The following is a 51,191-nucleotide window of genomic DNA, read 5'->3' as shown; positions in this document are numbered from 1 at the left end:
TGACCAACCCCGACTGCCCGGATGATATCTATAATAATTGGTTTAATAAGGGATCGCAACAAATTAAAAAGCAATATGCTTTTTAGCTAAATAAGCTAAAATGTTAAGCAAATGGTTATGATATGCAGTTTTCTATAGTTCTGCTAAAATCATTACGTTCCTCATATGAATGAGGATGAACCGCAATAGGCTATATAGCTGAAGCGCAATAGCGAAACGTTCCCCGCGTCAGCGGGGATTCCCCTCACCACAAAAACATCTAACCAATTTTCCGTATTCCACATTAAGATTAATATCATTGTATCTTCCTTCCTACAGGAAAAAGATGACACAGATAGAATATCTGGACTACCTCTGCTATTGGGGGAAAACTGATAAATCAACAAAAAACATAATCTGTAATTATCATTTACTGGCATACCATTGCCTGGACGTTGCTGCATGCGGGAAATACATAATAAAAAACAATATATTCAATTCATGTAATATATTAAAGGAATGTAATATCTCAGGTACAAATGCAGAAAACTGGATAATCTGGTTTCTTGCCAGCCACGATATCGGAAAATTCGCCAGAGGATTTCAAAAATACGCCGAATTCCCAGACTCTCCCTTAGTCTCTCCCGTTAGCGGTGTTTCCGCGTTTGAGAGACATGATTCCTTAGGCTTCTATTTATGGGGTAAATTATTTGAAGCGTGGAGTTCAGGCAGTAATGAAATTATCGCAGGTATTGAACCAGAAAATCGCGCCAGGTTTGAAAGCGCTTTAAATAGCTGGATGCTTATTAGCACCGGGCACCATGGCATCCCGCCGGACACCATGAAAAACAGAAGCTCGCTGGCATTCACCGATGAAGACATTGTCGCAGCAACGCATTATCTGGAAGCATTAAGTGAATTATTTCCTTTCACTCTACCTCAGGAGTGGAAAACCAAAGCAGGGAGAAAATGTTTAAAACAGCACAGTTGGTTTTTCGCTGGGCTTGTCACCCTTGCCGACTGGATGGGCTCGGATGAAAGCCAGTTTCCACTGCTCAGCAGCGCCATGCCATTGAAAGATTATTGGCCTCTCGCTTGTGAAAAAGCCCAACAGGCCATCCTCCGAATGCCGCCGTTATCTCAGCACAGCTATTATCAAGATCACCGGGCATTATTTCCGTTCATTCAGACGCTCACTCCTCTTCAACAACGAGCAAGCGAACTGGATATTTCAGCACCCGGTGCACAGCTGGTTGTCCTGGAAGACGTTACCGGAGCAGGCAAAACAGAGGCCGCGCTGATTCTGACTCACCGCTTAATGTCAGCCAATAAAGGCCACGGTCTCTACGTTGGGTTGCCGACAATGGCCACCGCAAACGCCATGTATCAGCGCCTGGCATCGGCTTATCATGCGCTATTTACCGATGAGTCCAGGCCATCGCTCATCCTGGCACACGGTGGGCGAGAAATGTCGGACTCTTTCCGACAATCCATCTGGCAGCCAACAGAAAATATAGCTGAAGATTATGCCCGTGATGATGGCAACGCGACTACTGAGTGCCATACCTGGTTTGCAGATTCACGCAAAAAAGCGCTGCTGGCGGAAGTCGGCGTAGGTACGCTGGATCAACTCTTAATGGCGGTGATGCCTTTTCGCCATCAATCGCTCCGATTGCTAGGGATGCGCGACAAAATCCTGCTGCTGGATGAAGTGCACGCCTATGATGGTTATATGGTTAAATTGCTGGAAGGTTTATTGCGCTTCCATGCCGCCCAGGGCGGTAGCGCTATTATTCTGAGCGCCACTCTTCCCGCCGCTTTACGGGAAAAATTACTTAATGCGTTTAGCGATGGCGCGGGATTTATGAGCGCTGGTGGTAGCGATAACGCGGGTTATCCATGGTTAAGCCACCTCACTTCCTCCGGTCTGTTAGAGCAACCACTGGCCACACGTCCCGAAGTTCAAAGGACTGTAGCCGTTAATTGGATACAGCAGCGCCAGGAAGCACTGGACATTATTTATCGCGTTGTGGCAACCGGACAGTGCATTTGTTGGATCCGCAACACGGTTGATGATGCGCTGGATACTTACCAGCAGTTGCTACACGAGGGAATCGTTCCAGAGCAGGATCTTTTGCTTTTCCACAGCCGTTTTGCTTTTATCGATCGTATTGCTATTGAAAATAAAACGTTAAACTGGTTTGGTAACAATGCCCCCGTTTCTGAACGACGTGGTAAGGTATTAATCGCCACACAAGTCGTTGAACAAAGTCTCGATCTGGACTTTGACTGGATGATCACCGATCTGGCGCCGATTGATTTATTGATCCAGCGCGCCGGTCGCCTGCAACGCCATATCCGCGATGCCCATGGGCAACGAAAATCTACGCTTCCGGATGAACGCCAGCCACCAATATTGCATATTCTGGCCCCTCACTGGCAGGAGCAGGCAGAAGAGGGCTGGTTGGGGCAAGAGCTAAAAGGTACCGGCTTTGTTTACACCGATCATGCCTGCCTGTGGCGTACCCAGGCGCTGCTGCGTCAACATGGTGAGATCCGTATGCCGGATAATGCCAGAGCACTCGTTGACGGCGTATACGAGCAGAAAATTGCTGCGCCAGCAGGCTTGCAGACGATCTCTGACGTTGCCTTTGGCAAAGTCCTTAGCCAACGTTCAGTGGCTGCGCAAAATTTATTACGTTACGATCTCGGTTACGATCGGGAAGCCAGCGACTTTTTATGGGATAAAGATAGAGAATTTTCTACCCGTCTGGGTGAAGAGAGTGTTGATGTTTATCTCGCCAGAAAAGACATTGATGGACAGCTACGCCCTTTAGTTGATGAAATAGATTTCTGCTGGGAAAAAAGTCGCTTATCCGTCCGAAAATCATGGTGGCAAAAAAATTCTGGTACATTCCAATGTCCAGATGAGGAAACATTAGCCTGTTTCAGAAAACGCCACCATCGCCCTTCCGGACAGATTGTGCTGGTATCTGATGCCGGAGAAGCTAGCTATTACAGTAAACGTTTTGGATTGGTTGGATAACAGGTATTATTCTAACTCCGTTGTATAGAGAAGTTATTACATTAGATTCACTAAAATCTTTGTAGCTTCTCTATCTACATCCATTTCCATGAATACCTTTAATTAATTAAATTTAACTACTTCATTTCATCATACTTTATCTCTCAGCATCAACACCATTCATGACAAACCAAAATTTAAAAAAACGACCATTTGCGGCGAATCATCTACCTTTTGTCTGAATTATCGTCACCACAAAGGATTACCAACCATAAATGTGCTGTATTAATAATGTCGTTCAAATTCTCTCCTGTAGTAAACTTTATCTGTTTAATAAAAAAGAGAGAATTGAAAGATATATTTTACTCCGGATATTGAATAATATAAATTTGAAGGAAAATATTATGCCAGTCACTTTAAGCTTCGGTAATCATCAAAATTATACGCTTAACGAAAGTCGGCTTGCTCATCTGTTAAGCGCAGATAAAGAAAAAGCAATCCATATGGGGGGCTGGGATAAAGTCCAGGATCATTTTAGAGCGGAAAAAAAGGACTATGCGCTGGAAGTATTACACTCCATCATTCACGGGCAGGGCCGTGGTGAACCTGGAGAGATGGAAGTTAACGTAGAGGATATAAATAAAATTTACGCCTTTAAACGGCTACAACATCTGGCCTGCCCGGCTCATCAGGATCTGTTTACTATCAAGATGGACGCTTCTCAGACACAATTTTTACTTATGGTCGGCGACACGGTGATCAGCCAAAGCAATATTAAGGACATCCTTAATATATCAGATGATGCAGTGATAGAATCTATGAGTAGGGAGGAGAGACAGTTATTTTTACAAATATGTGAGGTGATTGGTTCGAAGATGACCTGGCACCCGGAATTACTTCAGGAGTCGATTTCAACTCTACGAAAAGAAGTGACGGGCAATGCACAAATCAAAGCGGCGGTTTATGAGATGATGCGTCCCGCAGAGGCTCCAGACCACCCGCTTGTCGAATGGCAGGACTCACTTACTGCAGATGAAAAATCGATGCTGGCCTGTATTAATGCCGGCAACTTTGAGCCTACGACTCAGTTTTGCAAAATAGGTTATCAGGAGGTACAAGGTGAAGTCGCTTTTAGCATGATGCATCCGTGCATCTCCTATTTACTACACAGCTATTCACCGTTTGCAGAGTTTAAACCAACAAATTCTGGTTTTTTAAAAAAACTTAATCAGGATTATAACGACTATCATGCAAAAAAAATGTTTATTGATGTAATTCTTGAAAAACTATATCTAACCCATGAACGTTCTTTGCACATTGGTAAAGATGGGTGCAGTCGCAATATATTACTGACATAAAGATAGTCAGTAATATAACCAATTTAAAATCCGGCTGCCTGCCGGATTTTTCATAGCAGCAAGTATAATCATACCGCGTAAGGACAATTACCCTTTATGCAGCCCGCACTCACGTTTCAGTCCGAAGAAGCGTGTCTCTTCTTCCGCCATGCCCGGCTCCCACTTGCGGGTAGTATGTGTATCGCCCACCGACAGATAGCCCTGATCCCACAGCGGATGGTATTTCAGACCATGCTTTTGCAGATACTGGTAAACCGTGCGGTTATCCCAGTCGATAATCGGTAGCACTTTAAACACGCCGCGCTGGATAGCGAGAACAGGTAAATGCGCGCGGCTGCCGGACTGCTCGCGACGCAGACCCGCAAACCACGTCTGCGCTTTCAGCTCTTTTAGCGCCCGGTTCATCGGCTCGACTTTGTTGATGTCATTGTATTTCTCAATACCTTCTACGCCCTGCTCCCACAGCTTGCCGTAGCGCGCTTCCTGCCAGGCCGGACTTTCGCCCGCGCGGTAAACTTTCAGGTTGAGTTTGAGTTTGTCCGTTAACTCATCAATAAACTGATAGGTTTCCGGGAACAAATAGCCGGTATCGGTGAGGATCACCGGGATATCCGGGCGAATCTGGTTCACCAGGTGCAGGCTCACCGCCGCCTGGATGCCAAAGCTTGAAGAAAGCACATATTCGCCGGGCAGATTTTCCAGCGCCCAGGCCACGCGTTCTTCGGCTGTTAGCGTTTCCAGTTGGACGTTGGTTTCCGCCAACTCCAGTACGCGATCGACTTTTGGCAGTTCATTCAATGCGTTGAGATCGAGTTGGGACATAAGTTCCTCACTGTTTGCCTTGCCTGATGGCGCTGTGCTTATCAGGCCTACACAGACGCCATCCGGCAATTCAGGTTATTCCCAGAAATCACGCGCGGGATCGAGCACCGGGCGAATGATGCCCGCACGCACCGTAAAGTCGCCAAAGCCTTCACCCGCTTCACGCTCTTTCGCCCAGCGCCCAATCAGTTCATCCAGCGAGGCCAGAATATCCGGCTCGGTGATATTTTCTTTATACATCCGTGGGATACGTGTCCCAATACGGTTGCCGCCAAGATGCAGGTTATAACGACCAGGCGCTTTCCCTACTAAGCCAATTTCCGCCAGCATCGCGCGGCCACAGCCGTTCGGGCAGCCGGTCACGCGCATCACGATATGCTCATCAGGAATGCCGTGTTTTTCCAGAATCGCTTCCACTTTGTCCGTGAACGACGGCAGGAAACGCTCGGCTTCCGCCATTGCCAGCGGGCAGGTCGGGAACGATACACAGGCCATTGAGTTTTCACGCTGCGCGCTCACGGCATTCATCAACCCGTGGTCGCGCGCCAGCGTCTCGATCTTCGCTTTCTGGCTTTCCGGCACGCTGGCAATAATCAGGTTCTGGTTAGCGGTAATACGGAACTCGCCCTGATGAATCTTCGCGATCTCCAGCAGGCCGGTTTTCAGCGGACGCCCCGGGTAGTCCAGAATGCGGCCACTTTCGATAAACAGCGTCAGGTGCCAGTTGTTGTCGATCCCTTTCACCCAACCAATGCGATCGCCGCGACCGGTAAACTCATACGGGCGGATCGGCTCGAATTTGATCCCCGCGCGACGCTCAACTTCTTCTTTGAACGTGTCGACACCGACGCGCTCAAGCGTGTATTTGGTTTTCGCATTTTTACGGTCGGTACGGTTACCCCAGTCACGTTGGGTCGTCACCACCGCTTCGGCTACCGCCAGGGTATGCTCCAGCGGCAGGAAGCCGAACTCGCTGGCCGTACGAGCGTAGGTTTTCTTATTACCATGCTCAATAGACAGACCGCCGCCCACCAGCAGGTTAAAGCCGACCAGCTTGCCGTTTTCGGCAATCGCCACGAAGTTCATGTCGTTGGCGTGCAGATCGATATCGTTTTGCGGCGGGATCACTACCGTGGTTTTAAATTTACGCGGCAGATAGGTCTGACCGAGGATCGGCTCTTCATCGGTGGTCGCCACCTTCTCCTGATCGAGCCAGATCTCCGCATACGCACGGGTGCGCGGCAGCAGATGTTCGGAGATCTTCTTCGCCCACTCGTAGGCTTCCGCGTGCAACTGCGATTCGTACGGGTTGGAGGTGCACAGCACGTTACGGTTCATGTCGTTGGCGGTCGCCAGCGCGTCCAGACCGACCGAATGCAGCATCTGGTGCACCGGCTTGACGTTCTTCTTCAGAATGCCATGGAACTGGAAGGTCTGGCGGTTGGTCAGACGGATACTGCCATAAATCGTGTTATCCGCCGCGAATTTGTCGATCGCTTGCCATTGCGTCGTAGTAATCACCCCGCCCGGCAGGCGGCAGCGCAGCAGCATCGCATGACGTGGCTCCAGCTTCTGCGCCGCACGCTCGGCGCGAATATCGCGGTCATCCTGCTGATACATGCCATGAAAGCGTATTAGCAGGAAGTTGTCGCCTTTAAAACCGCCGGTGAGACCGTCGTTCAGATCTTCCGCAATGGTACCGCGCAGGTAGTTGCTTTCCAGCTTCATGCGCTCGGCATCGGACAGTTTACCTTCGACCACCAGTGGGCCTGGATGTTTTTCGCTCATTAGTAGACATCTCGCTGATAACGGCGCTCGACGCGCAGCTCACTTAAAAATTCATCCGCCGCTTCGATGTCCATTGCACCGAATTCAGCAATCACTTCCAGCAATGCTTTTTCGACATCTGCGGCCATACGCCTGGCGTCGCCGCAGACATAAATGTGGGCACCGTCATTGATCCAGCGCCACAGCTCGGCACCCTGTTCACGCAGCTTGTCTTGTACGTAAATTTTTTCTTTTTGATCGCGTGACCAGGCGAGATCGATACGGCTTAACAGTCCCTCTTTCACGTAGCGCTGCCACTCCACCTGATAGAGGAAATCTTCGGTAAAGTGCGGGTTGCCGAAGAACAGCCAGTTCTTGCCTTCCGCACCGTCGGCGGCGCGTTGCTGCATAAAGGCGCGGAACGGCGCGATACCCGTACCTGGGCCAATCATAATGACCGGCGTCTGCGGGTTAGCTGGCAGGCGGAAGTTATCGTTATGCTCAATAAAGACGCGAACTTCGCCCTCTTCTTCCACGCGGTCGGCGAGGAAGCTGGAAGCGCCACCGGCGCGGGCGCGGCCTTCAATGTCATAACGAACCACGCCAACGGTGATATGCACTTCGCTCTCCACTTCAGCCTGTGCGGAGGCGATGGAGTACAGACGCGGCGTCAGCGGGCGCAGCAGGTCGATTAGCGCCTGAGCATCCAGCTGCGCCGGAGAGAAACGCACCATATCAACAATGGGCGTGGTCGCGGCGTAATGCTGGAGTTGCGCTTTGTCACCCACTAATGGCAACAGCGACTCACTGCGCGTCAGGGTCGCGTAGTTCTCAACAATGTTGGCGGTATTCACCGTCAGCTCGAAGTGCCACTCCAGCGCTTCGGCGAGCGGCAGGGTTTTACCGTCAACCGTCACCGGCTCATCGCCTTTCAGCCACAGCAACTCAACCAGCTCCTTCACCAGATCCGGATCGTTCTGATACCAGACGCCCAGCGCATCGCCCGGCTGATAGCGCAGACCGGAGTCGCCTAAATCAATCTCAATATGACGAACGTCTTTTTCCGAGTTGCGACCGGTGATTTTCTGATTCACGGCGAGGGTCGCGGTCAGCGGCGCGTCTTTAGTATAGGGGCTGGTGTGGATGTCGTTTACCGCGCCAGTATCGACGGATTGCGAAGGTTCCGCGACAGGTGCGCGGGACTTCAGAACATCAACCACGCGGGCGCGCCATTCGCTGGCAGCTGCCTGATATTCAACGTCAGCATCGACACGGTCGAGCAGACGTTCACCGCCCAGCTCCGCCAGTTTGCTATCAAAATCTTTTCCGGACTGGCAGAAAAATTCATAAGAGGTGTCGCCGAGGCTAAACACGGCAAAAGCGGTGTTTTCCAGTTTCGGCGCTTTTTTCGAGAACAGGAACTTATGCAGCGCGACGGCCTCTTCCGGCGGCTCGCCTTCTCCCTGGGTGGACGTCACTATCACCAGCAGTTTTTCACTGGCAATCTGTTTGAATTTATAGTCGCCGGCGTTCACCAGTGTCACATTAAGGTTGGCCGCCAGCAGATCATCACGCAGCGCTTCCGCCACACGACGCGCGTTGCCGGTTTGCGAAGCGGAGATAAGCGTAACCCCCGGCATCTTCCCCTCAGGAGCAGGCGTGACGGCAACAGCGCCTGAGCGCGGGTTCAGTACGCCCCAAAAATAGCCGGAGACCCAGGCAAGCTGTTCGGGAGTAAGGTCGGTTGTCGCGGCCTGAAGGCGCGCCAGTTGCTCCGGATTAAGCGGAAGCAACCCAGTCAGTGGAGCCGGTGTCGTCATGCGTCGTTATGTTCCAGTAAGCAAAGCGGATCTATACACAAAATCATTCAAGTTCGCTGTAGCCCAGACTGTAAACTGATCGCGCCCCAGGAGCGTACATAAATACGTGACTGGGGCGAGTAAACGCAGTCAACACAGATGCGGCTTGAAGGATGAAGTGTATAAGCGATAAATCCCAAACTGAGGATAAGGTTAACGGTGAGAGGAATAACAATTAAAGAAGGGTTGGAAATAACAAATAACCAAATGAACTAACCTGTTTTAGTTATCGTTATTAACGCCAAAATCGATTTCATAATCGATTGATAATTATTAAATTTTCTGGAAATTCTTAAATTAATTGCCCGTCACAAGGCGGAGAATGGTTTTAGTTAATGATAAAAAATGCGCTTTCCGGTACCCTACGGCGGTTTTTTTATTGCCTGAGAGTTCATCATGTCCACCACGTTGTATAAAGATTTCACCTTTGAAGCCGCTCACCGCCTGCCTCACGTGCCTGAAGGGCATAAGTGCGGCCGCCTGCACGGACACTCGTTTATGGTGCGTCTCGAAATTACCGGTGAAGTCGATCCGCATACCGGTTGGATTATGGATTTCGCGGATCTCAAAGCGGCGTTTAAACCGACTTACGATCGTCTTGATCACTACTATCTGAATGATATTCCAGGGCTGTCCAATCCCACCAGCGAAGTGCTGGCAAAATGGATTTGGGATCAGGTTAAGCCCGTCGTGCCGCTACTGAGCGCCGTGATGGTGAAAGAGACCTGTACAGCCGGCTGCGTCTATCGCGGCGAATAAGGTTTATTAACGCGTGGGCTGGATGTCAAATTGATTCCAGCCTATCCACACGACGTTTTATCAGTGAAAACATTGTCCAGCGCGGTGTTAAAAGCGCAGCACATCACCGGTTGCAGGTGCGGTTATTTCCGGTAGCCACAACCGCCCCCAGGCCCCTGTACAGTGACAACCGCATAGTTTTTCAGGTTTTTGTTCTTGCAGAAAGCGCCTGACTCGCCACAGCGTGAACGGTGATGCGCAGCGGAGATGAAATCCGCCGACAAGCGCGTAAATCCGCTTTATACCGGTAATGTTCTGACAGTGCCGGACAATATTTGCGATCCCCCGATGCCCGCATCCCGTAATGATGACTAATCCTTTTGCCGATTGGTAAATCAGTACGCCCTCATCCAAAATAGAGTCCGGCTCCGCATCGTGGCCGCCAAAAATGCCGTAGGCTTCAGGCGCGACCACCGGTATTTCCCCTGACCAGATAAAGTTTTCGCCAATCGGCAGGGGGTCACGCGTGTACATCATTCGGTAGCGTGAATAGTCCACCTCACATGACAATTTTTTTATTTTTCGGGTAATACCGAGAAAAGTCATTGCCGCATAACGTTCACGCGCAATATCGGGATGGCAGATGATTCGACTGTTATCAGGAAGCCACGGCACGCCGCCGCAATGATCGTAATGACCATGCGAAAGCACCACAGCAGACACATCGGACAGGTCGATCCCCATCGCCGACGCGTTTTGCATAAAACTGCCATCAGGGCCGGTATCGAACAAGATAGACGTAGACTCATCCTCGACCAACAGGCTTAATCCTGGTCGGGCCTTCAACGATTTATCCGCTCCAGCTCCCTTATGATTTTCGAGCAATACCCTGATCCTTAACGCCATGGCCTTCTCCTGTATAAAAGCCTCCCCGGAAAAACGCGGCCTTTTTACTTTACAGGTTTGTAGCAGCCATTACTGGTACACAGATTATGATTATGCAACGGCTATCCCCGCTGACGCGGGGAACACCTGCTCAGCGATAACCGGCAGGTTTAGCCGCTCGGTTTATCCCCGCTGGCGCGGGGAACACATGACATGACCGTGACTAGCGAGAATGTCCCACGGTTTATCCCCGCTGGCGCGGGGAACACGCAGATACGGTAAACGACTCAAAATACACGAACGGTTTACCCCCGCTGACGCGGGGAACATGTGCTGGGCATTATCCGCAGGCGCTAACCCGTCGGTTTATCCCCGCTGACGCGGGGAACATGCAGTGAATCTACGGAAAATTCAACGTTTGAATCGGTTTATCCCCGCCGGCGCGGGGAACACTCGGCTGTCGTCTGGCTGAATAAATTCCCAAACGGTTTATCCCCGCTGGCGCGGGGAACACGCGTAATTACCGCGTCAACATGCCTCTTATTGCCGGTTTATCCCCGCTGGCGCGGGGAACACAAATACGGTGCCGGGTATCAGGCGTTCGTCTTCGGTTTATCCCCGCTGGCGCGGGGAACACACTAAACGTATATCATTGTTTATAAACTACTTTTTATCAGCACCACATTCTACCAACATAATCGCAACAATTTAAATTATTAAAGAACAGCTAATTTGCTGATTTTGATGCAAAAAAGTTCATAGAATGATTTTTTCTTTAAATTTACCAAAATAGCGTGATCTGTGCATCGCTATGGAAAAATTTATCAGCGCTTTTATACACTCATCGAAATTCACATAGAGAAAATAAACAATGCAAGGTAATGGATGAGTCACAGACGGCATCGGCAGGCCGTCTGTAAGATTAGTAATGCATCAGGCGATATTTAAATATTTATGCGTTTGCATAGACAGCCGCCAGTTACGTGCAATACAAGTTTCAATACACAGACGCGTCGCGTCTTCTTTCTGGCTAATGGGCTGTAAAGCAATCACGCGCGGTTTATCATCGCTCAACGTGGCTAACAGTTCATCCAGCGCCTCAATATCACGAACTCGCCCAACGGGATGCTTGATTTCATTGGCGCGCTCCAGCGCCTGGGAAAGCACATCATATCCCCCGCGCATATTCACTTTTGGTGAAACCGTGACCCAGGTATTGGGCGTACAGCGCACTTCGTGCGTCCCGCTGGTTTCAATCTGACAACTAAAACCACTCTTTTCAAGCAGATCGGTGAGCGGCATGAGGTCGTGAATGCAGGGTTCGCCACCGGTGATGACAACGTGACGCGCGGTATAGTCCTGACGATTAATCACCGCCAGCAAGTCTTCACTGCTCGCAGCACCCCATTTGTCGCTCTCTTTGGTTTTTGCCAGAATGCTGAACAGAGACACTTCCCGATCGCTCAGTTTATCCCAGGTATGCTTAGTATCACACCAGGCACAGCCGACCGGACATCCCTGTAAACGAATAAAAATAGCGGGGACGCCGGTAAAATAACCCTCGCCTTGTAGGGTCTGGAACATCTCGTTAATCGGGTACTGCATAGCGTTCTCTGTTAAGGGGATAATCGTTAATTATTGCAGATTTCGTCTGCCCGGTCATGCACAGCGGCTGCGCTATTGAACAGATACAAAAAAACCCGCCGAAGCGGGTTTATACGTTAAGAGGTAAAAGCAGGATTACGCCTGGCCTTTGATCTCTTTACGACCATTGTACGGTGCTTTTTCGCCCAGAGCTTCTTCGATACGAATCAGCTGGTTGTATTTAGCAACGCGGTCAGAACGGCTCATAGAACCGGTTTTGATCTGGCCTGCAGCGGTACCAACAGCCAGGTCAGCGATGGTAGCGTCTTCAGTTTCACCAGAACGGTGAGAGATGACAGCAGTGTAGCCAGCGTCTTTCGCCATCTTGATTGCAGCCAGAGTTTCGGTCAGAGAACCGATCTGGTTGAATTTGATCAGGATGGAGTTAGCGATGCCTTTCTCGATGCCTTCTTTCAGGATTTTGGTGTTGGTTACGAACAGGTCGTCACCAACCAGCTGGATTTTGTCGCCCAGTACTTTGGTCTGGTATGCAAAACCGTCCCAGTCAGACTCGTCCAGACCATCTTCGATGGAAACGATCGGGTACTGTTTGGTCAGTTCTTCCAGGAAGTGGGTGAATTCTTCGGAGGTGAACGCTTTGTTGCCTTCGCCAGCCAGAACGTATTTACCGTCTTTGTAGAATTCAGATGCTGCGCAGTCCATCGCCAGGGTGATGTCTTTACCCAGCTCGTAACCAGCCGCTTTAACCGCTTCAGCGATAACAGCCAGTGCTTCCGCGTTGGAGCCCAGGTTCGGCGCATAGCCGCCTTCGTCACCCACAGCGGTGTTCATGCCTTTGCCTTTCAGCACTTTTGCCAGGTGATGGAAAACTTCAGAACCCATACGGATGGCTTCTTTAACCGTTTTCGCGCCAACCGGCTGGATCATGAATTCCTGGATGTCGACGTTGTTGTCAGCGTGCTCGCCACCGTTGATGATGTTCATCATCGGAACCGGCATGGAGTATTTGCCCGGAGTGCCGTTCAGTTCAGCAATGTGCTCGTACAGCGGCATACCTTTAGCGGCAGCAGCAGCTTTGGCGTTAGCCAGAGAGACAGCCAGAATGGCGTTTGCACCGAAGTTAGATTTGTTTTCAGTACCGTCCAGGTCGATCATGATTTTGTCGATGCCAGCCTGGTCTTTAGCGTCTTTGCCAAGAATAGCCTGAGCGATCGGGCCGTTAACCGCGCCAACAGCTTTGGTTACGCCTTTACCCAGGAAACGGGATTTGTCGCCATCGCGCAGCTCCAGCGCTTCGCGGGAACCAGTAGAAGCACCTGACGGAGCCGCCGCCATACCTACGAAACCACCTTCCAGGTGTACTTCAGCTTCAACAGTCGGGTTACCACGGGAGTCGATGATTTCACGACCGATGACTTTAACGATTTTGGACATTAGGTTTTCCTCAAGTCACTAGTTAAACTAAAACTTCAGACAAACGGTGCACCGCTTAGGGTGCACCGCTGTTCTAACTTTTTTACTTCGCCTGACGTTTCTGATGCTCACTGGCGGCTTTAACAAAGCCGGCGAACAACGGATGTCCATCACGCGGCGTGGAAGTAAATTCCGGATGGAACTGACAGGCCACGAACCACGGATGATTCGGTACCTCAATGATCTCGACTAACTGATCATCACCGGAACGGCCTGCGACACGCAGACCCGCTGCTTCAATTTGTTTCAACAACATATTGTTGACTTCGTAACGATGGCGATGACGTTCAACAATCGTCGACGCGCCGTACAACTGACGTACCAGACTGTCATCGCTAAGCTGGCACTGCTGCGCGCCCAGGCGCATGGTGCCACCCAAATCGCTCTTCTCGCTACGGACTTCAACGTTACCGTCTTCATCGCGCCACTCGGTAATTAACGCCACAACCGGGTACTTACAGTCTGGCACAAATTCCGTTGAGTTGGCGTTGTCCATGCCGGCCACGTTACGAGCGAACTCAATCAACGCAACCTGCATCCCCAGGCAAATGCCCAGATAAGGAATATTGTTTTCACGCGCATAGCGCGCAGTGGCAATTTTACCTTCAACGCCACGATAGCCGAAGCCGCCGGGGATCAGGATAGCGTCCAAATCTTTCAGAATTTCGACGCCGCGCGTTTCAACATCTTGCGAATCGATCAATTTGATGTTGACGGTAACGCGGTTTTTCAGACCACCGTGTTTCAGCGCTTCGATCACCGACTTATAGGCATCCGGCAGTTCAATATATTTGCCAACCATGCCGATAGTCACTTCGCCTGCCGGGTTCGCTTCTTCGTAAATGACCTGTTCCCATTCAGACAGGTTAGCTTCCGGACAGTTCAAGCTGAATCGTTTACAAATATAATCATCAAGCCCCTGAGATTTCAACAGGCCCGGAATTTTATAAATGGAATCGACATCTTTCATTGAAATAACGGCTTTTTCCGGCACATTACAGAACAATGCAATTTTTGCACGCTCGTTGGCAGGAACCGCGCGATCGGAACGACAAATCAGAATATCGGGCTGAATACCGATAGACAGCAGCTCTTTCACGGAGTGCTGAGTCGGTTTAGTTTTCACTTCGCCCGCAGCCGCCAGGTAAGGTACCAGCGTCAGGTGCATAAACAGCGCGTGTTCACGACCGATATCTACCGCCAATTGACGAATCGCCTCAAGAAACGGCAGCGATTCGATATCACCGACGGTACCGCCGATTTCCACCAGTACCACATCGTGGCCTTCGCCGCCTTCCAGCACGCGCTCTTTAATCGCGTTAGTGATGTGAGGGATTACCTGTACGGTTGCGCCCAGATAGTCGCCACGGCGTTCTTTACGCAGAACGTCGGAGTAGATACGGCCAGTCGTGAAGTTGTTGCGGCGAGACATCTTGGTGCGGATGAAACGCTCGTAGTGCCCCAGGTCCAGGTCGGTTTCAGCGCCGTCTTCAGTAACGAACACTTCCCCGTGTTGGATTGGGCTCATAGTACCCGGATCGACGTTGATGTACGGATCCAGTTTCATGATGGTCACGTTGAGACCACGGGCTTCCAGAATGGCTGCGAGGGAGGCTGCGGCAATGCCTTTACCCAGAGAGGATACGACCCCGCCGGTCACAAAAATATAGTTCGTTGTCATGCGGAACCTGAGAAGTTAGGTTTAAAAGACGATGGAATAACCAGGACGGGAAAGCAGTATACCCGAACATGACCTACGCCACAAACTTTCATTATTCCTCCTCTTCGTCAGGCTGACATTCACACAGGGAGGGAGAAAATAGCCCCTTTGAGGTAAATGTTTTTGACGTAAATCAAGCGCTTGTTATTTAAAAAATCACACAAATCGCTCTTGACCGCCTAAAACCTTTAGAGATCAATTTCCTGGCGTTTTACTTCCTGCCAAACTTCTTCCATTGTTTCCAGGTCCACCCCGGTCATTTCCAGGCCTCTGGCTGCGACAATACGTTCAACTTCGCGAAAACGACGTTCAAATTTATCGTTCGCTTTTTGCAAAGCGAGCTCCGCTTTCGTACCTAAATGACGCGCCATGTTGACCGTGGCAAAGAGCAAATCGCCCATTTCCTCTTCCAGTTTAGCCTGATCAACAACCGCCTGCCGCGCCTCGAACATCACCTCATCGATCTCTTCATAGACCTTATCGACGACCGGTCCCAGCGTCGTCCAGTCAAAGCCCACGTTTGAACACCGTTTCTGGATTTTTTGCGCGCGCATTAAGGCCGGTAAGCTGCGCGGAATATCGTCCAGCGCGGAATGCTGCGCTTTTTGCGCGCGCTCTTCCGTTTTGATTTGCTCCCAACGAGTTAAGACTTCTTCGCTATTATCCGCGGAAAGCTCGCCAAAAACATGCGGATGGCGGCGCTCCAGCTTGTCGCTGATGGCAGCGCAGATATCATTAAAATCGAAGCGGCCTTCTTCCTGCGCCATCTGCGCGTAAAACACCACCTGGAACAACAGGTCGCCCAGTTCGCCGCGCAAATCGTCAAAATCCTCACGCGCAATCGCATCCAGTACTTCATAGGTTTCTTCCAGCGTATAAGGCGCGATGCTGGCGAAGGTCTGCTCTTTATCCCACGGGCAGCCGTTTTCCGGATCACGCAGGCGCTGCATGATATTAAGCAGACGGTCAATTTGATTCATTAAAATATCCTGAAAACATAGGCCCGATGAGCAACGCGCCATCGGGCGAAAAACGCCAAGTGGCGTACACGTTATTACCCCCCGTGCAGTCGCCGTGCATCAATCACATCCGGCACCTGGTTCAGCTTACCGAGCACGCGGCCCAGCACCTGCAGGTTGTAGATCTCGATGGTCATATCAATGGTGGCGATCTGCTGTTTAATGTCGCTGCGGCTGGCGACGCCCAGCACGTTGACTTTTTCGTTAGCCAGAATGGTGGTGATATCGCGTAGCAAGCCGCTGCGATCGTTGGCCTGGACGCGCACCACCAGCGAATATCCCGCCGAATAGCTTTCACCCCATACCGCCTCTACGATCCGCTCCGGCGCATGGGAGCGCAGTTCCGCCAGCTGTTCGCAGTCGGCCCGGTGCACGGAAATACCCCGCCCCTGAGTAATGAAGCCGACAATTTCATCCCCCGGAATCGGCTGGCAGCAGCGGGCAATGTGGTGCATCAAATTACCCACGCCTTCTACCACCACGCGCCCGTCGTCTTTACGACGATTTTGCGGCGCGTATGTTTTTTGCTGAAGCTGTTTCAGCGCCGCTGCATCCTGCTCCTCTGCACTCGGCTTATTGAACTGCGATTGCAGGAAATTCACCATCTGATTAAGACGGATATCGCCGCCGCCTATCGCCGCCAGCAACTCTTCCAGCTCATTAAAGTTGTAGCGCGGCAGCAGATGTTTCTCGGCCTCTTTCAGGCTAATCCCCAAATGCGCCAGCTCATCGTCGAGGATCTGCCGTCCAGCCAGGATATTTTTGTCACGGTCCTGTTTACGGAACCAGGCGTGAATTTTCGAGCGTCCGCGGCTGGTCGTCACATAGCCCAGGTTTGGATTCAGCCAGTCGCGGCTGGGATTCGGCTGCTTCTGAGTGATAATTTCAACCTGATCGCCCATCTGTAACTGGTAGGTAAACGGTACGATGCGCCCACCAATTTTCGCGCCGATGCAGCGGTGCCCGACATCGCTGTGGATGTGGTAAGCAAAATCAAGCGGCGTAGATCCGGCAGGCAAGTCAACCACGTCGCCTTTTGGCGTAAAAACGTAGACCCGATCGTCAAACACCTGGCTGCGCACTTCATCCAGCATTTCGCCGGAATCCGCCATCTCTTCCTGCCAGGCGATCAGCTTACGCAGCCACGCAATTCTGTCTTCATGGCCGGAACGCACGCCGCCGGACGCGGCGCCTTCTTTATACTTCCAGTGCGCCGCCACGCCCAGTTCGGCGTCTTCATGCATCTGTTTGGTACGGATCTGGATCTCAACGGTTTTACCGCCCGGCCCCAGGACCACGGTGTGGATAGACTGGTAACCGTTCGGTTTCGGGTTAGCGACATAATCATCGAATTCATCCGGCAGGTGACGATAATGCGTATGCACTATCCCCAACGCGGCGTAGCAGTCTTGCAGACGTTCAGCGACAATACGCACGGCGCGCACGTCAAAGAGTTCATCAAACGCCAGATGCTTTTTCTGCATTTTGCGCCAGATGCTATAAATATGTTTTGGTCGTCCGTAGACTTCCGCCTGCACGCCCTCGTTTTTCATTTCGGCGCGCAGATGTCCAACAAACTCTTCGATGTAATGTTCGCGATCGAGACGGCGCTCATGCAGCAGTTTGGCGATGCGTTTGTATTCCGCCGGATGCAGGTAGCGGAAACAGTAGTCTTCCAGTTCCCACTTCAGTTGCCCGATGCCCAGACGATTAGCGAGCGGCGCATAGATGTTGGTACATTCTTTCGCCGCCAGCACGCGCTCATCTTCCGGCGCCTCTTTCACTTCGCGCAAATGAGCGATTCGCTCGGCCAGTTTGATGACCACGCAGCGGAAATCATCCACCATCGCCAATAACATTCGACGGACGTTATCAACCTGCTCCGAAGAAACAGAGTCGTTATGAGTGGCGTTTAGCTGACGGATCGCCGCCATATCTCGCACGCCATGAATCAGGGTCACGATAGATTTGCCGACGCTTTCGCGCAGTACATCTTCGCTGACTACGTTGGCGTCGGCCAGAGGGAACAGTAGCGCCGCCCGCAGCGTGTCGATATCCATACTCAGCGTGGAAAGAATTTCTACCATCTCCACGCCACGCCACAGCAACAGATCCGCATCCGGATGTCCTTGTGTCTGTTGCAGGCAATACGCCCAGGTTTCGGCTAAGCGCTCACACGACTGCTGGCTGGAAATTCCCAGGCTTGCGATCCACTTCTTCGGATCAAATTCACCAGCTTTATTAATATGTGCACTTCTTACCGCGACCATCGTCCTCTCCTTAAGGGACCAGGCCTACCGAAGTCGGTAAGCCGGTAATCATTACATGCGCTCGAACAGAACCATTGATTCCAGATGTCCTGTGTGCGGGAACATGTCGAGCATCGCTAAACGCGTAACCTCATATCCCGCATTGACCAGCGCTTCACTATCGCGCGCCAGCGTCGCCGGGTTACAGGATACATAAACAATGCGAATAGGTTTTAATTTTATAATATGTCGCATCACTCCTGTAGCCCCCGCACGCGCAGGATCGAGTAAGACTTTGTCAAAGCCGTTTTTCGCCCACGGCTGCTTCGTGACATCTTCCTCCAGGTTCTCATGGAAGAATGTCACATTATGTAAACCATTGCGGATGGCGTTTTCACGGCCTTTTTCTACCAGCGCCGGAACGCCCTCAACCCCTACCACGCTTGCCGCGTGCGTTGCCAGCGGCAGCGTAAAATTCCCCATTCCGCAGAACAGATCCAGAACACGATCCTCGGCGCGCACATCAAGCCACTCCAGCGCGCGGGCGACCATTTGCTGGTTTACCACCTCATTAACCTGAATAAAGTCTCGCGGACTGAAGGCTAAACGTAAGCCGTGCGAATCATACCAGGGCGCCTCGCCAGATACCGTTTCCAGTATCTCGCTAAACGGCGCCAGAAACAGAGACAATCCCTCAGAATGCGAAAAGCGTTCCAGTTTTTCTTTATCCGCCGCACTTAATGGCGCGGTATGGCGCAGAATCATCAGCGTACCGCTTCCCGCCTGTACCAGCTCAACATGCCCAAGATGTCGGGTGCCGTGTAAACTCGCCAGACACGCCCTGATTCGGGGCAGCAATGCTTCAAGCTGGGGCGCCAAAACGGGGCACTGTTCGACATTGACGATATCGCTGGAACCCGCTTTGCGAAATCCCATTTGCAGCGGTTTATCCGGCGGGCAATTCAGACTTAACCGCGCACGACGCCGATAACCCCAGGGCGCGCCGGCGATGATGTCATTCACCTCGTGTTTCATCAAACGCGCCAGCGCCGCGCTTTTGCTGCGTTGTTGCAGGGCGATGCTGACATGCTGTTGCTGACAACCGCCGCAGACGCCAAAATGCGGGCAGCGCGGCGTTTCTCGTTCCGGGCTATCATTCAAACGACGCGAAACGCGTGCGCGGGCAAATTGCTTTTTATCTTCTGTAATAATGACTTCTGCGCTTTCCTCAGGCAATAAACCGGGGATAAACAGCGCCTTTCCGTTATGACGGGCTACGCCCTGACCAAATGAATCGAGGTCATTGACTTTAACGGTTATGATCTGACGCGTCGTCACGCGCCGTTTTGCAGAGTAGAATTGCGCCATCGACCAGCTTTTTCTCAATTTAACAGTGTGACCCTAATTGTCCCATAACGGAACTCCATGACCAACTACAGCCTGCGCGCACGCATGATGATTCTGATCCTGGCCCCGACCGTCCTGATAGGTTTGCTGCTCAGTATCTTTTTTGTAGTGCACCGCTATAACGACCTGCAGCGTCAACTGGAAGATGCCGGCGCCAGTATTATTGAACCGCTCGCCGTCTCCAGCGAATATGGTATGAACTTACAAAACCGGGAGTCTATCGGCCAACTTATCAGCGTCCTGCACCGCAGACACTCTGATATTGTGCGGGCGATTTCCGTTTATGACGATCATAACCGCCTGTTTGTAACGTCTAATTTCCATCTGGACCCCTCACAGATGCAGCTGCCCGCCGGAGCGCCGTTTCCACGTCGTCTGAGCGTCGATCGCCACGGCGATATTATGATTCTGCGCACCCCGATTATCTCGGAGAGCTATTCGCCGGACGAGTCAGCGATTGCCGACGCGAAAAATACCAAAAATATGCTGGGGTATGTGGCGCTTGAACTGGATCTCAAGTCGGTAAGGCTACAGCAATACAAAGAGATTTTTATCTCCAGCGTGATGATGCTTTTTTGTATTGGCATTGCGCTGATCTTTGGCTGGCGGCTTATGCGCGATGTCACCGGGCCTATCCGTAATATGGTGAATACCGTTGACCGCATTCGCCGCGGACAACTGGATAGCCGTGTGGAAGGATTTATGCTGGGCGAACTGGATATGCTGAAAAACGGCATTAATTCCATGGCGATGTCGCTCGCCGCCTATCACGAAGAGATGCAGCATAATATCGATCAGGCCACCTCGGACCTGCGTGAAACCCTTGAGCAGATGGAAATCCAAAACGTTGAGCTGGATCTGGCGAAAAAGCGCGCCCAGGAAGCGGCGCGTATTAAGTCGGAGTTCCTGGCGAACATGTCGCACGAACTGCGAACGCCGCTGAACGGCGTCATTGGCTTTACCCGCCTGACATTAAAAACGGAGCTGAATCCCACCCAGCGCGACCATCTGAACACCATTGAGCGTTCCGCGAATAATCTGCTGGCGATCATTAATGACGTGCTCGACTTCTCCAAGCTGGAAGCCGGTAAGCTCATTCTGGAAAGTATCCCTTTTCCACTGCGCAACACGCTGGATGAAGTGGTTACGCTGCTGGCCCACTCGTCGCATGATAAAGGGCTGGAGTTGACGTTAAATATTAAAAACGACGTCCCGGATAATGTGATTGGCGACCCGCTGCGCCTGCAACAGGTCATTACTAATCTGGTGGGTAATGCCATTAAGTTCACCGAGAGTGGCAATATCGACATTCTGGTAGAAAAGCGGGCGCTCAGTAACACCAAAGTACAGATTGAAGTGCAGATCCGCGATACGGGGATCGGCATTCCGGAACGCGACCAGTCGCGACTGTTTCAGGCGTTTCGCCAGGCCGATGCCAGTATTTCTCGCCGTCACGGCGGCACCGGGCTTGGGCTGGTGATTACGCAAAAGCTGGTCAACGAAATGGGCGGGGATATCTCTTTCCACAGCCAGCCTAATCGCGGCTCGACCTTCTGGTTTCATATTAATCTTGATCTTAACCCAAATGTTATTATTGACGGGCCGTCGACCGCATGTCTGGCCGGAAAACGGCTGGCTTATGTCGAACCGAATGCTACCGCCGCGCAATGTACCCTGGATCTACTGAGCGACACGCCGGTGGAGGTGGTTTACAGCCCGACCTTCTCCGCGCTGCCGTTAGCGCACTACGATATTATGATTTTGAGCGTTCCGGTGACCTTCCGCGAGCCGCTCACCATGCAGCATGAACGTCTGGCGAAAGCGGCGTCAATGACGGACTTTCTACTGCTGGCGCTACCTTGCCATGCGCAAATTAACGCCGAAAAGCTGAAACAAGGAGGCGCGGCGGCCTGTCTGTTAAAACCATTGACGTCAACGCGCCTGTTGCCAGCGCTGACGGAATATTGCCAGTTGAATCACCATCCTGAACCGCTGCTAATGGATACCAGTAAAATCACCATGACGGTTATGGCGGTTGATGATAATCCCGCTAATCTGAAGCTTATCGGCGCGTTACTGGAAGATAAAGTCCAGCACGTAGAACTTTGTGATAGCGGACATCAGGCGGTGGATCGGGCGAAACAAATGCAGTTTGATCTGATTTTGATGGATATTCAGATGCCGGATATGGACGGCATACGCGCCTGCGAATTGATTCACCAGCTTCCTCATCAGCAGCAAACACCGGTTATTGCCGTTACGGCACATGCGATGGCCGGGCAAAAAGAGAAGTTGCTCAGCGCGGGCATGAACGACTATCTGGCTAAACCGATAGAAGAAGAGAAGTTGCATAATCTGTTGCTGCGCTATAAACCCGGCGCCAACGTAGCAGCGCGTCTGATGGCGCCGGAACCGGCTGAGTTTATCTTCAATCCGAATGCGACACTCGACTGGCAGCTTGCGCTCCGCCAGGCTGCCGGTAAGCCCGATCTGGCACGGGATATGCTGCAAATGCTGATTGATTTTCTGCCGGAAGTGCGCAACAAAATTGAAGAACAACTGGTGGGAGAAAACCCCAACGGTCTGGTCGATCTGATCCATAAGCTACACGGGAGCTGCGGCTATAGCGGCGTACCGCGGATGAAGAACCTTTGCCAGCTTATTGAGCAACAGCTTCGCAGCGGCGTCCACGAAGAGGAGCTGGAGCCTGAGTTTCTGGAGCTGCTGGATGAGATGGATAATGTCGCGCGTGAAGCGAAGAAGATATTAGGCTGATATTCGCCGGATGGCGGCGTGACCGCCTTATCCGGCCTACAACTCAGCGTAACTGTTGCCCCGCTTTCAGCGTTGCAGCCACGTTGCGCGCGGTCATTCGTACGTTTTCACTCGCATTCTTCAGCGCGTCCTCCAACGTGCAGATGGTATAAATCACGCTGAAAACGGCATCAAGCCCATGTTCATGAACCACGCCAACGTCCGCCGTCAGGCTACCCGCAATACCAATTACCGGCTTGTTATACCGTTTGGCGATGTTTGCCACGCCAATAGGGACTTTACCGTGAATGGTCTGACTGTCGATGCGGCCCTCGCCGGTGATGACTAAATCGGCATCCGCAAGACACGCTTCCAGATGAAGCGCATCGGTGACAATCTCAATACCACGCCGTAGCTGCGCGCCGCAAAACGCGTATAACGCCGCCCCCATGCCGCCTGCCGCGCCGCCGCCTGCCAGATCCAACACATCGACATGCAGATCGCGGGCAATCAAATGCGCATAGCGAGTCAATGCCGTATCCAGGCGTTCAATCATTTCCGGCGTCGCCCCTTTTTGCGGACCAAAAACCGCAGAAGCGCCCTCTTTACCGGTAAGGGGATTCGTGACATCGCAGGCGACCTCTATATGACACGCCGACAAACGCTTATCCAGACCGCTGATATCAATGCTGGCGAGTGTTTCCAGCCCAATGCCGCCTTGCGCAATATCATTGCCCTGCGCATCCCGTAGCCTGGCCCCCAGCGCCTGCACCATCCCCGCGCCGCCATCGTTGGTGGCGCTACCGCCGATACCAATAATGATATGCTCAACGCCCGCATCCAGCGCATGACGGATCAGCTCGCCGGTTCCCCATGACGTGGTCTTCAACGGATCGCGTTGCGCGGGCGGCACCTGCTCCAGCCCGCTGGCGGCCGCCATTTCAATGAACGCGGAACGCGCATCGCCGGAAAGCCCATAAAACGCATTGACGCGATGCCCCAACGGCCCGGTGACCTCAACATGCACGATTCGACCCGCCGTCGCTTCAACCATCGCTTCGACAGTACCCTCTCCGCCATCAGCCAGCGGCAATTTCAGGTAATCGGCGTCAGGCCAGATCTCGCGAAATCCTTGTTCAATGGCGGTCGCGACCTCAAGAGCACTCAAACTTTCCTTATACGAGTCTGGTGCGATCACTATTTTCATAAGTCGTCCTTACGCATGTTGATCCTGTTAAGCATACACTCAGAGAAGGACCGGTTCCTTACGGAACCGGCTCTGACTTAACGCACCATGCAAGGACGCTTATTATCAAACGTCCAGCCAGGAATTAAGTACTGCATTCCCATCGCGTCGTCACGCGCGCCTAAGCCATGCTTTTGATAGAGCTCATGCGCTTTCATCACCTGATCCATATCGAGCTCAACGCCCAGACCCGGTTTGGCCGGTACTTGCACCATGCCGCCTTTAATTTCAAACGGTTCTTTAGTCAGACGTTGGTTGCCTTCCTGCCAGATCCAGTGGGTATCGATCGCGGTGATCTTGCCCGGCGCCGCCGCGGCAACATGGGTAAACATCGCCAACGAAATATCAAAGTGGTTGTTAGAGTGCGATCCCCAGGTCAGACCGAACTCATGACACATTTGCGCCACGCGTACAGAGCCTTGCATAGTCCAGAAGTGCGGGTCCGCCAGCGGGATATCTACAGATTGCAGCGACAGCGTATGCCCCATTTGACGCCAATCGGTCGCTATCATATTGGTGGCCGTCGGTAATCCGGTCGCGCGACGGAATTCCGCCATCACTTCACGACCAGAAAAACCCTGCTCCGCGCCGCACGGATCTTCTGCATAGGCCAGAGAACCTTTCAGGTATTTACCAATGCTGATCGCTTCGTTCAACGACCAGGCACCGTTTGGATCGAGCGTAACGCGCGCTTGTGGGAAACGTTTCGCCAGCGCCACGATTGACTCGGCCTCTTCTTCGCCCGCCAGCACGCCGCCTTTCAGTTTGAAGTCGTTGAAGCCGTATTTTTCATAGGCGGCTTCCGCCAGACGTACTACCGTTTCCGGCGTCATCGCCTCTTCATGGCGCAGACGATACCAGTCGCATTGCTCATCCGGCTGGCTCTGATACGGCAGCGGCGTGGCCTTGCGATTGCCGACAAAGAACAGATAACCCAGCATTTCGACTTCGCTGCGCTGCTGACCGTCGCCTAACAGCGAAGCGACGTTGACGCCCAGGTGTTGGCCAAAAAGATCAAGCATTGCCGCTTCAATACCAGTCACCACATGGATAGTGGTACGGAGATCGAACGTTTGTAAACCGCGTCCGCCCGCATCGCGATCGGCAAACTGGTTGCGAACGGCGGTCAGGACATTTTTATATTCACCCAGCGTTTTTCCCACCACCAGTGGGATCGCATCTTCCAGCGTTTTGCGAATTTTTTCGCCGCCCGGAATCTCGCCGACCCCGGTATGGCCGGAGTTATCTTTAATAATGACGATGTTGCGCGTGAAGAACGGGGCGTGCGCGCCGCTCAGGTTCATCAGCATACTGTCATGACCCGCAACCGGGATAACCTGCATTTCAGTCACTACAGGCGTCGTAAATTGAGTACTCATAACTGTGTCCTTATTCAGAATTAGTGACGACCAAAAACAGGGCGTTTGCGGTCAAAAGTCCAGCCGGGGATCAGGTATTGCATCGGGCCTGCATCATTACGCGCGCCGCCTGGCAGCGTTTTATACGCGTCATGCGCTTTTCGCACCTGTTCCCAGTCAAGCTCCACGCCCAGTCCTGGCGCATCCGGAACGGCAATTTTGCCGTTTTTAATTTCCAGCGGATTTTTAGTCAGGCGGCAATCGCCCTCCTGCCAGATCCAGTGCGTATCAATAGCGGTGGGTTTGCCTGGCGCCGCCGCGCCGACATGGGTAAACATCGCCAGTGAAATATCAAAATGGTTATTCGAATGGCAGCCCCAGGTTAGCCCCCAGTCATCGCACAGTTGCGCCACGCGAACGGCACCGGTGAGGGTCCAGAAATGCGGGTCGGCAAGAGGAATGTCTACCGCGTTGAGCATCACCGCGTGTCCCATTTCACGCCAGTTGGTGGCAATCATATTGGTCGCCACCGGCAGTCCTGTCGCGCGGCGGAACTCCGCCATGACTTCACGACCAGAGAATCCTTGCTCCGCGCCGCACGGATCTTCCGCGTAGGTCAGTACATCATTCAGCCCTTTGCACAACGCAATGGCTTCATCCAGTAGCCAGGCGCCGTTCGGATCCACGGTAATACGCGCGTCCGGGAAGCGTTTTTTTAGCGCGCGAACGGTATCAATCTCTTGTTCGCCCGGCAGCACGCCGCCCTTGAGTTTAAAATCTTTAAAGCCGTAGCGATCCTGAGACGCTTCCGCCAGCCGCACGACCGCGTCGCTGTTCAGCGCTTCCTGATGACGCAGGCGATACCATTCATGGCTGCCCGGCGTACTTTCCAGATACGGCAGATCGGTTTTAGTGCGATCGCCAATATAGAAGAGATAGCCCAACACGGTGACGGCATCGCGCTGTTTACCGGGTCCTAACAGTTCACAGACCGGCACATTAAGCGCCTGTCCCAGTAGATCAAGCAACGCCGCTTCCAAAGCCGCCACCGCGTTAACCCGCAGTTCAAACGTCCATGCGCCTTTACCAAAGGTGTCAAAATCAGCAGCCTGGTTGCCTTTATGCACCTGCTGCACCACTTTGTTCAGGCGGGCGACTTCCTGGCCTAATACCATCGGAATAGCATCGACCAGCGTCTGATAAATCACTTCTCCGCCCGGCGCCTCGCCGACGCCAGTATGCCCGGCGTTATCGGTGAGGACGACGATGTTACGGGTGAAGTACGCGTTATGCGCGCCGCCGATGTTGAGTAGCATACTGTCATGTCCGGCAACCGGAATGACCTTCATGTCCGTAATAACGGGACTGGATTGCGTTGTCATGATAATTGTCCTGCGACAGGTTTCAGTTCAATACGCTTAATATCACCTACCAGCACCAAATAGCTGATGATGGCCACCAGGGCATGTACGCCGACATAGATCAACGCGCCGTTGAAGGAACCGGTGGTGCCAACGATGTAACCAATCGCGATTGGCGTCACAATACCGGAAATATTACCGAACATATTAAACAAGCCGCCGGAAAGACCGCTGATCTCTTTCGGCGCGGTATCCGCCATTACTGCCCAGCCCAACGCGCCGATACCTTTACCGAAGAAGGCCAACGCCATAAAGCCGATGATCATCCATTCCACGTTCACATAGTTACAGAACACCATAACCATTGACAGCAACATCCCCAGCACAATCGGCGTCTTGCGCGCGATATTCAGGGAGCCAGTACGACGCATCAGCCAGTCGGAAATGATGCCGCCCAACACGCCGCCGATAAAGCCGCAGACCGCAGGAACCGAGGCGACAAAGCCCGCTTTGAGAATCGACATGCCGCGCGCCTGGACCAAATAGACCGGGAACCAGGTAATAAAGAAATAGGTCAATGCGTTAATACAGTACTGACCGATGTAAACGCCAATCATCATACGAGAGCCCAGCAGCTGTTTGATCTGGCCCCATTTGACGCTAAACGGTACTTTCGCTTTGGTGTCTTTCTGATCCATATTGATCAGCGCGCCGCCTTCTGCGATGTACTCCAACTCTTTCTTATTTACGCCCGGATGGTTATTTGGTTCATGGATAACTTTCAACCAGATAAAGCTGATGATGATCCCTAACCCGCCCATAAAGAAGAAGACATGCGACCAGCCCACTTCGTGCGTCAGCCAGCCCATAATTGGCGCGAAAATAACCGTGGCAAAGTATTGCGCGGAGTTAAAGATGGCCACCGCCGTTCCCCTCTCCTGCGCCGGGAACCAGGCCGCAACGATGCGACTGTTGCCCGGGAAAGAAGGCGATTCCGCCAGACCAACCAGGAAACGAAGCGTAAAGAGGGCGACAATAATGCCGAAACCACTAAAGATATCGACAAAACCCTGCAACAGGGTGAAGACTGACCAAATGAAAATAGACCAGAAATAGACGCGTTTGGAACCAAAGCGGTCCAGCAGCCAGCCGCCCGGGATCTGCCCGATAACATAGGCCCATGAAAAAGCAGAAAAAACATAGCCCATACCTACCGGATCAAGGCCGATATCTTTGGCCATTTCTGAGCCGGCAATGGACAATGTGGCGCGGTCGCCGTAGTTGAAGGATGTGACGATAAACAGCATCACCACTATCCAGTAGCGGGCGTTCGTGCGTTTCTCCGCACTGCTCGCCGCGTGACTTAATGAACTCATTGTTGCACTCCTGAAATTTCGCGTTAGCTACGCTCACTCTGAACTGCACAACCGGTAGGGAATCAGAGATAACGTTTCCTTGTTGCAGCTTTTATTAGGTCGTTTGCTTTGCACGCTGCATGCTTTTATTCACTGGCAGGAGAAGTATAAAAAGCGCGCCACACACACTCACCGTGCAACAACACAGTATTTTGGCGATGAATTACGCCTGTTTATGGCAAAAGCCCAGGACAGTGGAAGCCACTTCACGGAAATGAAATCAGAAGGCGTCGGCGTCGACGCAGGAGGAGTAAAAAGAGAAGAATGTGAAACAGGTCGCTTGATTACATGAAAACGCCCGTAAAAAACTGCCGCTTTTGCGGGCATATGCCCAAAGCTAACACGATTCAGTTACTTTACACTGTATACAGGTCGTGATTTTGCTTACTGGCAACGCAAGCAAACGAAAAGGTACCCTCCCGTAGGGGGGAGGGATTTACCTCAGGAAAGTAAAGTTCCCCAGTTTTCAACCCAGGGATTGGATTGGCTCTCCGGCTCCGGATGTTCGCTGGCGTCAATGAATAATATCTCCCCCACCCGCTGCGCGCTTTGCTCCTGCAACAGGGCATCAAACTGTTTGCCGCCATTACAGAAATTGGGGTAGCTGCTATCACCTAACGCAATCACCCCGTAACGCAGGTTTGGTTGAAAACCGACTGTATCTTTAATGCCGTGAAAGAGCGGCGCAATGCTATCCGGTAGATCGCCCTGCCCGGTCGTCGAGGTAACGACCAGCGCAACCTTATCCTGATATTGCTGCCAGTCGGACAGTTCAGGATCTTCAAACACGGTCGCGCTGTGGCCCTGTCTGGCGAGGATCGCTTCCGCTTCTTCCGCTACCAGCAGTGAGTTGCCATACATGGTCCCGACAAAAATACCAATTTCCGCCATTATGCGTATCTCCCTGAATTATGCCTGATGAGTCTCATCCTGCCGGGACGCCGCCGTAAACTCAACCCTTTCATTGTCAGGGAGAAGTCCACGCCAGCCAAACTGTGTCAGCGCCTGCATCCAGGTTTCATCCAACCCGGCCTGAATCATCAACGGCTGTCCGGTGAAGGGGTGCGTCAGCTCAAGCCGACTGGCATGAAGCATCAGGCGACGACAGGCAAAATGCTCTGCGGCGCTGCGGTTTTGTCGCAAATCGCCATGCTTGCTGTCGCCGATGATAGGATGACGCAGATGCGCCAGATGACGACGAAGCTGGTGCTTGCGTCCCGTTTTTGGTTCCAGCTCAACCAGACCATAACGCGTGGTGGGATAACGTCCGGTCGGCACCGCCATTTCGACCGTCGCCAGTCCGCGATACTGCGTTACAGCCGGCTGGGGCGCTTTATCCTCGCGGGCGAATTTATCAGCAATTTTATCGCGCTCTTCCACCAGCGGATAATCCAGTACTGCGTCATCCATCAGCCAGCCGCGCACAATGGCATGGTAGCGTTTACGGATGTGGTGCTGCTCGAACTGCTGCGCCAGACGGCGTCCCGCTTCGCTGGACAGCCCCATTAACAGTACGCCCGACGTGGGTCTGTCGAGACGGTGGGCGGTAAAAACATGCTGGCCGATTTGGTCGCGCACCGTTTGCATGACCACGACTTTTTCGTCGCGATCCAGCCAGCTCCGGTGAACAAGCCAGCCTGCGGGTTTATTCACGGCAACCAGCCACTGGTCTTGATAGAGGATCTCCAGCATCAGGATTTATCGCGGACGAATAGCGCATCCAGATCCTGCAAAACCGCCAGGATCGCCTCCCTCTGCGGATGATCCGCCGCCAGCGCCATTTCATAATAAGGGGCGACGGCAAACGCCTCGGGCAGTGGCTGCGCATTATCAAGTAGGGTATGCATACGAGGGATCAGTACCCATTGCAGCCATTCCAGCGGTTCCATGGTATCCATAAAAAATGGTTGGATGCTGGTAAACAGGTGCGCCTGCGGCGCATCCAGCCGCCAGTGGCGATGCTCGCGCAGCAGCGTTTCAAGCGCATGTAACTGCTGACGCACACGGTCATGAGTCGTCATGTTAAAAACCTCAATGATGAAAATCTGGCGCGAAGAATAACAAAAAAAAGGGAGCACTGTATAAACAGTGCTCCCGGTTCGTTTCGCAGCATTCCAGCTACTTTTCGTGCTCCCTGCTCATCCGTGACAACTTTTCCTGTGACCTTACGGCCTGTTCATCCTGAACGTTTGCATCCTGCGCACATCGCCCGATGTGATAGCTTCTTCCTGAAGCGTCCCTGGTCATCCAGACCCGCCGAACATCCTGATCGGCTCTCGTTCTCCGTCCTGGAGGTGTCCTTTAACGCATCCTGCGCTTTCCACTTTGCTTCATCCTGAAGCCTTTCCTTGTAACACCATCCTGGCGTGTCCTGCTGAAGCGTCATCATCCTGACGTTCGCTTCGTTGTACGACTCCCTGTCGACGAAGATAGAATCGCCTGTTTCACCTTGTCTTACAAGACACCTACAGACAATACCTTAAGTAAATTTTCATATGAAAGTGCGCAAAAACATTTTAACAGGTTGTTTTATATAGACTTACATAAGAAAACGGGACTCAGTATCCGCTGATATCCTGGCGATCTCCTACAGACTTTGTAAGAGATCTCTCACACCTGTTAGGGCAAACGATTACAGAAGAGGATTAAGTTGCGTAAGGAATTCCGCAAGCGTTGCGGCAAGAACGGTACGATTGCGGGTGCCCAGCGTTTCTTTAATCACCTCGCCGGACAGATTACAGACCGAAATGACCTCAAGCTCATTTTCCTGCGTCGCAATAAAAAGCGTGGGAGGAAGCTTGAGCCGCTTTTGCGTGACCAGGTGGCCTATCAGATTTTCCTGCACGCGCCGAAAGTCATCCTGACTCCAGGTTTGCAGTAGCGTAAGCTTTTCATCCGCGAACTGCGCGGGCATGTCGCCAGCAAACTGCGTGGTGTAAAACGCGTGGAGCGCAGGTTGTACCATAATATCGAAGGCGCGTTCAACCGCGTTTACATTTTCTTCGCCTTCAAAAGGTTGCGGCTGCCAGTAAACGGCATCGCGGGTTGAAGAAATAATGCACGGAGAAGGTACGCCATACAGTTCTTCGCTCAACGGCCAGCTACCGTGTTTTTCTTGCCACGCGTCGCAGTAACGCGTCGTAAAGGCTTTCAATGCCTGCGCTGTCAGTTCGTCCACCAGTTTCTCTCTTCATAAAAGCCAGGATACACTTGACGCATAGTGTATCTGGTTTATGACGGTGAAACATGTCTTCTTATGAAAACCATCAGGCTCTCGATGGCCTGACTCTCGGAAAATCAACGGATTACCGGGACAATTATGACGCCAGCCTGCTGCAGGGCGTACCGCGCAGTTTGAATCGCGACCCGCTCGGATTAACAGCCGATAATTTGCCGTTCCACGGCGCGGATATCTGGACGTTGTATGAACTTTCCTGGCTTAACAGCCGTGGTCTTCCGCAGGTCGCCGTCGGGCATGTCGAACTGGATTACACCAGCGTTAATTTAATCGAATCCAAAAGCTTTAAACTGTATCTGAACAGCTTTAACCAGACGCGCTTTGACACCTGGGAGACGGTGCGCCAGACGCTGGAGCGCGATCTGCGCGCCTGCGCGCAGGGCAACGTTAGCGTGAGGCTTCATCGTCTTGATGAGCTGGAAGGACAGCCTGTCGCCCATTTCCACGGCACCTGTATTGACGATCAGGATATCAGTATCGACAACTACCAGTTTACTACCGACTATCTGCAACATGCGGTCAGCGGCGAGAAGCAAGTAGAGGAGACGCTGGTCAGTCATCTGCTGAAATCCAACTGCCTGATCACCCACCAACCGGACTGGGGCTCAATACAAATTCAGTATCGCGGGCGCAAAATCGACAGGGAAAAACTGCTGCGTTATCTGGTCTCCTTCCGTCACCATAATGAATTTCACGAGCAGTGCGTAGAGCGTATTTTTAATGACATTCTGCGCTTCTGCCAGCCGGAAACGTTAAGCGTTTATGCGCGCTATACCCGCCGCGGCGGGCTGGACATTAATCCCTGGCGCAGCAATGCCGATTTTGTGCCCGCCACGGGCAGGCTGGCGCGTCAGTAATCTTTTTTGTCAATTTTGCGTGCCGGATTGCGCATGTAAGGTTGTGAAAGGTCATCAGCCAGGGCTATTGTAATCAACAGGGAATGGCGTGTTGCGTCCCATAAGGAGTTTACTTGATTACACATATTAGCCCGCTTGGCTCAATGGATATGTTGTCGCAACTGGAAGTGGACATGCTGAAACGCACGGCCAGTAGCGACCTGTATCAACTGTTTCGTAACTGTTCACTTGCCGTTCTTAACTCCGGCAGCCTGACCGACAACAGCAAAGAGCTGCTGTCCCGCTTTGAAAATTTCGATATTAACGTGCTGCGCCGCGAGCGCGGCGTGAAGCTGGAATTGATTAATCCGCCTGAAGACGCCTTTGTTGACGGGCGGATTATTCGTGCGCTACAGGCTAACCTGTTCGCGGTGCTGCGCGACATTCTCTTTGTGAATGGGCAGATCCATAATGCCGGCCGTTTCCAGCATCTGGATCTTGAAAGCTCAACACATATCACCAATCTGGTGTTCTCCATTTTGCGCAACGCCCGGGCGCTGCACGTCGGCGAAGCGCCAAACATGGTGGTATGCTGGGGCGGCCACTCAATTAACGAAAACGAGTACCTGTATGCCCGTCGCGTCGGCACACAGTTGGGATTACGCGAGCTGAACATCTGCACCGGCTGCGGCCCTGGGGCGATGGAAGCCCCCATGAAGGGCGCGGCGGTCGGTCACGCGCAGCAGCGTTATAAAGACAGCCGCTTTATCGGCATGACTGAACCTTCCATTATTGCGGCTGAACCGCCTAACCCGCTGGTGAACGAACTGATCATCATGCCGGATATCGAAAAACGCCTGGAAGCGTTCGTCCGTATCGCACACGGTATCATCATCTTCCCGGGCGGCGTGGGTACGGCGGAAGAGCTGCTTTATTTGCTGGGGATTCTGATGAATCCAGCCAATAAAAATCAGGTGCTGCCGCTGATCCTGACCGGACCAAAAGAGAGCGCCGATTACTTCCGCGTGCTGGATGAGTTTATTACCCATACGCTGGGCGAAGCGGCCCGCCGTCATTACCGCATCATCATTGACGATGCGGCGGAGGTAGCGCGACTGATGAAGAAAGCGATGCCGCAAGTGAAAGAGAATCGCCGCGATACCGGCGACGCCTATAGTTTTAACTGGTCGATGCGTATTGCACCGGATCTTCAGGTGCCGTTTGAGCCGTCGCATGAAAATATGGCCAACCTGAAACTGTACCCGGATCAGCCGGTTGAGATTCTGGCGGCGGATCTGCGGCGCGCCTTCTCCGGTATTGTCGCGGGGAACGTGAAGGAGGTCGGGATACGCGCCATTGAAGCTAATGGTCCGTATAAAATCCACGGCGATCGAGAGATGATGCGTCGCATGGACGATCTGCTGCAGGGATTCGTCGCGCAGCATCGTATGAAATTGCCGGGTTCCGCCTACATCCCCTGTTACGAGATCTGCGCTTAGCGCTTATGCCCGGTTGCCGCCAGCAGCCGGGCGCTTCTCCCATTCCTTTCATTGCGGTATGGCGATTCACGTATTCCTTCATTTTTTATGATGATCATCAGAGGCATAGCCCGCATTGTTTTATAAACACCATTTATAATTCATCATAAATAGATTGCCAGGCAAACGTTTACTTGACTCCTCTTACCGTGATTTATCGGCTCAAACTCTTATTCTTCGCCAGAATCCACTAAAAACCTTGATTTTTATAGTCAAACCTCCGTATCTTGCGCCCCAATCTTTCCGGCCTTATATCGTTAATGGTAGCCTTCGCGCCCGGAAATTCGTTATGACGTTTTTTTAATAGATTAATGGTCCAAATTTATCCATGTAAGAAGCGGATTATTGCATTTGAGATCGGGATCACTGATAGATTCATCACTTAAATGTATCTTTCCGCCCGAAAATTATTACGGCGAAAAATTATATAAAAAGCGTCCCTAAGCAGATTTCATTTTACGATCAGGTCTTTTTTCATTGGATTAGACCAGCAACCTGATTTTTAGCATCCTCCAGGAGAAATAGATGGAAACCACTCAGACCAGCACTATTGCTTCGATTGACTCTCGAAGCGCATGGCGCAAAACGGATACCATGTGGATGCTGGGCCTTTACGGCACGGCAATCGGCGCGGGCGTTCTGTTCCTGCCGATCAACGCAGGCGTCGGCGGCATGATTCCGCTCATCATCATGGCGATTCTCGCTTTCCCGATGACCTTTTTCGCACACCGTGGTTTAACCCGCTTCGTGCTGTCCGGTAAAAACCCGGGTGAAGACATCACTGAAGTCGTTGAGGAACACTTCGGTATCGGCGCAGGTAAACTGATTACCCTGCTCTACTTCTTCGCGATTTACCCCATCCTGCTGGTTTACAGCGTGGCGATTACTAATACCGTGGAAAGCTTCCTGACCCACCAGTTAGCGATTAATCCGCCGCCGCGTGCGATTCTTTCCCTGATCCTGATTGTTGGCATGATGACCATCGTGCGCTTCGGCGAGCAAATGATCGTTAAGGCGATGAGTATCCTGGTATTCCCGTTCGTCGCTGCGCTGATGCTGCTGGCCTTGTACCTGATCCCGCAGTGGAACGGCGCGGCGCTGGAAACGCTGTCCTTTGATTCCGCCGCGTCTACCGGTAACGGTCTGTGGATGACGCTGTGGCTGGCGATTCCGGTGATGGTTTTCTCTTTCAACCACTCCCCGATCATCTCCTCCTTCGCGGTTGCGAAGCGTGAAGAGTACGGTGAAGGCGCTGAGAAGAAATGTTCTAAAATTCTGGCCTTCGCCCACATCATGATGGTGCTAACCGTGATGTTCTTCGTCTTCAGCTGCGTGCTGAGCCTGACGCCGGCAGATCTGGCGGCAGCAAAAGAGCAGAACATCTCTATTCTGTCTTACCTGGCGAACCACTTTAACGCGCCGATCATCGCCTGGATGGCGCCGATCATTGCGATGATTGCTATCACCAAATCCTTCCTCGGCCACTACCTGGGCGCGCGTGAAGGCTTTAACGGTATGGTGATTAAATCGCTGCGTGGTAAAGGTAAATCCATCGAAATCAACAAACTGAATAAAATTACCGCGCTGTTCATGCTGGTCACCACCTGGATTGTGGCGACGCTGAACCCCAGCATCCTGGGCATGATTGAAACCCTGGGCGGCCCGATCATCGCGATGATTCTGTTCCTGATGCCGATGTATGCCATCCAGAAAGTACCGGCAATGCGTAAGTACAGCGGTCATATCAGCAACGTATTCGTTGTGATTATGGGCCTGATTGCCATCTCCGCTATTTTCTACTCACTGTTCAGCTAAGTCCTTTAGCGCCGCTTACCGCGGCGCTTCTCTATGATACAACCGCAATGGATGCCCTATGATTAGCGTATTCGATATTTTTAAAATCGGCATTGGCCCTTCCAGTTCTCACACCGTCGGACCAATGAAAGCAGGCAAGCAGTTCACGGACGATCTGATTGCCCGCCATATCCTTACAGATGTCACCCGCGTCGTGGTGGATGTCTACGGCTCTCTGTCATTGACGGGTAAAGGCCACCACACTGATATCGCCATTATTATGGGCCTGGCGGGGAATCTGCCGGACACCGTCGATATCGACGCCATTCCGTCCTTTATCCAGGATGTTAACACCCATGGGCGTTTACTACTGGCCAATGGGCAGCATGAAGTCGAATTTCCGGTCGATAAGTGCATGAATTTCCACGCCGACAACCTGTCTCTGCATGAGAACGGGATGCGTATTACCGCGCTGGCGGGCGATAAGGTGCTCTACAGCCAAACCTACTACTCCATTGGCGGCGGCTTTATCGTCGATGAAGAGCACTTTGGTTTGACGAATAGCGAACCTGTTAACGTGCCGTACCCTTACAAAACCGCCGCGGATTTACAGCGTCACTGCCAGGAGACGGGTCTGTCGCTCTCCGGTCTGATGATGCAAAACGAACTGGCCCTGCACAGTAAAGAAGCGCTGGAGCAGCACTTCGCCAGGGTCTGGGAGGTGATGCGCAGCGGTATTGAGCGCGGTATCACCACCGAGGGCGTATTGCCGGGCAAACTGCGCGTTCCGCGTCGCGCGGCGGCGCTGCGTCGGGTGCTGGTCAGTCAGGATAAGACCACCACCGATCCGATGGCGGTCGTCGACTGGATCAATATGTTCGCGCTGGCGGTGAACGAAGAGAATGCCGCAGGCGGACGAGTAGTCACTGCGCCGACTAACGGCGCATGTGGTATTGTTCCGGCGGTGCTGGCGTACTATGACAAGTTTATCCGCGAAGTAAATGCTAACTCACTTGCTCGCTATATGCTGGTCGCCAGCGCGATTGGCTCGCTGTATAAGATGAACGCCTCTATTTCCGGCGCCGAAGTGGGTTGTCAGGGAGAGGTCGGCGTGGCCTGTTCCATGGCGGCAGCGGGTCTGGCCGAGCTGCTGGGCGGTAGTCCGGCGCAGGTGTGTATCGCCGCAGAAATCGCCATGGAGCACAATCTGGGGTTAACTTGCGATCCGGTTGCCGGCCAGGTCCAGGTTCCCTGCATTGAGCGTAACGCGATTGCTTCAGTCAAAGCGGTCAACGCCGCGCGTATGGCGCTGCGCCGTACCAGCGAACCGCGCGTATGCCTCGATAAAGTGATTGAGACCATGTACGAAACCGGTAAAGACATGAACGCTAAGTACCGCGAAACTTCGCGCGGCGGCCTGGCGATGAAGATCGTTACCTGCGATTAATTCTCAGCACATTTTAGGATCTGTAGGCCGGATAAGGCGCTCGCCGCCATCCGGCTTTTGTTGCCTGATGGCGCTTCGCTTATCAGGCCTACGGATAGCGCTATTTCGCAATGCTCGCCTCCCCCCGCCGTGAATGTTACCCTACGCGCAGGTTTGTAAGGGAGAACACCGTGGCTGCTCATCTGCTTATCGTCGACGCGCTCAATTTGATTCGCCGTATTCACGCCGTTCAGGGATCGCCCTGTGTGGAAACCTGCCAACACGCGCTCGATCAATTGATTATCCACAGCCAGCCAACCCATGCCGTAGCGGTATTTGATGACGACGCGCGCAGCAGCGGCTGGCGTCATCAGCGTTTGCCGGACTACAAAGCAGGACGTCCGCCGATGCCTGACGATTTACATAATGAAATGCCCGCCCTACGCGCCGCGTTTGAACAGCGCGGAGTACGCTGTTGGGCATCAGACGGTAACGAAGCGGACGATCTGGCGGCGACGCTGGCGCTAAAAGTTACCGAAGCCGGACACCAGGCAACCATTGTGTCAACCGATAAAGGCTATTGCCAGTTGCTCTCTCCGGGATTGCGCATTCGCGACTACTTCCAGAAACGCTGGCTGGACGCGCCGTTTATTGAAAAAGAGTTTGGCGTACTTCCCCGGCAGTTGCCGGATTACTGGGGTCTGGCAGGAATCAGCAGTTCGAAAGTCCCCGGCGTTGCCGGTATCGGCCCCAAAAGCGCGACCCAGCTGTTGATTCAGTTTCAAAATCTGGAGGGAATTTACGCCCATCTGGACGAGGTGCCGGAAAAGTGGCGCAAAAAGCTTGAGACGCATAAAGAAATGGCATTTCTTTGCCGCGATATTGCACGTCTGCAAACCGATTTACATATCGACGGAAACTTACAGCAGCTACGGCTGGTACGGTAGTTTTGTTGCCGGATGGCGGCGTGAACGCCTTATCCGGCCTACAGAACTGCACGAAATGTAGAGCGGATAAGCGCAGCGCCATCCGGCAAAATTACCAGGCGATATGATACAGTTCGACAATGTCCGCCAGACTCGCTTCACGCGGATTGCCGCCCGTACAGACATCATCGAACGCCGCCTGGGCCAGCGCCGGGATATCCTCTTTTCGAACGCCGACATCACGCAAATGCAGCGGAATTCCCACATCGCGATTTAACGCAAATACGGCTTCCACTGCGGCATTACGCGCCTCTTCAAGACTCAATCCTTCTACCTTCACCCCCATCGCCCGGGCGATATCACGGAATTTCTCGTTGGTAGACCCGGCATTGAAACGCATCACGTGCGGAAGCAAAATAGCATTCGCGACGCCGTGCGGCGTGTTGTAAAACGCGCCCAGCGGATGCGCCATCCCATGCACCAGCCCCAGCCCCACATTGGAAAACCCCATCCCGGCAACGTATTGCCCCAGCGCCATCGCCTCACCGGCCTCTTTTTCTCCGGCTACGGCGCCGCGCAGCGCGCCAGCAATAATCTCAATGGCTTTGATATGTAATGCATCCGTCAGCGCCCATGCGGCCCGGGTAATATAGCCTTCAATAGCATGGGTTAGCGCATCCACGCCCGTTGCCGCTTTCAGCGCGGGCGGCATACCGTCCATCATATCGGCATCGATAAATGCCGCCTGCGGAATATCATGTGGATCGACACAAACGAATTTGCGCCGTTTCTCTTCATCGGTAATCACATAATTGATAGTGACTTCCGCCGCGGTTCCCGCCGTTGTCGGGATCGCCATAATCGGCACGCTGGGTTTACGGGTCGGCGATAGCCCTTCCAGACTGCGCACATCGGCAAATTCCGGATTGTTACTGATAATACCGATCGCTTTGCAGGTATCCTGCGGAGAACCGCCGCCAATGGCGATGAGATAGTCCGCGCCGCTTTGGGTAAAGACCTTAAGCCCTTCCTGGACAACGGAAATCGTAGGATTAGGGATCACGCCCGCATAGATCTCCCACGCCAGCCCTGCGGCATCCATTCTGCTTGTCACTTTATCGACCACACCGCATTGCACCAGCGTTTTATCGGTAACAATCAGCGCTTTATGATAACCGCGGCGCGTCACCTCATCGGTTAATGCGTCCACCGCTCCCCGGCCAAACCATGCCGTTTCATTCAGAATCATTCTGTTCGCCATCGCCTGTCTCCTGACATCACTCTTCAATACGTAATCCGTAAGTTTTAAATTTCTCCAGTACGATAGCGATCGCCTCGTCATCCAGTACCGGTACCGGATCGACAATGGCCAGCGTACTTAAATAGAGCTGCGCCAGCACTTCCACTTCATGCGCCAGCCACAACGCTTTGTCTAAATTTTCTTCACAAGCGATAAGCCCGTGATGCTGTAACAGCGTCGCTTTACGATTTTTAAGCGCCACGGCAACATGGTCAGAAAGTTCGCGGGTGCCAAAAGTGGCGTAGGGCGCGCAGGGAATAGAGTTTCCCCCCGCGGCGGCAATCATGTAGTGAATCGCCGGAATCGGGCGATTCAGGATCGAGACTGCCGTACAATGGACAGCGTGGTTATGTACCACGGCATTGGCGTCAGGGCGCGTCTGGTATGCCGCCATATGAAAACGCCACTCGCTGGAAGGCAGTTTGCCCTGCTCATGCTGACCGTCTGCATCAATAAAGACAATGTGCGACTCTGTCAGCTTCTCGTAGGGGATCCCCGTCGGCGTAATCAGCATTCCGCCCTGATAACGTACGCTCACGTTACCTGCCGTCCCCTGATTTAACCCTAACCGCGTCATTTCCAGACAGGTATCAATAATCTGCCGCGCCAGTCTATTTCGTTCCATTATTTACCTCTCTCTGTGATTCAAAATGAGACAACAAAACCGCCTTTCGCATCGCGCTGCTGTCCTGTTGAAATAATCGAATAGTTAGCAACTATCATCATACTGAATAAAGAGAAGGGAATTTAAATAACGATATTTTGTGATTCACATCAATTAATTCGCCACGATAAACCAGACGACTACCGTTTCTCTCGCCGATAAATGCCCGCTCTTAATAATATTTTTTAAAACGGGCAAAAATGAAGAATAAGTTACTACTGCCCGTTTTCGTGGCAATAATTTAATTCGGGCATTCAGTCTGTGGTTTTTTTAATTAAACATCTCAAACGGTCATTTTTTTATGAAAATTAAAGTGATGATAATCACAGAACGCTCTGCTCTCAGGTATAAATGTGACCGCCATCATATTAAAAGGCCTTTTTTATTTGAAAATGAATCCATGAGTTCATTCCGGACGCCAATTTATTACCGGTAAGAAAAGCGAACTCACCTAATTTTACGGTCTGGTGACCAGAACCGACCGCACGCAAAAGCTTCTGAACCGATGAGGATGCTATGGGAAACACAACAATACAAACACAGAGTTTTCGTGCTGTGGATGCAGAGCAAAGCAAGAGCAAGCGCTACATTATTCCATTCGCCTTACTTTGCTCGCTATTTTTTCTGTGGGCCGTCGCCAATAATCTGAATGACATTTTATTACCGCAGTTTCAACAAGCTTTTACGCTAACTAACTTTCAGGCTGGGCTTATTCAGTCAGCCTTTTATTTCGGTTATTTCGTCATTCCAATCCCCGCTGGGATTTTGATGAAAAAACTCAGTTATAAAGCAGGGATTATCACCGGGCTTTTTTTGTATGCTGTTGGCGCCGCATTATTCTGGCCTGCCGCCGAGATAATGAATTACACATTATTTTTAATTGGCCTGTTTATCATCGCCGCCGGTTTAGGTTGCCTTGAAACAGCAGCCAACCCTTTTGTTACGGTATTAGGTCCAGAAAGCGGCGGACATTTCCGGCTTAATCTGGCGCAAACTTTTAACTCCTTTGGCGCTATTATCGCCGTTGTGTTTGGGCAAAGCCTTATTTTGTCTAACGTGCCGCATCAATCGCAAGAAGCGCTTGATAAAATGACGCCGGATCAGCTTAGCGCCTATAAACACAGCCTGGTGTTATCGGTACAAACACCATACATGATTATCGTCGCCATCGTATTAGTAGTTGCGCTGCTGATTATGCTGACCAAATTTCCGGCCCTGCAAAGTGACGATCATAGCGATGCTAAACAAAGCTCTTTCTTATCTTCTCTCTCCCGACTCATCCGTATCCGCCACTGGCGCTGGGCGGTGCTGGCGCAGTTCTGCTACGTGGGGGCGCAAACCGCCTGCTGGAGCTATCTGATCCGCTACGCCATTGAGGAGATCCCTGGAATGACACCCGGTTTCGCCGCCAACTACCTGACCGGCACGATGGTGTGCTTCTTTATCGGCCGTTTCACCGGGACCTGGCTTATCAGCCGCTTCGCGCCGCATAAAGTGCTGGCCGCCTACGCCCTGTTTGCCATGCTCCTGTGTCTGATTTCCGCCTTTAGCGGCGGACATATCGGCCTGCTGGCGCTGACGTTGTGTAGCGCATTTATGTCAATCCAGTACCCGACCATCTTCTCGCTGGGTATCAAAAATCTGGGACAGGACACTAAGTACGGCTCGTCTTTTATCGTCATGACCATCATTGGCGGCGGTATTGTCACGCCAGTAATGGGCTTCGTTAGCGACGCCGCAGGCAAAATCCCGACCGCCGAACTGGTTCCGGCATTGTGCTTTGCCGTCATCTTCATTTTTGCCCGTTTCCGTTCACAAGCGGCGACAAACTGAACATTTATCCGAATAACGTGAGGAATCTGTCATGAAAAAAATCAGCTTACCGAAAATCGGTATCCGCCCGGTGATTGATGGACGTCGTATGGGCGTACGCGAGTCGCTCGAAGAGCAAACCATGAACATGGCGAAAGCGACGGCGGCGCTCATCACTGAGAAAATCCGCCACGCCTGCGGGGCTCAGGTGGAGTGCGTCATTGCGGATACCTGTATTGCCGGAATGGCGGAATCCGCCGCCTGTGAAGAAAAATTCAGTAGCCAGAACGTGGGCGTGACCATTACCGTTACGCCGTGTTGGTGCTATGGCAGCGAAACCATTGATATGGACCCGATGCGTCCGAAAGCCATCTGGGGCTTTAACGGCACAGAGCGTCCTGGGGCGGTTTACCTTGCCGCGGCGCTGGCGGCGCACAGCCAGAAAGGCATTCCGGCGTTCTCCATTTATGGCCATGACGTGCAGGATGCCGACGATACCTCCATTCCCGCCGACGTCGAAGAAAAACTGCTGCGTTTTGCGCGGGCAGGGTTAGCGGTAGCCAGCATGAAAGGCAAAAGCTACCTCTCCGTCGGCGGCGTGTCGATGGGGATCGCGGGTTCCATTGTCGATCATAACTTCTTTGAATCCTGGCTGGGCATGAAGGTGCAAGCGGTAGATATGACCGAACTGCGCCGCCGTATCGATCAAAAAATTTATGATGAGGCCGAACTGGAGATGGCGCTGGCGTGGGCGGATAAAAACTTCCGCTACGGCGAAGATCAGAATGCCTCGCAGTATAAGCGCAATGAAGCCCAGAACCGCGCGGTGCTAAAAGAGAGCCTGCTGATGGCGATGTGTATTCGCGATATGATGCAGGGCAACAAGACGCTGGCGGACAAAGGGTTAGTTGAAGAATCGCTGGGCTACAACGCCATTGCCGCCGGCTTCCAGGGCCAGCGCCACTGGACCGATCAATACCCGAACGGCGATACCGCCGAAGCGCTGCTCAATAGCTCTTTTGACTGGAACGGCGTACGCGAACCGTTTGTCGTCGCCACCGAAAATGACAGTCTGAACGGCGTAGCGATGCTGTTCGGTCATCAACTCACTGGTACCGCGCAGATATTCGCCGACGTGCGAACCTACTGGTCGCCGGAAGCCGTAGAACGCGTCACCGGCCAGGCACTCAGCGGCCTGGCGGAACACGGCATTATTCACCTGATTAATTCCGGTTCTGCCGCTCTGGACGGTGCCTGTAAACAGCGCGACAGCGAAGGCAAGCCGACCATGAAACCACACTGGGAAATCAGCCAACAAGAGGCGGATGCGTGTCTGGCGGCCACTGAATGGTGCCCGGCGATTCACGAATACTTCCGCGGCGGCGGCTACTCATCCCGTTTCCTGACCGAAGGCGGCGTGCCATTCACCATGACCCGCGTGAATATCATCAAAGGCCTGGGACCAGTACTGCAAATCGCCGAGGGCTGGAGCGTCGAACTGCCGAAAGCGATGCACGATCAGCTTGATGCCCGCACCAACTCTACCTGGCCTACCACCTGGTTTGCGCCGCGTCTTACCGGCAAAGGCCCGTTTACCGATGTCTATTCGGTGATGGCGAACTGGGGCGCTAACCACGGCGTACTCACCATCGGCCATGTAGGGGCGGACTTTATTACTCTCGCCGCGATGCTGCGTATCCCGGTATGTATGCACAACGTGGAGGAGGCGAAGATCTACCGTCCTTCCGCCTGGGCGGCTCACGGTATGGATATCGAAGGCCAGGATTATCGCGCCTGCCAGAATTATGGCCCGCTGTATAAACGTTAATGCGGCTTAGCCCGGTGGCGCAGGCTTACCGGGCCTACAGGCGCATGAACCGTAGGCCGGATAAGCGTAGCGCCATCGGGCGGCGTTTATGGAGTTATCTATGAAACAAGACGTTATCCTGGTTCTCGACTGCGGTGCGACAAACGTTCGGGCGATCGCCGTTGATCGCCAGGGGAAAATTGTCGCCCGCGCCTCAACCGCTAACGCCAGCGACATTGCCGCAGAAAATAGCGCCTGGCATCAGTGGTCGCTGGACGCCATCCTGCAACGTTTCGCCGACTGCTGCAGGTCACTCTCCAGCGCCCTGTCGGAGTGTGTTGTTCGCGGTATTACGGTGACTACGTTCGGCGTCGATGGCGCGCTGGTCGATGCGCAGGGTAAGCTACTCTACCCGGTCATCAGTTGGAAATGCCCGCGAACCGCTGCCGTGATGGAAACGATTGAGCGCTTTATCTCGCCCCGGCAATTGCAGACGCTCTCCGGCGTCGGCGCGTTCAGCTTTAACACGCTGTATAAACTGGTCTGGCTTAAAGAGAATCATCCGCGCCTGCTGGAACAAGCTCACTGCTGGCTGTTTATCTCGTCGCTGATTAACCACCGTCTGACCGGCGAGTTTACGACCGATATCACTATGGCAGGCACCAGCCAGCTACTGGATATCCATCAGCGCGACTTTAGTCCGGAAATCCTGCAGGCGACGGGCCTGGCGCCCCGCCTGTTCCCGCGTATCGTGGAAGCAGGCGCCCCGATAGGCACGCTACAGACAGACGCGGCCAGGCTACTCGGTCTCCCGGCGGGTGTGCCGGTGATCTCTGCCGGACACGATACTCAGTTCGCGTTATTCGGCGCTGGCGCGCAGCAAGGTGAACCAGTGCTCTCCTCCGGAACATGGGAGATTCTGATGGTGCGCAGCGGTCAGGTGGATACCTCGCTGCTCAGTCAGTATCCGGGCTCGACCTGTGAACTGGACAGTCAGTCGGGGCTTTATAACCCCGGAATGCAGTGGCTGGCCTCCGGCGTACTCGAATGGGTACGAAAACTGCTGTGGACGCCGGAAACGCCATGGCAAACGCTGATCGACGAAGCGCGCGCTATTCCCGCTGGCGCGGAAGGCGTGCGGATGCAGTGCGATCTGCTCGCCTGCCAAAATGCAGGCTGGCAGGGCGTGACGCTCAATACCACCCGCGGCCATTTCTATCGCGCCGCGCTGGAAGGCCTGACGGCGCAACTTCAGCGTAATCTGCGCACGCTGGAGAAAATCGGCCATTTTAACGCCACAGAACTGTTACTGGTTGGCGGCGGCAGTCGCAACGCTTTATGGAATCAAATTAAAGCGAATCAGCTTGATATCCCTATCAAAGTGCTGGACGACGCGGAAACCACCGTGGCCGGCGCTGCCATGTTTGGCTGGTACGGCGTAGGCGAATTTAGTAGCCCGGAACAGGCGCGCGCGCAGGTCAATTATCAGTATCGCTATTTCTGGCCGCAAACCGAACCCGAAATTATTGAGGGAGTATGAAATGCTAAAAACCATTTCACCGTTAATTTCCCCGACACTGCTCAAAGTGCTGGCCGAGATGGGCCACGGGGACGAAATCATTTTTTCCGACGCTCACTTTCCCGCGCATAGCCTGGGCCCGCAGGTGATTCGCGCCGATGGTCTTAGCGTCAGCGATCTACTGCGGGCAATTATTCCGCTCTTTGAGCTGGATAGCTACGCCCCGCCGCTGGTGATGATGGCCGCCGTGGAAGGAGACACGCTCGATCCCAGCGTTGAAGCGCGCTATCGCGATGCCTTGTCATTAGAAGCGCCGTGCCCGGATATCGTTCGTATCGACCGCTATGCGTTTTATGAGCGGGCGCAAAAAGCGTTTGCGATCGTTATCACAGGTGAGTGCGCGAAGTACGGAAATATTCTTTTAAAAAAAGGGGTAACGCCGTAATCTCTTGCCGGTGCGCCCGCATGACGCGGGCGTTCATCGAATGATGGGGTGAGAAAAATGAAAGCGGCACGCCAACAAGCGATAGTCGATCTGCTGATCAATCATAAAAGTCTGACCACCGAAGCGCTGGCCACCCGGCTTAACGTCAGTAAAGAGACCATCCGCCGCGATCTCAGTGAACTACAGACGCAGGGAAAAGTGCTGCGTAATCACGGACGAGCTAAATATATTCATCGTGAAAATCAGGACAGCGGCGATCCATTCCATATCCGCCTGAAAAGCCATTATGCGCATAAAGCCGATATTGCCCGTGAAGCGTTAGCGTGGATAGAAGAAGGAATGACGATTGCGCTGGATGCCAGTTCAACCTGCTGGTATCTGGCCCGCCAGTTGCCGGATATTCCCATTCAGGTTTTTACCAATAGCCATCCTATCTGTCAGGAGCTGGGAAAACGCGAACGCATTGCGCTGATAAGTTCCGGCGGCCAGCTTGAACGTAAATATGGCTGTTACGTTAACCCGTCGCTTATCTCACAGCTAAAATCGCTTGATATCGATCTGTTCATCTTTTCCTGCGAGGGGATCGACAGCGGCGGCGATCTGTGGGACTCCAATGCGATCAACGCCGATTTTAAATCTATCCTGCTCAGACGCGCCTCGCAGTCTTTATTATTGATTGATAAAAGTAAATTTAATCGTTCAGGAGAGGCGCGCATCGGCCATCTGGATGACGTGACGCATATTGTTTCAGATGCGCCGCAGTCGTAGGCCGGATAAGCGTGCGTCATCCGGCGCTGATGACGCGCTGGATGACGGCAGCGCGTTTTTATCGCTCGTCGCGACGCCCGCCAACAGCCGCCCACAACCGACGCACGTGCACCGTCACTTCTTCGCGATCGTGATAAAGCTGACGCGCCTGGATCTGCGCATTAACGCCACGCTCATCCAACTGCGCCTGAAGATACGCCAGGTTATGCGACACCTCTTCATAGCGTTTTTTCATCGGCAGTTTAAGGTTAAAAATCGTCTCCCGACACCAGCCGTTCACCAGCCACTGCGCCATTAACGCGGTGACTTTGGCCGGCTTCTCCACCATATCGCAGACCATCCATGAAATATTATTCCGGTTCGGACGGTACCTGAAGCCATCCTCACGCAACCAGGTCACCTGTCCGGTGTCCATCAGGCTTTGCGCCATCGGGCCGTTATCTACGGAGTAGACCCACATATTGCGCTTCACTAACTGGTACGTCCATCCGCCGGGACAGGCGCCCAAATCCACCGCATACATGCCGTTCGCCAGACGTTCATCCCACTCATCTTCCGGGATGAAAACGTGGAGCGCCTCTTCCAGTTTCAGCGTTGAGCGGCTCGGCGCATCAGACGGAAACTTCAAACGCGGGATGCCCATATAAAACGGTGAATTGTTATGCGCGAACGAATAACCGGTATAGCAGCATCCTGGCGCGATAAAAAAGACATGAACGACCGGACGCTTCGGCGTTTCATAATTCGTCAATACGCCCGCATCACGCAAAGCCGCGCGCAGCGGCACCGTAAATTTGCGGCAGAACTTCATCAGTTCTTTACTTTCATTGGTGTCGGCGACTTCAACCCGCAGCTCGCCGCCCTTTTCCACTACGCCCTGCAACATGCCGACAATCGGCGTAATTCTGTCTTCCGGCGGTAAATGTTGCAGCAGTTCACCCACCACAAACCACTGGCGGGCGAAAATCAGCGAACTGAACGGCAGCTCTGAAATCAGCTTTTCGCCATCTTCCGGCTGATAGCATTCATAAATGACATAGCCTGCGTTCTCTTTTACGCGTGCAAAACCAAATATTTCCCGTTTTCCCGCTTTATCGGTAATTTCTGCAGCGCACTCTTTTTCAAACCCCGGACGGCAGAGCAATACAACTTTATTCATGGCTCGCGCCCTTACGTTTCATACGAATGGCGCCAATCAGCAATAGCGCCCAGCCCACCAGGAAACTGACGCCGCCGACAGGCGTGATATACGCCCACAGGCGCAGATGCGAAAGCGCAAGGCAGTACAGACTGCCGCTAAACAGCACCGTGCCCAGCGCCAGAAAAACGCTGCTCCAGTAAAACCAGATGCTGATACGGCGCTGCATCGCCACCGCCAGGCCAAAGATCGCCAGCGTATGGAACGCCTGATATTGCAGGCCGGTCTGAATCCAGCCCATTTCAACCACGCCCAGGGTTTTACTCAAAACATGCGCCCCGAACGCGCCCAGAGCAACGTAAATAAAACCGCTGATAGCGGCGACAATCAGCATAAAACGGCTGGTCATGGTCATACCCTAAGTTAATTATTGTTCGTAACGAAAACGGAATTTTTCTTGCTCCGTCGCCGCCTTCGCCAAAATCCACTGACGGAAGGCGGCTATTTTACCCAGTTCTGCCTGGCTGTCATGACAAACCAGATAAAAAGCATTCTTACTCACCAGAACATCGTTAAATGGACACACCAGTCGCCCGGCTTCAATTTCCGACTGCGCCATAACATTATTCGCCAGCGCGATCCCCTGTCCGTGAATAGCGGCCTGTAGCACCATCGCGCTGTGGCTAAATATCGGCCCTTGCTGAACGTTAATATGGTTGAGCCCTAACTGACGAGTATAGGCCTGCCAGTCACGCCGGGAGGCATCGTGCAATAACGTGTGTTTCGCCAGATCTTCCGGCGTTTTTAACGGTTTTTCGCCTGTGAGCAATAAAGGAGAACAGACGGGCAGTAAATATTCTGCGTATAATTTTTCGACGCGCAAGCCCGGCCAGTTTCCCCGGCCATAAAAAATCGCGACATCGACATCGTCTGCCAGTTTATCTTCCTGACGGTCAACGGCTTGTATCCGAACGTCAATTCCCGGATAAGCTGAGTTAAAGCTGGAGAGCCTGGGCACCAGCCACTGGATGGCAAAACTGGGCGGTAAACTCACCGTCAGCGCCCCTTTGGCACTGCGCGCCTGGAGCTTACGCGTTGCTTCCGTGAGCTGGGAAAATATCTCTTTAATGTCGAGAAAATAGCTTTGGCCTTCTTCCGTCAGCAGCAGCGAACGATTGCGGCGGCGGAACAGTTTTAGCCCCAAAAAATCCTCAAGTGACTTAATTTGGTGGCTTACTGCGGCCTGCGTCACAAAAAGTTCTTCCGCTGCTCGCGTAAAGCTCAAATGGCGCGCGGCAGCATCAAAAACGCGTAACGCATTTAAAGGAGGTAATCGTTTTGACATGGCCTCTGGACTTAATGTCGAATGAATTTAACAAATAGGTAACAACATGTAACCTATTAGTTTTTTTAATCTGAGACATTATAAATTGTCCGTTGAGGTTCTACCAGCAAATACCTATAGTGGCGGCACTTCCTGAGCCGGAACGAAAAGTTTTATCGGAATGCGTGTTCTGATGGGCTTTTGGCTTACGGTTGTGATGTTGTGTTGTTGTGTTTGCAATTGGTCTGCGATTCAGACCACGGTAGCGAGACTACCTTTTTTCACTTCCTGTACATTTACCCTGTCTGTCCATAGTGATTAATGTAGCACCGCCATATTGCGGTGCTTTTTTTTGTATAACAAACGGTTAGTTTTCCAGAGCCACCATCTCTTTCACGTCAGTACGATTGATCTGCTGTTTGTTGCCATTAGCGTCTTTATACGAAATCATACCGGTATCGTTATCGGTCTGGGGTTTACCGTCGGTCACAATGCTACGTCCATCATTGGTGTGCATAACGTAATTAGGACCGGAACAGGCGCTCAGGGCAAAAGTCAGCATACATGCAGAGATAATTGCGGCAGTCTTTTTCATCTTCTTCTCCTTAAAGCTGTTTGTGCTATTTAAAGCGGACTCCGTAACAGGCTTAAACATTCGCCTAACATTATTCAGCATAACCTCCTTTACATAATTCGCCAGGATATACAGACGATTCCGATGGTTAGGACAAACCTTGTATCAGCCGCGCTTTTACGCCACGATCGGTAAACTGAACCGAGGAATATCATGAACGCTTTTAATCCCACGCAGTTTCGCGCGCAGTTTCCCGCGCTAGCCGATGCGGGTGTTTATCTCGATAGCGCCGCCACGGCATTAAAGCCACAGGCAGTCATTGACGCCACGCACCAGTTTTATTGTTTGAGCGCCGGTAACGTTCATCGTAGCCAGTTTGCGCAGGCGCAGCGCCTGACGGCGCAATATGAAGCGGCCAGAGCAAAAGCGGCGCGACTGTTAAACGCGCCCGATGAAAAAAGTATCGTCTGGACACGCGGCACCACCGAAGCGATCAACATGGTGGCGCAGTGTTACGCCCGTCCTCGTCTGCGCCCCGGCGATGAAATTATCGTTAGCGTCGCCGAGCATCACGCCAACCTTGTGCCCTGGCTGATGGTGGCGCAACAAACCGGCGCGCAGGTCATAAAACTGCCGCTTAATGACCGACGTCTTCCTGATGTTGAGCGTCTGCCGGAACTGATCACATCGCGCAGCCGGATTCTGGCGCTGGGGCAAATGTCGAACGTAACGGGCGGCTGTCCGGATCTCGCAAGCGCTATCAGCGCCGCTCACGCGGCGGGAATGGTAGTGATGGTGGATGGCGCGCAAGGCGCGGTACACTTCCCGGCGGATCTCCAGCAGCTTGATATCGATTTTTATGCTTTTTCCGCTCACAAACTGTATGGCCCGACCGGTATCGGCGTGCTGTACGGTAAGCCGGAGCTTCTTGAGGCGATGTCGCCCTGGCTCGGCGGCGGCAAGATGATCCGTGACGTTAGCTTTGAAGGCTTCACCACTCAAAGCGCTCCCTGGAAGCTGGAAGCGGGGACGCCGAACGTCGCCGGGGTCATCGGCCTGAGCGCTGCGCTGGAATGGCTGTCCGATATCGATATTGAACAGGCCGAAAACTGGAGCCGGGGGCTGGCGACGCTGGCGGAAGACGCACTGGCGAAACGTCCGGGCTTTCGTTCGTTCCGCTGCCAGGACTCCAGCCTGCTGGCCTTTGATTTTGTCGGCGTGCACCACGGCGATATGGTGACACTGCTGGCGGAATACGGTATTGCGCTCCGGGCCGGGCAACATTGCGCCCAGCCATTGCTGGCGGAACTTGGCGTCACAGGGAGTCTGCGCGCCTCTTTTGCGCCGTATAATACCCAACATGATGTGGATGCGTTGGTTAACGCCGTTGACCGCGCGCTGGAACTGCTGGTGGATTAATGACAAACCCTCTTTATACCGGACACCCGTTCGGCACAACGGTAACGGAAGAGACGTTACGCGCTATCTTTCTCCCACTGACCCAGTGGGAGGATAAATATCGTCAGTTGATTCTGTTAGGAAAACAGCTCCCCGCTCTGCCGGATGAATGCAAAGCGCAGGCGAAAGAGATAGCCGGCTGCGAGAACCGCGTCTGGCTGGGCTTTACCCGATCAGATAACGGAACGATGCACTTTTTCGGCGACAGTGAGGGGCGGATTGTCCGCGGCCTGCTGGCGGTATTGCTCACCGCGGTGGAAGGAAAAAACGCCGCCGAATTACAGGCTCGTTCACCGCTGGCGCTGTTTGATGAGCTGGGTTTACGCGCCCAGCTTAGCGCCTCACGTAGTCAGGGGCTGAACGCGCTGAGCGAAGCGATTGTTGCCGCAACGCATAAGGGTTGAAATAGCGTAAATATTCTGTCGCCTGACAGCGCCGTCCGCGGCGGTCAGGCGATGCAGATAAAATAATCCAGTCACTTTATTAGTTTCGGCGTCAGATTTCCCTGATAAACATTCTTTTGATTTTTATCAGCTATCACAATGAAATTACAATGTTAGAATCCATGTTAAAACGGCGTGAAG

General features: G+C 52.7%; 41 protein-coding genes. 17 read left to right on the top strand and 24 right to left on the bottom strand.

Annotation, left to right across the window (positions count from 1 at the left end; all coding sequences use genetic code 11):
- Positions 1-325: 325 nt before the first annotated feature.
- Together cas3 and sopD are read left to right on the top strand one after the other, a co-directional pair.
- Positions 326-3,025 carry a CRISPR-associated helicase Cas3' gene (gene cas3, locus ACLD3P_RS10200; protein WP_411006289.1) on the top strand — a complete coding sequence of 900 codons (2,700 nt, stop codon included), beginning with the start codon at positions 326-328 and terminating at the stop codon, positions 3,023-3,025.
- 383 nt (positions 3,026-3,408) lie between these two features.
- Positions 3,409-4,362: an SPI-1 type III secretion system effector SopD gene (gene sopD / locus ACLD3P_RS10195; RefSeq protein ID WP_131046508.1), complete on the top strand. Its 954-nt coding sequence runs from the start codon at positions 3,409-3,411 to the stop codon at positions 4,360-4,362.
- Between the two features lie 87 nt (positions 4,363-4,449).
- On the opposite strand, the gene cysH is transcribed toward sopD, so the two are convergent.
- The 3 genes from cysH to cysJ all read right to left on the bottom strand — a co-directional run bounded on the left by cysH (position 4,450) and on the right by cysJ (position 8,771).
- Positions 4,450-5,184, bottom strand: coding sequence for a phosphoadenosine phosphosulfate reductase (gene cysH, locus ACLD3P_RS10190; RefSeq protein WP_131046509.1), 735 nt, complete (start codon positions 5,182-5,184; stop codon positions 4,450-4,452).
- Between the two features lie 75 nt (positions 5,185-5,259).
- Positions 5,260-6,972 (bottom strand): assimilatory sulfite reductase (NADPH) hemoprotein subunit, encoded by a 1,713-nt coding sequence (cysI, locus tag ACLD3P_RS10185; protein WP_131046510.1) that lies wholly within the window; start codon positions 6,970-6,972, stop codon positions 5,260-5,262.
- The gene (cysJ, locus tag ACLD3P_RS10180) at positions 6,972-8,771 is read right to left on the bottom strand and encodes a sulfite reductase flavoprotein subunit alpha (RefSeq protein ID WP_411006288.1); all 1,800 of its coding nucleotides are present in this window, start codon (positions 8,769-8,771) and stop codon (positions 6,972-6,974) included. The genes cysI and cysJ overlap by 1 nt, the downstream gene beginning before the upstream one ends.
- 435 nt (positions 8,772-9,206) lie before the next feature.
- Between cysJ and queD the strand changes: the two genes are divergently transcribed.
- Entirely contained in the window at positions 9,207-9,569 is a 363-nt protein-coding gene (gene queD / locus ACLD3P_RS10175; protein ID WP_000108313.1) for a 6-carboxytetrahydropterin synthase QueD, read from the top strand.
- A gap of 87 nt (positions 9,570-9,656) precedes the next feature.
- Here the strand turns inward: queD and ACLD3P_RS10170 are convergent, their stop codons facing one another.
- The 7 genes from ACLD3P_RS10170 to rlmD all read right to left on the bottom strand — a co-directional run bounded on the left by ACLD3P_RS10170 (position 9,657) and on the right by rlmD (position 19,867).
- Positions 9,657-10,454: an MBL fold metallo-hydrolase gene (locus ACLD3P_RS10170; RefSeq protein WP_079825460.1), complete on the bottom strand. Its 798-nt coding sequence runs from the start codon at positions 10,452-10,454 to the stop codon at positions 9,657-9,659.
- 912 nt (positions 10,455-11,366) lie between these two features.
- On the bottom strand, positions 11,367-12,038 hold the full coding sequence (queE, locus tag ACLD3P_RS10165) for a 7-carboxy-7-deazaguanine synthase QueE (RefSeq protein ID WP_001199956.1): 672 nt from the start codon (positions 12,036-12,038) through the stop codon (positions 11,367-11,369).
- Positions 12,039-12,173: 135 nt separating this feature from the next.
- Positions 12,174-13,472, bottom strand: a complete 1,299-nt coding sequence (gene eno, locus ACLD3P_RS10160) for a phosphopyruvate hydratase (RefSeq protein ID WP_000036734.1) — start codon at positions 13,470-13,472, stop codon at positions 12,174-12,176.
- A gap of 82 nt (positions 13,473-13,554) precedes the next feature.
- The gene (pyrG, locus tag ACLD3P_RS10155) at positions 13,555-15,192 is read right to left on the bottom strand and encodes a glutamine hydrolyzing CTP synthase (protein WP_000210864.1); all 1,638 of its coding nucleotides are present in this window, start codon (positions 15,190-15,192) and stop codon (positions 13,555-13,557) included.
- Positions 15,193-15,419: 227 nt separating this feature from the next.
- Positions 15,420-16,211 (bottom strand): nucleoside triphosphate pyrophosphohydrolase, encoded by a 792-nt coding sequence (gene mazG / locus ACLD3P_RS10150; protein ID WP_108639005.1) that lies wholly within the window; start codon positions 16,209-16,211, stop codon positions 15,420-15,422.
- Between the two features lie 74 nt (positions 16,212-16,285).
- A complete protein-coding gene (gene relA / locus ACLD3P_RS10145; protein ID WP_000226841.1) occupies positions 16,286-18,520 on the bottom strand; it encodes a GTP diphosphokinase in 2,235 nt (744 codons plus the stop codon).
- A gap of 51 nt (positions 18,521-18,571) precedes the next feature.
- Positions 18,572-19,867, bottom strand: coding sequence for a 23S rRNA (uracil(1939)-C(5))-methyltransferase RlmD (gene rlmD, locus ACLD3P_RS10140; protein WP_024798192.1), 1,296 nt, complete (start codon positions 19,865-19,867; stop codon positions 18,572-18,574).
- 57 nt (positions 19,868-19,924) lie between these two features.
- Between rlmD and barA the strand changes: the two genes are divergently transcribed.
- Positions 19,925-22,681 (top strand): two-component sensor histidine kinase BarA, encoded by a 2,757-nt coding sequence (gene barA, locus ACLD3P_RS10135; protein WP_000186399.1) that lies wholly within the window; start codon positions 19,925-19,927, stop codon positions 22,679-22,681.
- Positions 22,682-22,724: 43 nt separating this feature from the next.
- On the opposite strand, the gene ACLD3P_RS10130 is transcribed toward barA, so the two are convergent.
- The 4 genes from ACLD3P_RS10130 to gudP all read right to left on the bottom strand — a co-directional run bounded on the left by ACLD3P_RS10130 (position 22,725) and on the right by gudP (position 28,001).
- Complete coding sequence (locus ACLD3P_RS10130; protein WP_000706477.1) at positions 22,725-23,867, bottom strand: glycerate kinase; 1,143 nt, start codon at positions 23,865-23,867, stop codon at positions 22,725-22,727.
- 77 nt (positions 23,868-23,944) lie between these two features.
- Positions 23,945-25,285 carry a glucarate dehydratase gene (gudD, locus tag ACLD3P_RS10125; RefSeq protein WP_411006287.1) on the bottom strand — a complete coding sequence of 447 codons (1,341 nt, stop codon included), beginning with the start codon at positions 25,283-25,285 and terminating at the stop codon, positions 23,945-23,947.
- A gap of 20 nt (positions 25,286-25,305) precedes the next feature.
- Positions 25,306-26,646: an enolase C-terminal domain-like protein gene (locus ACLD3P_RS10120; RefSeq protein WP_023136652.1), complete on the bottom strand. Its 1,341-nt coding sequence runs from the start codon at positions 26,644-26,646 to the stop codon at positions 25,306-25,308.
- Entirely contained in the window at positions 26,643-28,001 is a 1,359-nt protein-coding gene (gene gudP / locus ACLD3P_RS10115) for a galactarate/glucarate/glycerate transporter GudP (protein ID WP_000097015.1), read from the bottom strand. The genes ACLD3P_RS10120 and gudP overlap by 4 nt, the downstream gene beginning before the upstream one ends.
- A gap of 79 nt (positions 28,002-28,080) precedes the next feature.
- On the opposite strand from gudP, the gene ACLD3P_RS10110 reads away from it, so the two are divergent.
- Positions 28,081-28,332 carry a hypothetical protein gene (locus ACLD3P_RS10110; RefSeq protein ID WP_001626563.1) on the top strand — a complete coding sequence of 84 codons (252 nt, stop codon included), beginning with the start codon at positions 28,081-28,083 and terminating at the stop codon, positions 28,330-28,332.
- Between the two features lie 149 nt (positions 28,333-28,481).
- Here ACLD3P_RS10110 and ACLD3P_RS10105 read toward each other — a convergent pair whose 3' ends face one another.
- The 4 genes from ACLD3P_RS10105 to syd all read right to left on the bottom strand — a co-directional run bounded on the left by ACLD3P_RS10105 (position 28,482) and on the right by syd (position 31,218).
- Positions 28,482-28,931 carry a flavodoxin gene (locus ACLD3P_RS10105; protein ID WP_000807738.1) on the bottom strand — a complete coding sequence of 150 codons (450 nt, stop codon included), beginning with the start codon at positions 28,929-28,931 and terminating at the stop codon, positions 28,482-28,484.
- Positions 28,932-28,949: 18 nt separating this feature from the next.
- Complete coding sequence (gene truC, locus ACLD3P_RS10100) at positions 28,950-29,732, bottom strand: tRNA pseudouridine(65) synthase TruC (RefSeq protein ID WP_000890034.1); 783 nt, start codon at positions 29,730-29,732, stop codon at positions 28,950-28,952.
- The gene (locus tag ACLD3P_RS10095; protein WP_411006286.1) at positions 29,732-30,061 is read right to left on the bottom strand and encodes a YqcC family protein; all 330 of its coding nucleotides are present in this window, start codon (positions 30,059-30,061) and stop codon (positions 29,732-29,734) included. The genes truC and ACLD3P_RS10095 overlap by 1 nt, the downstream gene beginning before the upstream one ends.
- Before the next feature lie 611 nt (positions 30,062-30,672).
- Positions 30,673-31,218 carry a SecY-interacting protein gene (gene syd / locus ACLD3P_RS10090; RefSeq protein WP_000343990.1) on the bottom strand — a complete coding sequence of 182 codons (546 nt, stop codon included), beginning with the start codon at positions 31,216-31,218 and terminating at the stop codon, positions 30,673-30,675.
- Between the two features lie 68 nt (positions 31,219-31,286).
- Between syd and queF the strand changes: the two genes are divergently transcribed.
- From queF to xni, 5 genes are all read left to right on the top strand, one after another.
- Complete coding sequence (gene queF, locus ACLD3P_RS10085) at positions 31,287-32,135, top strand: NADPH-dependent 7-cyano-7-deazaguanine reductase QueF (RefSeq protein ID WP_000100465.1); 849 nt, start codon at positions 31,287-31,289, stop codon at positions 32,133-32,135.
- Between the two features lie 113 nt (positions 32,136-32,248).
- Complete coding sequence (gene ppnN, locus ACLD3P_RS10080; protein WP_000627973.1) at positions 32,249-33,613, top strand: nucleotide 5'-monophosphate nucleosidase PpnN; 1,365 nt, start codon at positions 32,249-32,251, stop codon at positions 33,611-33,613.
- Positions 33,614-34,177: 564 nt separating this feature from the next.
- The gene (gene sdaC / locus ACLD3P_RS10075) at positions 34,178-35,467 is read left to right on the top strand and encodes an HAAAP family serine/threonine permease SdaC (protein ID WP_000450462.1); all 1,290 of its coding nucleotides are present in this window, start codon (positions 34,178-34,180) and stop codon (positions 35,465-35,467) included.
- 58 nt (positions 35,468-35,525) lie between these two features.
- Complete coding sequence (sdaB, locus tag ACLD3P_RS10070; RefSeq protein WP_000626384.1) at positions 35,526-36,893, top strand: L-serine ammonia-lyase II; 1,368 nt, start codon at positions 35,526-35,528, stop codon at positions 36,891-36,893.
- Positions 36,894-37,063: 170 nt separating this feature from the next.
- On the top strand, positions 37,064-37,819 hold the full coding sequence (gene xni, locus ACLD3P_RS10065; RefSeq protein ID WP_001818022.1) for a flap endonuclease Xni: 756 nt from the start codon (positions 37,064-37,066) through the stop codon (positions 37,817-37,819).
- Between the two features lie 91 nt (positions 37,820-37,910).
- Here the strand turns inward: xni and fucO are convergent, their stop codons facing one another.
- Both fucO and fucA read right to left on the bottom strand, forming a co-directional pair.
- Positions 37,911-39,059 (bottom strand): lactaldehyde reductase, encoded by a 1,149-nt coding sequence (gene fucO, locus ACLD3P_RS10060; protein WP_000013562.1) that lies wholly within the window; start codon positions 39,057-39,059, stop codon positions 37,911-37,913.
- 16 nt (positions 39,060-39,075) lie between these two features.
- The gene (gene fucA, locus ACLD3P_RS10055; protein WP_000440828.1) at positions 39,076-39,723 is read right to left on the bottom strand and encodes an L-fuculose-phosphate aldolase; all 648 of its coding nucleotides are present in this window, start codon (positions 39,721-39,723) and stop codon (positions 39,076-39,078) included.
- Positions 39,724-40,278: 555 nt separating this feature from the next.
- Between fucA and fucP the strand changes: the two genes are divergently transcribed.
- The 5 genes from fucP to fucR all read left to right on the top strand — a co-directional run bounded on the left by fucP (position 40,279) and on the right by fucR (position 46,113).
- Positions 40,279-41,595 (top strand): L-fucose:H+ symporter permease, encoded by a 1,317-nt coding sequence (gene fucP, locus ACLD3P_RS10050; RefSeq protein WP_000528622.1) that lies wholly within the window; start codon positions 40,279-40,281, stop codon positions 41,593-41,595.
- 31 nt (positions 41,596-41,626) lie between these two features.
- Positions 41,627-43,402 carry an L-fucose isomerase gene (fucI, locus tag ACLD3P_RS10045; RefSeq protein WP_000724126.1) on the top strand — a complete coding sequence of 592 codons (1,776 nt, stop codon included), beginning with the start codon at positions 41,627-41,629 and terminating at the stop codon, positions 43,400-43,402.
- Positions 43,403-43,502: 100 nt separating this feature from the next.
- Positions 43,503-44,921, top strand: a complete 1,419-nt coding sequence (fucK, locus tag ACLD3P_RS10040) for an L-fuculokinase (protein ID WP_411006285.1) — start codon at positions 43,503-43,505, stop codon at positions 44,919-44,921.
- 1 nt (position 44,922) lies between these two features.
- Positions 44,923-45,345 (top strand): L-fucose mutarotase, encoded by a 423-nt coding sequence (fucU, locus tag ACLD3P_RS10035; protein ID WP_000920848.1) that lies wholly within the window; start codon positions 44,923-44,925, stop codon positions 45,343-45,345.
- Between the two features lie 57 nt (positions 45,346-45,402).
- Positions 45,403-46,113, top strand: coding sequence for an L-fucose operon activator (gene fucR / locus ACLD3P_RS10030; RefSeq protein WP_000642331.1), 711 nt, complete (start codon positions 45,403-45,405; stop codon positions 46,111-46,113).
- Between the two features lie 58 nt (positions 46,114-46,171).
- Here the strand turns inward: fucR and rlmM are convergent, their stop codons facing one another.
- The 4 genes from rlmM to ACLD3P_RS10010 form a co-directional block, all read right to left on the bottom strand.
- Positions 46,172-47,272 (bottom strand): 23S rRNA (cytidine(2498)-2'-O)-methyltransferase RlmM, encoded by a 1,101-nt coding sequence (gene rlmM / locus ACLD3P_RS10025; RefSeq protein ID WP_061202031.1) that lies wholly within the window; start codon positions 47,270-47,272, stop codon positions 46,172-46,174.
- Complete coding sequence (locus ACLD3P_RS10020; protein ID WP_000203913.1) at positions 47,265-47,660, bottom strand: DUF423 domain-containing protein; 396 nt, start codon at positions 47,658-47,660, stop codon at positions 47,265-47,267. The genes rlmM and ACLD3P_RS10020 overlap by 8 nt, the downstream gene beginning before the upstream one ends.
- Positions 47,661-47,678: 18 nt before the next feature.
- On the bottom strand, positions 47,679-48,596 hold the full coding sequence (gene gcvA, locus ACLD3P_RS10015; protein ID WP_000044409.1) for a glycine cleavage system transcriptional regulator GcvA: 918 nt from the start codon (positions 48,594-48,596) through the stop codon (positions 47,679-47,681).
- 346 nt (positions 48,597-48,942) lie between these two features.
- Positions 48,943-49,170, bottom strand: a complete 228-nt coding sequence (locus ACLD3P_RS10010) for a YgdI/YgdR family lipoprotein (protein ID WP_000750393.1) — start codon at positions 49,168-49,170, stop codon at positions 48,943-48,945.
- Between the two features lie 192 nt (positions 49,171-49,362).
- Here ACLD3P_RS10010 and csdA point away from each other — a divergent pair, with 192 nt between their 5' ends.
- On the top strand, positions 49,363-50,568 hold the full coding sequence (csdA, locus tag ACLD3P_RS10005) for a cysteine desulfurase CsdA (protein WP_411006284.1): 1,206 nt from the start codon (positions 49,363-49,365) through the stop codon (positions 50,566-50,568).
- On the top strand, positions 50,568-51,011 hold the full coding sequence (gene csdE, locus ACLD3P_RS10000; RefSeq protein WP_000184198.1) for a cysteine desulfurase sulfur acceptor subunit CsdE: 444 nt from the start codon (positions 50,568-50,570) through the stop codon (positions 51,009-51,011). The genes csdA and csdE overlap by 1 nt, the downstream gene beginning before the upstream one ends.
- The last annotated feature ends 180 nt before the right edge of the window (positions 51,012-51,191 follow it).

Origin of the sequence: Salmonella sp. 741265073_HBA (assembly GCF_046569105.1) — a bacterium.
GTDB lineage: Bacteria > Pseudomonadota > Gammaproteobacteria > Enterobacterales > Enterobacteriaceae > Salmonella > Salmonella enterica.
This window is presented reverse-complemented; position numbering and strand designations above follow the sequence as displayed.

Excerpts from the sequence above, each read along its gene's own strand:
- cas3 (WP_411006289.1), top strand. The coding sequence starts at position 326 with ATGACACAGATAGAATATCTGGACTACCTCTGCTATTGGGGGAAAACT.
- sopD (WP_131046508.1), top strand. The coding sequence starts at position 3,409 with ATGCCAGTCACTTTAAGCTTCGGTAATCATCAAAATTATACGCTTAAC.
- cysH (WP_131046509.1), bottom strand. The coding sequence starts at position 5,184 with ATGTCCCAACTCGATCTCAACGCATTGAATGAACTGCCAAAAGTCGAT.
- cysI (WP_131046510.1), bottom strand. The coding sequence starts at position 6,972 with ATGAGCGAAAAACATCCAGGCCCACTGGTGGTCGAAGGTAAACTGTCC.
- cysJ (WP_411006288.1), bottom strand. The coding sequence starts at position 8,771 with ATGACGACACCGGCTCCACTGACTGGGTTGCTTCCGCTTAATCCGGAG.
- queD (WP_000108313.1), top strand. The coding sequence starts at position 9,207 with ATGTCCACCACGTTGTATAAAGATTTCACCTTTGAAGCCGCTCACCGC.
- ACLD3P_RS10170 (WP_079825460.1), bottom strand. The coding sequence starts at position 10,454 with ATGGCGTTAAGGATCAGGGTATTGCTCGAAAATCATAAGGGAGCTGGA.
- queE (WP_001199956.1), bottom strand. The coding sequence starts at position 12,038 with ATGCAGTACCCGATTAACGAGATGTTCCAGACCCTACAAGGCGAGGGT.
- eno (WP_000036734.1), bottom strand. The coding sequence starts at position 13,472 with ATGTCCAAAATCGTTAAAGTCATCGGTCGTGAAATCATCGACTCCCGT.
- pyrG (WP_000210864.1), bottom strand. The coding sequence starts at position 15,192 with ATGACAACGAACTATATTTTTGTGACCGGCGGGGTCGTATCCTCTCTG.
- mazG (WP_108639005.1), bottom strand. The coding sequence starts at position 16,211 with ATGAATCAAATTGACCGTCTGCTTAATATCATGCAGCGCCTGCGTGAT.
- relA (WP_000226841.1), bottom strand. The coding sequence starts at position 18,520 with ATGGTCGCGGTAAGAAGTGCACATATTAATAAAGCTGGTGAATTTGAT.
- rlmD (WP_024798192.1), bottom strand. The coding sequence starts at position 19,867 with ATGGCGCAATTCTACTCTGCAAAACGGCGCGTGACGACGCGTCAGATC.
- barA (WP_000186399.1), top strand. The coding sequence starts at position 19,925 with ATGACCAACTACAGCCTGCGCGCACGCATGATGATTCTGATCCTGGCC.
- ACLD3P_RS10130 (WP_000706477.1), bottom strand. The coding sequence starts at position 23,867 with ATGAAAATAGTGATCGCACCAGACTCGTATAAGGAAAGTTTGAGTGCT.
- gudD (WP_411006287.1), bottom strand. The coding sequence starts at position 25,285 with ATGAGTACTCAATTTACGACGCCTGTAGTGACTGAAATGCAGGTTATC.
- ACLD3P_RS10120 (WP_023136652.1), bottom strand. The coding sequence starts at position 26,646 with ATGACAACGCAATCCAGTCCCGTTATTACGGACATGAAGGTCATTCCG.
- gudP (WP_000097015.1), bottom strand. The coding sequence starts at position 28,001 with ATGAGTTCATTAAGTCACGCGGCGAGCAGTGCGGAGAAACGCACGAAC.
- ACLD3P_RS10105 (WP_000807738.1), bottom strand. The coding sequence starts at position 28,931 with ATGGCGGAAATTGGTATTTTTGTCGGGACCATGTATGGCAACTCACTG.
- truC (WP_000890034.1), bottom strand. The coding sequence starts at position 29,732 with ATGCTGGAGATCCTCTATCAAGACCAGTGGCTGGTTGCCGTGAATAAA.
- ACLD3P_RS10095 (WP_411006286.1), bottom strand. The coding sequence starts at position 30,061 with ATGACGACTCATGACCGTGTGCGTCAGCAGTTACATGCGCTTGAAACG.
- queF (WP_000100465.1), top strand. The coding sequence starts at position 31,287 with ATGTCTTCTTATGAAAACCATCAGGCTCTCGATGGCCTGACTCTCGGA.
- sdaC (WP_000450462.1), top strand. The coding sequence starts at position 34,178 with ATGGAAACCACTCAGACCAGCACTATTGCTTCGATTGACTCTCGAAGC.
- sdaB (WP_000626384.1), top strand. The coding sequence starts at position 35,526 with ATGATTAGCGTATTCGATATTTTTAAAATCGGCATTGGCCCTTCCAGT.
- fucO (WP_000013562.1), bottom strand. The coding sequence starts at position 39,059 with ATGGCGAACAGAATGATTCTGAATGAAACGGCATGGTTTGGCCGGGGA.
- fucA (WP_000440828.1), bottom strand. The coding sequence starts at position 39,723 with ATGGAACGAAATAGACTGGCGCGGCAGATTATTGATACCTGTCTGGAA.
- fucP (WP_000528622.1), top strand. The coding sequence starts at position 40,279 with ATGGGAAACACAACAATACAAACACAGAGTTTTCGTGCTGTGGATGCA.
- fucI (WP_000724126.1), top strand. The coding sequence starts at position 41,627 with ATGAAAAAAATCAGCTTACCGAAAATCGGTATCCGCCCGGTGATTGAT.
- fucK (WP_411006285.1), top strand. The coding sequence starts at position 43,503 with ATGAAACAAGACGTTATCCTGGTTCTCGACTGCGGTGCGACAAACGTT.
- fucU (WP_000920848.1), top strand. The coding sequence starts at position 44,923 with ATGCTAAAAACCATTTCACCGTTAATTTCCCCGACACTGCTCAAAGTG.
- fucR (WP_000642331.1), top strand. The coding sequence starts at position 45,403 with ATGAAAGCGGCACGCCAACAAGCGATAGTCGATCTGCTGATCAATCAT.
- rlmM (WP_061202031.1), bottom strand. The coding sequence starts at position 47,272 with ATGAATAAAGTTGTATTGCTCTGCCGTCCGGGGTTTGAAAAAGAGTGC.
- ACLD3P_RS10020 (WP_000203913.1), bottom strand. The coding sequence starts at position 47,660 with ATGACCAGCCGTTTTATGCTGATTGTCGCCGCTATCAGCGGTTTTATT.
- gcvA (WP_000044409.1), bottom strand. The coding sequence starts at position 48,596 with ATGTCAAAACGATTACCTCCTTTAAATGCGTTACGCGTTTTTGATGCT.
- ACLD3P_RS10010 (WP_000750393.1), bottom strand. The coding sequence starts at position 49,170 with ATGAAAAAGACTGCCGCAATTATCTCTGCATGTATGCTGACTTTTGCC.
- csdA (WP_411006284.1), top strand. The coding sequence starts at position 49,363 with ATGAACGCTTTTAATCCCACGCAGTTTCGCGCGCAGTTTCCCGCGCTA.
- csdE (WP_000184198.1), top strand. The coding sequence starts at position 50,568 with ATGACAAACCCTCTTTATACCGGACACCCGTTCGGCACAACGGTAACG.